Source organism: Solemya pervernicosa gill symbiont, from assembly GCF_002020875.1.
In the GTDB taxonomy this organism is placed as follows: Bacteria; Pseudomonadota; Gammaproteobacteria.
Genome location: NZ_MPRL01000025.1, coordinates 1 through 44,372, shown reverse-complemented (window position 1 = coordinate 44,372; position 44,372 = coordinate 1). Strand labels below are relative to the sequence as shown.

The 44,372-nt window shown below is 54.4% G+C and carries 45 protein-coding genes; 27 read left to right on the top strand and 18 right to left on the bottom strand.

What is annotated here, in order from left to right; genetic code table 11:
- Positions 1-766 (top strand): hypothetical protein (locus BOW52_RS16995; RefSeq protein WP_408021566.1); only part of this gene is annotated, 766 nt, incomplete at its 5' end.
- A gap of 37 nt (positions 767-803) precedes the next feature.
- Complete coding sequence (locus BOW52_RS07770) at positions 804-3,665, top strand: caspase family protein (protein WP_172840242.1); 2,862 nt, start codon at positions 804-806, stop codon at positions 3,663-3,665.
- Positions 3,666-3,671: 6 nt separating this feature from the next.
- Here the strand turns inward: BOW52_RS07770 and BOW52_RS07765 are convergent, their stop codons facing one another.
- Together BOW52_RS07765 and BOW52_RS07760 are read right to left on the bottom strand one after the other, a co-directional pair.
- Positions 3,672-4,334, bottom strand: a complete 663-nt coding sequence (locus BOW52_RS07765; protein WP_078483520.1) for a hypothetical protein — start codon at positions 4,332-4,334, stop codon at positions 3,672-3,674.
- Between the two features lie 14 nt (positions 4,335-4,348).
- Positions 4,349-6,265: an adenylate/guanylate cyclase domain-containing protein gene (locus tag BOW52_RS07760; protein ID WP_078483519.1), complete on the bottom strand. Its 1,917-nt coding sequence runs from the start codon at positions 6,263-6,265 to the stop codon at positions 4,349-4,351.
- A 155-nt stretch (positions 6,266-6,420) separates the two neighbouring features.
- Here BOW52_RS07760 and BOW52_RS07755 point away from each other — a divergent pair, with 155 nt between their 5' ends.
- The gene (locus tag BOW52_RS07755; RefSeq protein ID WP_078483518.1) at positions 6,421-7,065 is read left to right on the top strand and encodes a YecA/YgfB family protein; all 645 of its coding nucleotides are present in this window, start codon (positions 6,421-6,423) and stop codon (positions 7,063-7,065) included.
- Positions 7,066-7,156: 91 nt separating this feature from the next.
- Here BOW52_RS07755 and BOW52_RS07750 read toward each other — a convergent pair whose 3' ends face one another.
- The 5 genes from BOW52_RS07750 to BOW52_RS07730 form a co-directional block, all read right to left on the bottom strand.
- Entirely contained in the window at positions 7,157-8,488 is a 1,332-nt protein-coding gene (locus BOW52_RS07750) for an ATP-binding protein (protein ID WP_078483517.1), read from the bottom strand.
- Positions 8,485-9,159: a response regulator transcription factor gene (locus BOW52_RS07745; protein WP_078483516.1), complete on the bottom strand. Its 675-nt coding sequence runs from the start codon at positions 9,157-9,159 to the stop codon at positions 8,485-8,487. Before BOW52_RS07745 ends, BOW52_RS07750 begins: the two co-directional genes overlap by 4 nt.
- Before the next feature lie 8 nt (positions 9,160-9,167).
- Positions 9,168-9,419 carry a PepSY domain-containing protein gene (locus tag BOW52_RS07740; protein ID WP_078483515.1) on the bottom strand — a complete coding sequence of 84 codons (252 nt, stop codon included), beginning with the start codon at positions 9,417-9,419 and terminating at the stop codon, positions 9,168-9,170.
- 72 nt (positions 9,420-9,491) lie between these two features.
- Positions 9,492-10,073, bottom strand: a complete 582-nt coding sequence (locus tag BOW52_RS07735) for a glycine zipper 2TM domain-containing protein (RefSeq protein WP_078483514.1) — start codon at positions 10,071-10,073, stop codon at positions 9,492-9,494.
- Positions 10,074-10,147: 74 nt separating this feature from the next.
- The gene (locus tag BOW52_RS07730; protein WP_078483513.1) at positions 10,148-10,495 is read right to left on the bottom strand and encodes a hypothetical protein; all 348 of its coding nucleotides are present in this window, start codon (positions 10,493-10,495) and stop codon (positions 10,148-10,150) included.
- A 450-nt stretch (positions 10,496-10,945) separates the two neighbouring features.
- Here BOW52_RS07730 and BOW52_RS07725 point away from each other — a divergent pair, with 450 nt between their 5' ends.
- From BOW52_RS07725 to BOW52_RS07695, 8 genes are all read left to right on the top strand, one after another.
- Positions 10,946-12,172, top strand: coding sequence for an HD-GYP domain-containing protein (locus BOW52_RS07725; RefSeq protein ID WP_078483512.1), 1,227 nt, complete (start codon positions 10,946-10,948; stop codon positions 12,170-12,172).
- Positions 12,173-12,183: 11 nt separating this feature from the next.
- Positions 12,184-13,482 carry a putative bifunctional diguanylate cyclase/phosphodiesterase gene (locus BOW52_RS07720; protein WP_078483511.1) on the top strand — a complete coding sequence of 433 codons (1,299 nt, stop codon included), beginning with the start codon at positions 12,184-12,186 and terminating at the stop codon, positions 13,480-13,482.
- Positions 13,483-13,531: 49 nt separating this feature from the next.
- Positions 13,532-13,900, top strand: coding sequence for a dienelactone hydrolase family protein (locus BOW52_RS17720; RefSeq protein WP_135622142.1), 369 nt, complete (start codon positions 13,532-13,534; stop codon positions 13,898-13,900).
- Positions 13,901-13,908: 8 nt separating this feature from the next.
- Entirely contained in the window at positions 13,909-14,385 is a 477-nt protein-coding gene (locus BOW52_RS17715) for a dienelactone hydrolase family protein (RefSeq protein ID WP_135622140.1), read from the top strand.
- 73 nt (positions 14,386-14,458) lie between these two features.
- The gene (locus BOW52_RS17885; RefSeq protein ID WP_320416268.1) at positions 14,459-14,971 is read left to right on the top strand and encodes a hypothetical protein; all 513 of its coding nucleotides are present in this window, start codon (positions 14,459-14,461) and stop codon (positions 14,969-14,971) included.
- Positions 14,972-14,983: 12 nt separating this feature from the next.
- Positions 14,984-15,322 carry a hypothetical protein gene (locus BOW52_RS17880; protein WP_320416267.1) on the top strand — a complete coding sequence of 113 codons (339 nt, stop codon included), beginning with the start codon at positions 14,984-14,986 and terminating at the stop codon, positions 15,320-15,322.
- A gap of 69 nt (positions 15,323-15,391) precedes the next feature.
- Positions 15,392-15,754: a hypothetical protein gene (locus BOW52_RS07700; protein WP_135622139.1), complete on the top strand. Its 363-nt coding sequence runs from the start codon at positions 15,392-15,394 to the stop codon at positions 15,752-15,754.
- Between the two features lie 36 nt (positions 15,755-15,790).
- Positions 15,791-16,204 (top strand): hypothetical protein, encoded by a 414-nt coding sequence (locus BOW52_RS07695; RefSeq protein WP_078483509.1) that lies wholly within the window; start codon positions 15,791-15,793, stop codon positions 16,202-16,204.
- Here the strand turns inward: BOW52_RS07695 and BOW52_RS07690 are convergent.
- The 4 genes from BOW52_RS07690 to BOW52_RS07675 all read right to left on the bottom strand — a co-directional run bounded on the left by BOW52_RS07690 (position 16,201) and on the right by BOW52_RS07675 (position 19,217).
- Positions 16,201-17,169: a phosphatase domain-containing protein gene (locus BOW52_RS07690; RefSeq protein ID WP_078483508.1), complete on the bottom strand. Its 969-nt coding sequence runs from the start codon at positions 17,167-17,169 to the stop codon at positions 16,201-16,203. The two genes, BOW52_RS07695 and BOW52_RS07690, sit on opposite strands and share 4 nt — an antisense overlap.
- Before the next feature lie 2 nt (positions 17,170-17,171).
- Entirely contained in the window at positions 17,172-18,044 is an 873-nt protein-coding gene (locus BOW52_RS07685; protein ID WP_078483507.1) for a damage-control phosphatase ARMT1 family protein, read from the bottom strand.
- Between the two features lie 30 nt (positions 18,045-18,074).
- Entirely contained in the window at positions 18,075-18,782 is a 708-nt protein-coding gene (locus BOW52_RS07680; RefSeq protein ID WP_078483526.1) for a DUF3581 domain-containing protein, read from the bottom strand.
- Positions 18,783-18,848: 66 nt separating this feature from the next.
- On the bottom strand, positions 18,849-19,217 hold the full coding sequence (locus tag BOW52_RS07675; protein WP_320416266.1) for a hypothetical protein: 369 nt from the start codon (positions 19,215-19,217) through the stop codon (positions 18,849-18,851).
- A gap of 291 nt (positions 19,218-19,508) precedes the next feature.
- On the opposite strand from BOW52_RS07675, the gene BOW52_RS07670 reads away from it, so the two are divergent.
- Positions 19,509-19,802 (top strand): TusE/DsrC/DsvC family sulfur relay protein, encoded by a 294-nt coding sequence (locus BOW52_RS07670; RefSeq protein ID WP_078483524.1) that lies wholly within the window; start codon positions 19,509-19,511, stop codon positions 19,800-19,802.
- Positions 19,803-19,896: 94 nt separating this feature from the next.
- On the opposite strand, the gene BOW52_RS07665 is transcribed toward BOW52_RS07670, so the two are convergent.
- Positions 19,897-20,247 (bottom strand): hypothetical protein, encoded by a 351-nt coding sequence (locus tag BOW52_RS07665; protein WP_078483506.1) that lies wholly within the window; start codon positions 20,245-20,247, stop codon positions 19,897-19,899.
- A gap of 197 nt (positions 20,248-20,444) precedes the next feature.
- On the opposite strand from BOW52_RS07665, the gene BOW52_RS07660 reads away from it, so the two are divergent.
- From BOW52_RS07660 to BOW52_RS07645, 4 genes are all read left to right on the top strand, one after another.
- Positions 20,445-21,611 (top strand): hypothetical protein, encoded by a 1,167-nt coding sequence (locus BOW52_RS07660; RefSeq protein ID WP_078483505.1) that lies wholly within the window; start codon positions 20,445-20,447, stop codon positions 21,609-21,611.
- Positions 21,612-21,634: 23 nt separating this feature from the next.
- A complete protein-coding gene (locus BOW52_RS07655) occupies positions 21,635-21,853 on the top strand; it encodes a hypothetical protein (protein ID WP_078483504.1) in 219 nt (72 codons plus the stop codon).
- Positions 21,854-21,966: 113 nt separating this feature from the next.
- Entirely contained in the window at positions 21,967-23,055 is a 1,089-nt protein-coding gene (locus BOW52_RS07650) for a glycosyltransferase family 4 protein (RefSeq protein ID WP_078483503.1), read from the top strand.
- Positions 23,056-23,084: 29 nt separating this feature from the next.
- Positions 23,085-24,689 (top strand): glycosyltransferase, encoded by a 1,605-nt coding sequence (locus BOW52_RS07645; protein WP_078483502.1) that lies wholly within the window; start codon positions 23,085-23,087, stop codon positions 24,687-24,689.
- Between the two features lie 74 nt (positions 24,690-24,763).
- Here the strand turns inward: BOW52_RS07645 and BOW52_RS16985 are convergent, their stop codons facing one another.
- A complete protein-coding gene (locus BOW52_RS16985) occupies positions 24,764-24,937 on the bottom strand; it encodes a hypothetical protein (RefSeq protein WP_172840239.1) in 174 nt (57 codons plus the stop codon).
- Between the two features lie 163 nt (positions 24,938-25,100).
- Here BOW52_RS16985 and BOW52_RS07640 point away from each other — a divergent pair, with 163 nt between their 5' ends.
- The 3 genes from BOW52_RS07640 to BOW52_RS07630 all read left to right on the top strand — a co-directional run bounded on the left by BOW52_RS07640 (position 25,101) and on the right by BOW52_RS07630 (position 27,462).
- On the top strand, positions 25,101-25,880 hold the full coding sequence (locus BOW52_RS07640; RefSeq protein ID WP_078483501.1) for a hypothetical protein: 780 nt from the start codon (positions 25,101-25,103) through the stop codon (positions 25,878-25,880).
- Between the two features lie 70 nt (positions 25,881-25,950).
- Positions 25,951-26,514, top strand: a complete 564-nt coding sequence (gene efpL, locus BOW52_RS07635) for an elongation factor P-like protein EfpL (RefSeq protein WP_078483500.1) — start codon at positions 25,951-25,953, stop codon at positions 26,512-26,514.
- Positions 26,515-26,556: 42 nt separating this feature from the next.
- Entirely contained in the window at positions 26,557-27,462 is a 906-nt protein-coding gene (locus tag BOW52_RS07630; RefSeq protein ID WP_078483523.1) for a D-hexose-6-phosphate mutarotase, read from the top strand.
- Between the two features lie 5 nt (positions 27,463-27,467).
- Here the strand turns inward: BOW52_RS07630 and BOW52_RS07625 are convergent, their stop codons facing one another.
- The 5 genes from BOW52_RS07625 to BOW52_RS07605 form a co-directional block, all read right to left on the bottom strand.
- Entirely contained in the window at positions 27,468-28,004 is a 537-nt protein-coding gene (locus BOW52_RS07625; protein ID WP_078483499.1) for a YaeQ family protein, read from the bottom strand.
- A 3-nt stretch (positions 28,005-28,007) separates the two neighbouring features.
- On the bottom strand, positions 28,008-28,430 hold the full coding sequence (gene arfB / locus BOW52_RS07620) for an alternative ribosome rescue aminoacyl-tRNA hydrolase ArfB (protein WP_078483498.1): 423 nt from the start codon (positions 28,428-28,430) through the stop codon (positions 28,008-28,010).
- 4 nt (positions 28,431-28,434) lie between these two features.
- On the bottom strand, positions 28,435-29,478 hold the full coding sequence (gene rsgA, locus BOW52_RS07615) for a ribosome small subunit-dependent GTPase A (protein ID WP_078483497.1): 1,044 nt from the start codon (positions 29,476-29,478) through the stop codon (positions 28,435-28,437).
- A 258-nt stretch (positions 29,479-29,736) separates the two neighbouring features.
- Complete coding sequence (locus BOW52_RS07610) at positions 29,737-31,761, bottom strand: diguanylate cyclase domain-containing protein (protein ID WP_172840237.1); 2,025 nt, start codon at positions 31,759-31,761, stop codon at positions 29,737-29,739.
- Between the two features lie 147 nt (positions 31,762-31,908).
- On the bottom strand, positions 31,909-33,168 hold the full coding sequence (locus BOW52_RS07605; RefSeq protein WP_078483495.1) for a sensor domain-containing diguanylate cyclase: 1,260 nt from the start codon (positions 33,166-33,168) through the stop codon (positions 31,909-31,911).
- A 414-nt stretch (positions 33,169-33,582) separates the two neighbouring features.
- On the opposite strand from BOW52_RS07605, the gene BOW52_RS07600 reads away from it, so the two are divergent.
- From BOW52_RS07600 to BOW52_RS07565, 8 genes are all read left to right on the top strand, one after another.
- Entirely contained in the window at positions 33,583-35,076 is a 1,494-nt protein-coding gene (locus tag BOW52_RS07600) for an FAD-linked oxidase C-terminal domain-containing protein (RefSeq protein ID WP_078483494.1), read from the top strand.
- Positions 35,076-36,149, top strand: coding sequence for a glycolate oxidase subunit GlcE (gene glcE, locus BOW52_RS07595; RefSeq protein ID WP_078483493.1), 1,074 nt, complete (start codon positions 35,076-35,078; stop codon positions 36,147-36,149). The genes BOW52_RS07600 and glcE overlap by 1 nt, the downstream gene beginning before the upstream one ends.
- A gap of 3 nt (positions 36,150-36,152) precedes the next feature.
- Positions 36,153-37,379, top strand: coding sequence for a glycolate oxidase subunit GlcF (gene glcF, locus BOW52_RS07590; RefSeq protein ID WP_078483492.1), 1,227 nt, complete (start codon positions 36,153-36,155; stop codon positions 37,377-37,379).
- Between the two features lie 96 nt (positions 37,380-37,475).
- The gene (locus BOW52_RS07585) at positions 37,476-38,660 is read left to right on the top strand and encodes a pyridoxal-phosphate-dependent aminotransferase family protein (protein ID WP_078483522.1); all 1,185 of its coding nucleotides are present in this window, start codon (positions 37,476-37,478) and stop codon (positions 38,658-38,660) included.
- A 139-nt stretch (positions 38,661-38,799) separates the two neighbouring features.
- On the top strand, positions 38,800-39,423 hold the full coding sequence (locus BOW52_RS07580) for a flagellar basal body-associated FliL family protein (protein WP_078483491.1): 624 nt from the start codon (positions 38,800-38,802) through the stop codon (positions 39,421-39,423).
- Between the two features lie 173 nt (positions 39,424-39,596).
- Positions 39,597-42,122 (top strand): PAS domain S-box protein, encoded by a 2,526-nt coding sequence (locus tag BOW52_RS07575; protein ID WP_078483490.1) that lies wholly within the window; start codon positions 39,597-39,599, stop codon positions 42,120-42,122.
- Positions 42,123-42,289: 167 nt separating this feature from the next.
- A complete protein-coding gene (locus BOW52_RS07570; protein ID WP_078483489.1) occupies positions 42,290-43,606 on the top strand; it encodes a DEAD/DEAH box helicase in 1,317 nt (438 codons plus the stop codon).
- 118 nt (positions 43,607-43,724) lie between these two features.
- Entirely contained in the window at positions 43,725-44,081 is a 357-nt protein-coding gene (locus BOW52_RS07565; RefSeq protein WP_078483488.1) for a TusE/DsrC/DsvC family sulfur relay protein, read from the top strand.
- Positions 44,082-44,372 lie beyond the last annotated feature (291 nt).

Here is a 44,372-nt window from a genome sequence, read left to right as displayed (position 1 = left end):
CCTCGCTGCTGGCAACGATGTTTCGCTCGACCAGATCGAGACCACTGGTGCGGTCTCGATTACATCGACCGGTGGTGATATCGATATCGGTGCGACCATCGGTTACAACGTCAGTGTCGAGACACCGGAGCGCAACCTCTGGAATCCGACCAATCTCGGAGTCGCCTCGCTGCTGATACAGGCAGACAGTGGCAGTATCACAATGTATGAAGCACGCGCCGAAGGGGCTATCTCCATCGCCGCTCCCGCCGGTCAGGTCACCTTCCTCGGTGGGCTGACGGGTGTTGAGGGGGGGGGCTCCGTCTCGGTGACCGATAGCGACGGGGTGGTGACTACTCCCACTATCGCGGCGGGTCCAGATGCCCGCATGCCTTTTCCTATCCCTTCACTCCCCGCAATCCCTGTAGGCCCAACCCTCGCTGGTCCGGGTGCGCCGACTGTACCGGGGGCGTTGCCCCCAGGTGCACCGGGGGGCGTGAGTGTGGCTGGCCAGAGTGCACCAGACGCTGCAGGCCTTCTCGCCGAGATTTTCGTTGAGGAGCCCGATGTCGAGGCGGAGCTGCTGGCTGAAAACGGTCAGTCTCAGGATGGGGGTGGCAGCTCAGTTGAGGTGATTGAGGTCGCCTCGCTCAATCCGCAGCTGCTCTCCACTTCGGAAGGCGTGATCACCGTCGATCAACCGCTGCTGTTCGATCTCTTCAGTGGCACCGTGGTGGTCTTTGAGGGTGGTCGCGGTGAGGCACAGGAGGAAGATCTCGGTCGTTGAGAGTAGGCCTATGTGGCGACTGTTAATAAGTGCACTGTTGTTTGCAATCCTGTCACCTGCGCAGGCTGCTCCGCCCACTGAACCGATCCTGCGCGTCGAGACGGGTATGCACACCACCCTGATCCGACGTCTGGTGGTCGATGCACCGCGCCAGCGGTTGATCAGCTGCTCCGATGACAAGACAATCCGTATCTGGCAGATGCCGGAGCAGCGTCTGCTCTCCACCCTGCGGGTTCCGATCGATAGTGGTCATGAGGGGCAGCTCTTTGCCCTGGCCGTCTCACCCGATGGCAATAGCGTTGCAGCCGCCGGCTGGACCGGCTGGGACTGGAATGGCGCGGCGTCGATCTATCTCTTCGATGTGGTTAGCGGTGAGCTGGTACGCACTCTGGACGGGTTTAAGGACGCCATCTCCGCCCTCGCCTGGTCACCCGATGGCGCGCATCTCGCAGTGGGTCTGCAGGGGCGGGCCGGACTGGCGGTGGTACGCCTTGCCGATGGCAAGGTGGTGGCGCGTGATAGTGGCTATCTCGACAAATTGATGGATCTCGATTTCAGTCGCAGTGGCCGCCTCGCTGCGGTCTCGCTCGATGGCATGACGCGGCTCTATAGTCGTGATTTCAAATTGGTCGGCCGACGCAAGATCCCGGGGGGTAAGCAGCCGATATCGATCCGCTTCTCGCCCGATGCAGCAAAGATCGCGATCGGTTTTGTCGATGCCGCCGCCGTTGCCGTAGTCTCGGCACGCAATCTAGAGCTTGCGTTTCATCCCGATCAAACCGGCCTGGTTGATCAGCAGAGTATCTTTACCGTCACCTGGTCATCAGAGGGTGACTACCTCTACGCCAGCGGTGACTACCGGGGCGCGGGGCGAAATCCGGTCTACCGCTGGAGTGAGGGGGGGCGCGGGGCTCTTGAGCGGATTCCCGCCGCACTTAACCGTATTACTGAGATCCAGCAGATGCCCAGTGGGCGTATTGTCTTTGCGGCCGAGGATCCCGGTTTCGGAATCATCGCAGCAGATGGCTCTATCGAGAGTTTTCGCGGCCCCGATATTCTCGACTACAGTCGCGACCGCGAGCGACTGCTGCTCTCCGAGGATGGACTGACGGTCGCCTACCCGGTTGAACAGGGCACAACTAAGCTGCACCACTTCTCGGCGCTAATGGGTGGGGCGCAGAAGCCTGCTGAGTCCAGAGTGAGTGAAACTCTTCATCCACCGCAGCGAGGTGGCGCGCGATTCAAGGTTGAACAGTGGCTGGATGATTTTAGGCCGAAAATAAATGGCAAGGTGCCAGCGCTTGATGACTATGAGATGGCGCGCAGTTACGCGATAGCACCTGACGGCCAGCAGCTGTTGTTGGGCACAGAGTGGTCGCTTCGATTACTCGATGAACGGGTGCAGGAGCAGTGGAGTGTGGCACTCGCCTCGGTGGCGTGGTCGGTCAATATCAGTCGCGATGGTCGTGTAGCGGTGGCGGCCCTCTCCGATGGCACCATCCGCTGGTACGACATGCGAGATGGCTCCCCCCTGTTTGCCTACTTCCCGCATCGTGATGGAGAGGAGTGGATCGCCTGGCTGCCGAGTGGTTATTACATCTCCTCGATCCATGGCGATAACTTCGTCGGCTGGCACGTCAATCGTGGCGAACGTGTTGTGCCCGATTTTCACCGTGCGGTGCAGTTTGATCGTATCCTCTACCGCCCCGATCTCTTCAAGGCGGCAATCACGCAATCTCTCGGGATCAAAACTCGCGCGCTGCAGCGCACGGTCGGCCGTCCTGAATTTGAGATCTCACAGCTGGCTAAGATCGCCCCGCCCCGCATCCGACTGCAGCTTGGTCGCGTCAAGCTGCATGAGGGTCATGCAGTGCTGACACTGCAGATCAGCGCCGAGAAAAACTCGCTGCAAATGAGGGATGTAACGGTCTTTATTAACCACATACCAGTTACTCCGACCAGTGAGAGAGTGCTCTCTGAGAGTGAGAGTGAGCGGTTCAGTAAAGTGGTGGAGATACCGCTCAGCCAACACCATAACGAGATCAGGGTCGAGGCCTTTAACGGTATCTCGATGGGTGTGGCCGAGCACTATCTGGTGCTACCGGAGGCGCTCGACCTCAAACCGCAGCAGGGCGATCTCTATCTGCTCGCCGTGGGTGTGAATAAATTTCCCAGCCTCTCTGAGGATGCCGCACTCGCCTACGCCGCCAATGATGCTGAGGGGTTCGAGCAGGCACTGCGTGATCGGGGCGGCAAGGTGTTCAGGCGTGTACATACCCGTCTGATCAACGATGCAAGTGCCAACAAGCCGGATCGGGCAACCATTCGTGAAGCGCTCGCCTTCATTCATCAGGCGCAGCCTGAGGATACGGTGATCCTCTTTCTCGCCTCACATGGCATTAGTGATGAGGCGGGTAACTACTACTTTGTACCGCGTGACGCGGTTGAGGCCGATCTCGATCGGTTGATTGATGGCGGGGAGATCGAGTCGCTGATGCCCTGGACCACCTTCTTTGAGTCGCTTCGTCTTACAGCTGGACGGCGTCTGCTGATGGTCGATACCTGTCAGGCGCGTAATATTGAGGGACGTTTCGAGGCACACTCCTTGATGAAACGCTCCGCCTCCTCACTCTTCTCGTTAATGCTCGCCTCCAAGGGGGATGAGGAGTCGCAGGAGTATCCCAACACACGCCATGGTCTTTTCACCCATTCGGTACTCGCGGCAATGTCGGAGTCGTCCGACAGCAATGCCGATGGTCAGCTGACACTACGTGAACTGTTTGCGGGAGCGGCACCGATTGTTGAGTCGCAGCGCGACAAGCGTATCGGGCCACAGACGCCGCAGCTGATTGCACCGTCGCAGGTTGAGGACTTTCCGCTTGTGAGTGTGGGAGAGTGAGCCGAGCTACTGCAGCGCTTCCTGTTCGGCTTCGAGAATTGCCATGAACTGGTCGTGCAGACGCTGAGCCGCCTCGTTGTTGGGTTGCCGTTTTAGAATCTCCTGCAGCGGCCTCTCCATCCGTTTATAGACCTTCAACTCATCGTAGGTGGTTAGCAGGTAGATCTCCGGGGTGATGTCGTCATCGGCCGATTCAGCTCGCATGGTGGTGTAGTTGGCCTCCGCCTTTCTCACCTTGCGTGCCGTCATCAACGAGCGAACACGGATCATCCCCTGACGTGACTGGATATCGCTGATGACATCTTGAGAGCGTGTCAGTACATCGACCATATAGGGCGGTAGCATCTTGATCGTTGGCGATGCGGTTTCACCCTTGGCGCTGCTCGCATCGATCCCTATTTCCAGTGAAGCGGGCCCACTCCAGAACTCCTGACGACCGTTCTGCAGATAGACTAACTGCAGTTTGCTGTCGGCTCCGATAGAGACCTGGGTGCCGGAGAATATCTTGGCGAAGGGTGGCAGCGGTGCTGCGGCCGTCCCTTCAGTGTGAAAATTGACGCTACCGCTGCTGCGAGTCACAAAGGCACCCGGATCTGGTTCGGCCCAGGCAGTGCCGGTAATCAGCAGAGAGATGAAAAGTGCACATGCAACGCGTAAGACATTCAACATCGGTAGACCTCCAACTAATCCACTGTATCGAGCACTTCGTATAACTCCAGCTCGATGGCTTTCCCCTTGACCGAAACCCTCTGTACCTTGCCCGTGCTCACTTTCTGCTGAGCGCTTTCGATGGTAGCACTGCTGGCGAGAATGACGCAGCCGAGTTCCTTGGTTTTGCCCTCGATACGCGAGGCGGCGTTAACTGTATCGCCGATCACCGTGTACTCGAGTCGGCGCGACGAACCGATGTTGCCAATCACCGCTTCACCGCTGTGCAGCCCGATGCCGATGGCAAACTCAGGCAGGTTACGCTCAGGGAAACGCCCCGTCATCCACACCCTAAAATCGGCCGCTACCTGTTTGATTGCAACGGCCGCTCGAAGTGCCCGGTCGGCGTGATCTTCAAAATGGTAGGGGGCACCAAACTGTACCATGATCGCATCACCGATAAACTTATCGACCGTACCGCCCTCTTCAAGCACGGCGTCACAGGCACGATCGAAATAGGTGTTGAGCATCTCCACCACCTCCTGGGCATCGAGTCGTTCAGAGATGGTGGTGAAGTTTCTGATATCGCTAAACAGTACCGTGATCTGCTCCGTTGTGCCGCCCAGGATCGGCTCCCCGCCGCTCTCGATCAGCTGATCGACAACATTGTCGGAGACATAACGACCAAAGAGTTGGGTGATGCGCTCACGTTCTCGTTCCTCGGAGGCGTGTTTAAAGCTGAGTACACCGAGAAATAGCAGCAGAAGTCCCAACTGTGGTTCGGCTACTGGAATGATGATGTCAGCAACAAAGCCAGCGTAGGCGATGGCGGCGGCGAGTGTTGCACCAAGCAGCAGAATCACTGCTCCGCGTGAACTTTGCTGAAGGTAGAAGAGCCACGCAAAGAGCAGCAGCATCAGCAATTGGTAGGCGATACTGACGGGTAGTGGAAGCGGATGCAGCTCACGCCCACTGAGCATATTCTCGACAATGTTGGCGTGAATCTCTGGACCGATCATGAAGCGACCACCCATGCCCATGAAGCTGGTGGTGTAGGGCGTCTTGTGTACATCGTTCATACCGGCGTAGGCGACGCCGATAATGGCCACCTTGCCGGCAAGTGCGCGGATTTCTGCTTTGCTTGAAGCACCCTCCTGCAGTAGATCGATGAGAGGTACGCGCGGAATGGTCCCCGGAGGTCCGCTGTAACTGATTCGACGCTGCTCGCTACTGCGACTATAGAGGTGATTGTTGATTGACCACTCAGCACTGTGTGCGTCGGCACCGTTGGCGCGTACTGCTAGCAGTGTGGCGAAGGAGAGTGATGGTAGTGCGGCGCGATCACTCTCTCTGCGTAGCTTTAACTCGGGTGCAAGATTGAAGTGGCGCACGCCACCATCGAGGTCGGAGAGCAGGTCGGCGAGGCCAAGATGGGTATTGAGATCGAAATCGGGAACGGCGAGTAGATAGTCTGAGGCGGGTAGCAGTAGTTCATCGAAACCGTCGCTACTCTGCTGTCTGGAGCTGACCATCACCAGTCGACCGGTAGAGATCTCGTTTCGGATCGGAAGGTCGTAGGTGGCAATGCCGCTATCGATTGTGCCCTGATGTTTGCGTAGCCACTGCTCTGGGCTAATCGAGAACATCATATCGAGACCGACAATCGCCACCCCACTCTCACGCAGGACCTGACTCGCCTTGGCGATCTGTGGTGACCAGAACGCCAGCGGTTCATCGCGGTAGGCGTTGAGTGTGGCCTCATCAATGGTGATCAGAACGGTGTGTTCGGGGGTGTGGCGCAGACCGGCGATGCGGTGCCAGAGATCGGAGTAGCTGTTTTCAATCAACTGCAACAGACCTGAGGCGGCCGCGAGCTGGGTGAGTAGCAGGGTGGCAGCGATTAGCAGTGCAAATCGGTTGCGTGTGCGTCGGCCTGTCTGGTCAATCTCCATAACCTCTTAGTATAGGAAAAGAGTGCTGCAGTAAAATGGTCGGGGTTGATGGATGGAACAAACGGGCGCATGCTGTCCAATCTCAGACCGCTGAACGACAATCATTCACTCCACCAGGCAATGAGTGGAGAGAGAGAATAATAGAGGTGTAAGGCATGATCGAATCCAAATTTAGTCGCGATGAGCTCGATACGATCCATCACTACTTTCCTACCAGTGGTGATAGCGACAAACACCTCACCTTTAATCGTCTCACCGGTTTCCTTACCGCGATCGACTGCTCTCCGACTATCATTCCCCCCTCTGCCTGGTGGCGAGCCCTCAAGGAGTTGCCGGAGCTGGAGATCAACTCCGAGCAGGATGAGCAGAAGCTGCAGCCGCTGCTCTATAAACTCAACAGCGAGATCGCCTCATCGCTGGTCTTCAAGAGCTCTGTACTACCGAAGAGCGTCGAACTGGTTGACTACCCTTACGGAACCGCGCCGGTTGAACACTGGTGCCGAGGATTTATGGACGGCATGCTGATCAGCGAGGATGCCTGGTTCGATGTCAAAGATGAGAACGCAGTGGAGAATCTCGAGGTGGGTCTCGGTGTTATCGCACTGCTTGCATCACGCGAAGAGGTGACAAGCGAGACGGAGGAGGAGAACGTAGATGAGCGCATGGAGAAGGCACAGGAGTTTCTGCCTGAAGTAGTAGAGCACCTACACGCGATGGGTCAGTCTGATCTCTATGCACATCTGCGTAGTGAGGATTTTGAGGGTGAACCCGAACTCAATCCTGTTGAACAGCCGAATTGATATCGAGCGATTAGTTTAGATGTGTGTGTACTAAGATTTCATTGATCGAAAGATCAGATCGATATGTGCTATGAATGCAAAAATGCTCTAGTTAGTGGTCGCACCCTGGTAACTTGACCACCACCTTAGTTCCTTCCTGTTCACTACGCATAAAGTTCAATGAACCTTCGTAGGCGTCGATGATATCCATCACCATGGCCAATCCGATGCCGTGTCCTGGTGTCTGTTGATCGAGGCGAGCGCCACGTTTAAGAATCAGCACCTGCTGTTCGTCGGCGATACCCGGGCCGTCATCTTCAATATGAATCTGTAGCCGTTCACCCTGACAGTAGCTGGTAATCGTCACACGATGCTTGGCCCACTTATAGGCGTTGTCGAGCAGATTACCGAGCAGTTCCATCAGATCACCCTCGTCGCCACGGAAGCTGGCACCCTCTTCCAGTTCAGTGGTGGCCGTTACGTTGCGTGAGTGGTGAACCTTGTTGAGGGTGTTGAGTAGTCGTTCGACGACTGGAGCGATATCGATGGGGGCTGCGAGTGCTGAGCGACCTGCTGTGGAGGCGCGCTGCAGTTGATGCTGGACGATTTCGTCCATGCGTTGCACCTGCTCCTGTAGCGGTTGCTGACAGTTGGCATCGGCTTCGATCCCGCGCAGTACCGCCAACGGTGTCTTGAGGCTGTGAGCGAGGTCGGCAAGTGCGTCACGATAGCGTGTCTGTTGGGCGCGTTCATGGTGAAGCAGGGTGTTGATGTTGGCGGTAAGGCGCCGCAGTTCGCGTGGGTAGTCCTCGTGGATGCTCTGCTGTTCGCCACTCTCTACCCTCTTTACTTCGCGGCTGACAGTGCGCAGGGGTTTCAGTCCCCAGGCGAGTGCGGCGGCCTGTGTGATCAGCAGCAGCAGAGCCATCGCGCCAAGCCAGCCCCAGAGGCTGTAACGGTAGCGATTCAACTCGGTCTCAAAGGGGTGCAGATCCTCATAGAGTGTGAAGTGGAGCGGATAACCCTTGCCCTCCACCTCCCACTCGATACCCATGGTGATAGTAAAGAAATCGCCGGCTGCATTTTGGCGTCGACTGAAACTGTCGTTGAGTGTTGCCTCGATCGGTGGTGGTGTGAGGTTCAGACCGACCGCAGAGGCAGAACGCCACAAGGCTCGATTACTGTTTTCTCGAATGACGGCATAGAGCCCCGAACCTGGCAGGCCAAGACGTGGCTCGGCGCTCTGTGTCGGCATCTGTAGATTGCCGCCGCTATCGAGCTCAGCATCGGCCATCAATAGATAGAGCTGGGCAAAGAGGCGATCGCGCACCGCCGCCTCAGCGCGCTGTTGAAACGCCTGGTCGAGTGCCAGCGCGGTGAGGACGACAAACACCGCCACAACAACTGAAGCGGTGATGGTGATACGGGCATTGAGTGAAATCATTCAGCCTCAGTCCGGAAGCAGTAACCGCGTCCACGCAGGGTCTCGATCGGTTTGAGTTCAAACTGTGCCAGTTTGCGTCGCAGACGTCCGATCAGCACCTCGATCACATTGCTATCGCGATCATCATCATGAGGGTAGATGTAGTCGGCCAGTTCACTCTTGGAGACGACCTGACCGGCACGGCGCGCCAGATACTCGAGTAGTTGAAACTCAAAGGCGGTGAGTTCGAGGCTGGCACCGTCGACTGAAACCGACTGACCATCGAGATCGATGCTGAGTGTACCGAGTTCGAGCTGATTACTGGCACTGCCAGCAGCGCGGCGCAGCAGCGCACGAATACGTGCCAGTAGCTCCTCCATCTGGAACGGTTTGACCAGGTAGTCGTCGGCCCCCGCCTCAAGCCCGGTGACCTTCTCCTCCCAGCGCCCACGGGCGGTGAGGATAAGAATGGGTAGTTTGGAGCCGGACTCGCGTAGCTTGCGAATGATATCGAGTCCCGAAATGCCGGGCAGACCAAGATCGACCACGGCCAGATCGGCGGGGTACTCACTGGCTTGATAGAGACCGTCGTTTCCATCACTGGCACGATCGACGCTGTAACCCTCTGCCTCGAGCCGTTCACAGACCTGTGCCAGCAGCGCCGCCTCATCCTCTATCACTAACAGCCGCATCGGGGTTGTTATCTCCGTCTGGCCGGGATGCGAATGACCCGGACCTTACGATCGGGGGTAAGGACCTTGATGCGATGGATACGATCACCGTTGCGCTTTTTAGTGGTAGCCGAGAGAATTCGGCCACCGGTGCGCTCACGCACCTGCTCCACCGCCTCATCGAGACTGGCACCCCCACGCTCACGCCCGTCACGTTCGGCGTAGGCGCTGCCAAAGCTGGCGCAGAAGAGTAGCAGTATGGAGATGAGCAGCTTATTCACATCGATTCTCCGCTTGAGAGCTGGTATTGGCACAAGCATACCGCCTCGGGCGTTAGGGCAAAACTACGCCGGTTACTCGTAGGGGCTGACCTTGACCTTAACCCGTACCCACTTGCCCGGATCACGATTCATGCGGCGACTGAAGGTGTGTCCGTTATAGCGATATCTGACCTGATAACCGACAATCTCTTCACGCTCACGGTAGTCACGACGCTTATCACAGCGGGTCACGGTGGTGGTGTAATCGTCGCGATTATCGCTGCCGCGTGCCATCTCGTGTCCCACGGCTGCACCGACCACGGTACCGAAGACGGTTGCTGCCTTATTTCCCTTACCCTTACCGACCTGGTTACCGATTACACCGCCGATAATACTGCCAGCGATCAGACCCGCCCCAGGTGCGACATCACTGCGCCCGGAGTGGTGCACCTCCTCCTCCCAGCAGTTACGGTTGTGGCGATGGCGGGTTGGTACCCGTACGGTTTGCAGGATGGGATCGACATCGATCACCCGGGCACGGTCGGTGAACGACTTGTGTGTGCTGCGACCATAGTCGCGATCGTAACGGTCGTTATAGTTTCCGTGCCCGGCATAGATTGGTGCCGCGGTGAGGGCAAGGATGAGTGCCGAGGTAATGGTGTGTGAGCTCTTCATGATTTGTCTCCCTTGTTGTGTGGCTTCACTATCGCAGTGGGTAGCTGAGCGCTGACTGAACGGCGGCCAGGCGACTAAAAGATGTCCCGGTAGTCGATAGAGAAGACGATTCGTCCGTCGCTGTCGCCGTAGATTCGATAGTGGTCGCGACCATAATCACGATGGGTGTGACGACGGTATTTGTGCTTCAGGGCGTGTATGTTGGCATGCGCCCGTTTGCCGTGACGGTAGGCGTGTTTGCCGGGTTTGGCATGCCAGCGGTAGTAGTCGTGCAGATGACGCTTCTGGTAGCTTGAGTAGCGATCTCCCGAGCGATAGTCGCGGTGATCGCGGTCGTGCGCTGCGGCAGTGCCCGGCAGCAGTGAGAGAGAGAGCAGTCCGGCGAGGGCTATTCCAATAGTGGTTCTAGTCTTGTTGTTCATGGCGTGCCTCCTTGGTTGGGTATCTGGAGCGATTTGCTCCTTGCACGCCTTCAATCTACGCCCGCCATACTGAACCCAGGCTGAACGAATCTGTGATGTTGCTCTGCAAGCGTGGTCAGGTGATGTTTCTGTTAAATGGCATCAGAGTGAGACCGGGCTATGCTGTTATCGAGGGGATATGGATGGAGATTGGGGGAGAGAGATGCAGATCTTGTTTGCGGGGTGGCAGCGCCAGTATAGTCAGTGGTCCATGAGAGCATTTCGTTCCAGCGCTGACCGCCATGGATAGCGAAGCGAAGGCGGTTAGTCCGCGGGGCGCCGTAGGCATAAACGGTCGCGTTAAGTATTTGCCGCTTGCTTGGGCTTGGACGCCCAAAACAAGCTTCCGCAAAAATAGCGACTCCCCGAAGTGGGAAGTGATTCCCGACGTTCGACTAAGGGATAGAGAAGATGTCGCTGGATAAAGTAAAGGTGAGCGTGGGGGATCTGAAGAAGGGAATGTTTGTCGCCGATCTCGATCGCCCCTGGCTCGATACACCCTTCCCGTTTCAGGGGTTTATTGTTACCCACGAGGATATTCCGCGCCTCGCGCAGTACTGTCGCGCGGTCTATATCGATGTCGAGAAGAGTGAAGAGGCTGAGCGGCCATCGCTCGGTTCGCTGGAAAAAGTAAAACCGTCCAGTGATGTACTGTTCGACAAGAAACGCCAGATTGTCTATCAACGCACTGCTTCACGTGATGATGAATTGAAGGTGGCAAAGCACACTTACGACGGCATGCAGAACGCCTACGATAAGCTGATTGTCGATGTGGCGACCAACAAGAAGATCAACATCCCACAGCTCAAACAGGCGATCGTGCCGATGGTCGACAGCGTGATACGTAATCCCGATGCGCTGATTCTGCTAACACGCCTTAAGTCGATCGATGCCTACGCCTATCTACACGCCATGAGCTGTGCCGTACTGGCCGTCGCGATGGGTCGCCATATCGGCCTGCCAAAAACGATGTTGCAGGAGCTGGCACTGGGGGCGGCACTGTTCGATATAGGGCGTGCCCGAATAAATCACGAACTACTCACCAGGCCACGTCGACTCAGTGATGATGAGATGGTAGAGGTGCGTAAACATGTCGACTATGCGGTCGAGATGGTCAAGCGAAATGGCCATATATCAGCCAGTGCAGTGCACATGATTGAGACCCATCATGAACGTCACGACGGTTCTGGATATCCTGAAGGACTGAAGGGGGAGGAGATCCCTCTGTTTGGGCGCATCGCAGGTATCGTCGATTGTTACGATGCAATTACCACCACCCGCCCTCATGCCAAGCCGGTCTCACCCGATGAGGCGATAAGGCTTCTCTACCAGTGGCGCGATATCGATTTTCAAGGTGCGATCATCGAACAGTTTATTCAGGTGATCGGAATCTACCCTGTTGGCACCATTGTGCAGTTGAGTGATGGTCGTGTTGGTATCGTCGTGGCACAGCACCTGGAGGCGCGCCTTCGCCCGGTCGTGATGGTTCTAATGGAGTCTGACAAGCAGCTGCTCGATGATTATTACGAGTTTGATATGCGTAAACACACCTCAGGACACAATGGGCAGGCACTCAGCATCAGTCATAGCTTGTCACCCGGTAGTTACGGTATTGATCCAGCAGAGTATTTCATCTAGGTACTGTTGCGATGGATATTATTGAGCTTCGAACCCAGCGTGAAGGTGCGGCAATCGAGCGCATCGATGCAGCGATAAAAAAGGGTGAATCATCACATCAACGTATAGCGGTGCTATCGGTCAAGATCGGTGGTGCAGCCCACCTGCGTGCACTGTTTGGTAGCGGTGAAGGTGAGCAGATGCTCAAGGAGATTCACCAGCGCATGGTCGGTACGCTTCGGCTCAGTGATAGTGTGATTGTACTGAGCGAATCGGAAGTACTGCTGATCTTGTTTGGTGTTAAGAATATGGGGCATGCGCGCCTTGCTGTGCGTAAGTTGCTACACCTGTTGACACATCACGTAGAGATCGATGAAGACAAGTTCCGTATCAAACCAGTAATCGGTATTGCGACCTATCCCGATGGGGCCAATAGCGGTGCGGAGTTACTCAAATCCGCCGTACTGGCGCGAAGCTTGGCAGAGGATCGTGGTGAAGAGTACATCTTCTACTGCACAGCCTTACAGAGTGAGCAGAGTGAGCAGAGTGAGCAGAGTGTCAGTTGGAATATCGAGTATGAGGTTGAACGTGCCATTGATAACGATGAGTTCGAGCTCTACTACCAGCCACAGGTCGAGTTAAACAGCGGCAAGGTGATCGGCGCGGAGGCACTGCTGCGTTGGAACCATCCACAACGGGGCATGGTTCCACCGGGACAGTTCATACCGTTGGCCGAGAAGACCGATGCGATTCACCCACTAACGCGTTGGACCCTGCACAATGCGCTTCGCCATGTTGGTGAGTGGCCCAAGAGTGAATCTAAGTCGACTATTTCGGTCAATATCGCCAGCCGCAACTTCAACCAGCCAAGCTTTCAGGAAGTGGTGGAGAATGGACTGTCACTGTGGGGAGTAGATCCTCAGCGTCTGGTGCTCGAGATTACGGAAGGTGCGCTACTTCACGATGTTGAGTACACCACAGCAGTGCTCGAATCGCTGCGAACACTAGGGATAAAGGTATCGGTAGATGACTTCGGTACCGGTTACTCATCGCTTGCCTATATCAAACAGCTTCCGGTTGATGAGTTGAAGATCGATCAGTCCTTTATTCACGATATCTTAAAGAGCGTGCATGAGCAGAAAATCGTCGAAATTATTCTCAAGATTGCACAGGATTTCGGTTTTAGTGTATTAGCCGAGGGGATCGAAGAGCCGGGTGCACTCGAGATTCTGAAAAACTTAAAATGTGGTTTTGGTCAGGGCTATCTATTTGCGCGCCCAATGCCACATACTGAATACTGCGCATGGTTACAGTCGCATAACAAACACTGAAAACGCTACATTTCTAACTGACCTATTTCCGCCCTGGAGAGATATCCCGATGAAGCAGCTACTGATCTTATTAACCCTGTTCGCCGCTACACTGCACAACGTGGAGGCGGCCTTTGTTGGTGAGGAGATCCAGTACAGCAGTGGCGATACAGTAATGAAGGGCTATCTTGCCTACGACAATGAGGTTAAGGACAAACGCCCCGGCATCCTGGTGGTTCACGAGTGGTGGGGTCACAATGAATATGCGCGCAAACGTGCGCGTATGCTCGCTGAGATGGGTTATGTGGCGCTGTTCTACGTCGTTCGCTCACGCTCTCAACTACGAATATACAGACGGCGTCGACTATCGCGGACTAACCGCCTTCGCTTCGCTATCCATGGCGGTCAGCGGATGCGGGAAAATTTTCCGGTGAACTGAAAAAGAATATGCCACTCGCCGAGGCGCGTTTTATGGCGGCGTTGAAGACGTTGACCTCACACGCTTCGGTCGATCCGGAACAGACCGCGGCGATCGGTTACTGCTTCGGTGGTGGGCTGGTGCTGGAGATGGCGCGGCGCGGTATAGACCTCGATGCTGTTGCATCCTTCCACGGCTCACTGACTACATCAACACCGGCAGAGAGAGGCAAGGTCAAGGCACGCATTATGGTGGCCAATGGCGCTGATGACCCCTTCGTTAAGGCGGAGGATATTGTGGCGTTTAAAGATGAGATGAACAGCGCACTGGTCAGCTTCAGCTTCAAGAACTACGAGGGTGCCAAGCACAGCTTTACCTATCCCGGCGCCGATAAGTATGGCAAGCAGTTTGGAATTCCACTCGCTTACAACAAAGAGGCGGATGAGCAGTCGTGGTCAGCGATGGATCGACTTCTCCGTCTGGTATTCGAGCGCCACAATCGTTGATTCCATGATTCCATGATTCCATGATTTGATGAGAGGCCATGGGAAGGCCTCAATAACAGCCAGGGAGGGCGTTATGTCACCGGAATATCTGCGTAGCAAGATTACGCCAGCACTCTGTTTTGTTTTCTTAATCGCGCACTCTATAACCCCACTCTATGCGGCAGAGCGACCCGCACTGATGCTTGCCAATAGCTATCGTCAGGGTAACGATGTGAGTGCGTATTGGGTTAGTGAAAAGCTCGATGGAGTACGTGCCTATTGGAGCGGTAGTGAACTCATCTCGCGTGGCGGTAATCGTTTTCAGGCTCCCAGCTGGTTCACTGTAGATTTTCCAGCAACTCCCCTTGATGGTGAACTGTGGATGGGACGAGGCCGTTTCGGGACGCTAAGTGGTGCGGTTCGACGTTATGTGCCGAACGAGGAGGAGTGGCGAGAGATCCGATTCATGGTGTTTGACCTGCCCAGCGCAACGGGCAGCTTTGATGATCGGTTGAAGGCGTTAAAGGGAGTCGTTTCGACCACCGCTTCTGCCTATATAGTTCTGGTCGAGCAGTGGCGAGTCGCGAGTGAGTCGGAGTTGATGTAGCAGCTCGATGCCGTGGTCACTGCAGGGGGTGAGGGGTTGATGCTTCACCACGCCAATGCACGATATCGTGCCTTCAGATCAGACGATCTACTAAAACTGAAGCGTTATCAGGATGCTGAGGCGATCGTGATCGAACACCTGCCGGGTAAGGGGAAGTACCTCGGTCAGGTTGGTTCGCTGCTGGTTGAGGATGAGAGTGGCAGGCGCTTTAGACTGGGTAGTGGCCTGAGTGATCAAGAGCGTCGAACGCCGCCCCCCATTGGTGCCATCGTGACCTATAAATATTACGGTCTGACGCAAAGCGGTCTGCCACGCTTCGCATCATTTCTACGCCTGCGAAACACCCAATAGTTGTAGCATTTTTTCATCAGGCCACCGTAGGTAATAATGGCGCTACGCGCATTAAAGTCTGGAGCTCTCTTGGTCCATCGCCTCACCGATCCCTTCTCATCACTGCAGCGACTCAGCCAGTCGGTAGTTCAAGCGGGTGAGATGCTGGGTCTCTACCGAGCCGAGGTGGCGCGGCTGCTTGGCCTTCAGTGTGAAGATGTCGGTGCGTTGTTTGAGGGACGAAATCTGTTGGTTGAGGGGAGCGATGCCTGGGATCGGGCTGAGCAGTTTATCCGCCTCTATCAGGCACTCCACGAGCGGATGGAGGGTGATGGGGTGCGCATGTATCATTGGCTTCGTGCTGAGAGTGGAGAGTTTGGTAGTTCACCCTTTCTGCTCATGGTCGATGAAGGGCGACTGGCTGATGTACTAGCCTATCTTGAACAGGGATAGCGCCTATCTAGTGATGTAAGTAGTGAGAGCAATGAGATGAAAAATAGTGCCACAGCCACCGTCCACTTCTATTTCAAGGGTGAGAAGTTCGAACCCTCCATAGAGGTCGATTTCGATAAGATCATCGCCATGCACGGTGTCATTCCCGCGCTCTATACAACGATTGCCAAGCGTAACGGCATCGATAGTTACTCCTATGAGTACGAGATGATGGAGGCGGAGCCGGTCACCTACTCCAATGCCACAGGTGTGGTTACCGACTTTATCAGTGAGGGTCAGCTTGATACCGAGGGTTTCATAGCTGCATGGTATGAACAACGGTTGATGGAGAAGCTCGCTACCATTGCCAAACAGCACCTGGAGATCGATAACCTCGAAGAACAGGCGGCGCTCAAGGCGGCGCTGAGTGAGGCGTACCGATTGGGACGTGCCGAAACGAGCCGCGACTAAAAGAAGCCCTGCTGTTCAGCAATCGCAGAGAGTAGTGAACGGCCCGCATCGAGATTGTTATAGATGCCGTGGCGATTATCGATCCACCACTTGGCATCGGCCTGCTCCTCCAGCCATTTGATCGAGCGGTCGATGCCCTGCTTAACCGTGTACCAGTGGTCGGGATCTTCACGCTGCGCCTCTGCATCGACCTGATCGATCCAGCTCAAGACCTTATCGACAGCACCAAAACCCTTCTGTCGTATCCCCTCAGCCCACTCCGTCTGTCGCTCAGAACCCTCCAGTGGGGGCAGGCCACGCCCCTGGGCGTGCAGTCGAGCGACGGTCGCCTTCTGTTTCTGCTCTTTCTGCTGCTCTCGAACCTGACATTGTCGACAGGGACCGGCGGTGAGCTGTTGGGTGCGTTCATCCCAGCTGAAGTCCTCGTCGCCATAGAAGGGGTAGAGGGTGGTGTGATCACAGCTGTGGTTGATCACCCGCAGTTCGAATAGTTCTCGCGACTCGCCGTTGCCCTGATTGTGACCGATCAGGGTGCAAGGGATGATGCGTTCCAGCGCCAGTTGTGCCACATCGAGATGGCTGTCGGACTCGTAGATACGTCGGATCGGACGCTGTGGATAGCGTCGATCGAGTAGTGCGGCCTTGAACTTGGCTGAGCTGTTGAACTCCCTCTCTGGGCGTAACCAGAGCGCGTCATAACCGATGTCCCACTGTGCCAGCCAGTTGATAGTTTCATTGCGTACCGCCGCACTGCGTCCGCTAATGATGACTAACTCGGTACCTTCACTACGGGCGTGGTTGAGTCGATCGACCAGAGGCAGGTTGGGCATGTCATCGATACAGGCGGCGTGGAATCGATCCCAATGTTTCTCACCCTCTTCGTTATAGAGGTGATGAAGGCGATGCTCGATCAGTGCCAGTACGCCATCGAGGCCGCAGATAACGATTTCACCCGGTCTGTCCATCGTTAAACGCCGGTTTCCGCCTCTGCTGTCTCGGCCTGGTCCTGCAAAATAATGATCGACTTCTCGGCGACGCTGAGATGATCGGCTACCACGCCACATTTCGCCTGCAGCAAGAAAAAGAGTCCGCTACGACTACCGCTGAGACTCTCGAAGTTGGCCATCCCCTTGGCGATGATCAGCTCGGCGCGGTCGAAGCGATTACGGAACTCTGCGCTGCAGCGCTCTAGTAGTGTTCCCATCGAGGCGGCACCGTTATCGATAATCTCACACGCCTGGTCGAGACCGGCGGCCAGCGCATCATCACGGGTGGCATCATTGACCGTAGCACCGCCCTTCACCACGTAAGTAACGGGCAGTTCGAGCTGTTCGATCAGCAGACGATCAAGCACCGTCTCGCCGGCATTATCGGCCAGGTAGAGAACCTGCTCGGCGTGGCTGAGTGCTTCGCGTAGTTCAGGCAGATGGTTAATGGCGGGTGTGAGTTTGATCACCCGCTCGATACTCGCCTCGAGATCGTAGGCATCGGCTACACCGAGATCGATGATATTGCCGGCGATGGCGAGGCGAATCGCGGTATCAAGCGGATCATCGGCATCTGCCAGCAGCTGCTTCAGTTTGGGGTAGAGGCTGAGCGCATGTTCAGTGGCGCTCTGTTTTGCAGCCAGATAGGGGTCACTACAGCCGCTCTCGTGGCGAATCATGGCGTGCAGGTCAGAGGCGATGATCGGTGGTGTGGCGCTGGCGGATGGCTGTTGCAGCTGGGCCTGTGCCGTTGCCAGTAGTTCATCGGTTCTGGCGGCGCTCAGGTTTAGACGTTTGGCCGCATCACTGGCCTGGCGCAGAAAGCACTGATGACAGGCTGGTTTGGTCTCCATGGTGGGAGAGTTAGGGTCTGTTAACAGATCCTAACCCGCGTAGGCCTCTTTGCCGGCATTGAAGTTGCTGACCAGGGTGTCGATCTTCTGCTGGTCATATTCGCGAAGACCGCTCAACACCATGCTCTTCGAACCACGCCCTACCACCTCATCACCCGACATCAGATTGAAGTCGAGGCGGACGTTACCACGCTTACCCTCAACCTCTAGTGACGATCCACTCAGCTCCAGCTTCGGATCGGTGATATCTAACCGATCGATGTCGATCGACATGCTTTCGTAGATTACCAGTGGTCGGTCAGTGTTGATCATCACGTTGTGCTGCTTCATCAGCGGCACCAGAATGTGGGGAAAGGTCTGGCCAGAGAATTCGACATAGCTACAGGCGAGTGAGCGAACCAGATTCTGCTCCTGATCGTTATCGCCAGATCGCTCAACGGTCAGATAGGTCTTGCCGTTCTCATCACAGATCGCCAGCTTCTCATCCTCTGACTCCGGGAAGTGAAGTGGCGTGGCATCACCCACCATGCCCTCGAAGTTGAAGTGCATCTTCTGGCTCACGCCGTAACGAGTGAGGATCAGTGCAAACAGCAGGTCACCGGGTACGACGAAGCGCTTTGCATCCTCATTGTGGATCGGGTTGAAATCGCCCGCTACACGTTTGGCAAAGGTGCTCGCCTGTTGGCGTGAGATCCGGATCGATCCTTCGTCATTGCTAAAAAACTGATCTAAAAACATCTTCATATGACCACTGTAGGGAACGCTCAGGTGGCGCCCCATTCATTATTGTTGGATAAACGCGTGCTAGGGGACCTGAATACGGTTGCCACCACCAGCACCGGGAACGACGATTTGTGAGGCTGATTCGCGACGCTGCTCCTGCATCTCCTCAATAGTCTCCTGGATGCCCGTCTTGGCACCTTCAGTAAACTTGCCCAGTGCCTCTTCCAGAGTCGCGGCCTCGATCTCAAATGAGATCGGCAGTGGACCGGCCTGGGTCATTACCTGGGTCTGACCGATCCAGAGTGTTGGACGACTATTGTCGTCAGAGCCATCAGTAGTTATTGGTGAGAGGCGACGCAGGATGCCTACCTTGCGATCGGTGAAGCTCTCTTCACGGTAGAGGTTGTCGTTGTCGAGTTTGATCTCGGGAAGGTCCAGCTCGCTCATCATTTCACCCTATAGAGTAATTGCAGTTGCCGCATAGGATACCGGTTTGGGCGCAAGAAATATAAACCCATTCTAAGGAAATGGTTAAAGGTGGCTTAGAGATATTCAGTGGTGGACGTGAAGCGATCGATTAGACCTTGTTAGTTAAAGGGTCTAATAACCACAAATTTTAACAATTAGTAGTTGACAAGAATCATCGGGTAATGTTTAATCGCCTACAAGTTTACTAAGTTATTAATTTTGATGTGCCCAACCGAGCTGGCACACAGCAAGAAAACTACTGGAGGCAAGACGATGGATTTACCAGATCGCGACGGTGACGGATATCTCACCAATATGAATATTTGGACCCCTGAAATTGGCCGTGCAATGGCTGAGGCGGACGGTATTGAACTCGATGACGTCAAGTGGGGACACATTATGAAGGCGCGTGAGTACTTCGAAGAGAACAGCGTAGTACCGCCGATTCGTAAGTTTTCCAAGTACGCCGGTGCTGATCAGAAGGAGATGTTCAAGACCTGGCTGACCGGCCCGATGAAGCCGATAACCAAGTACGGTGGCCTGCCAAAGCCGACCGGCTGCGTCTGATCGCACTCTAAAGTATGTAGGCATGAGAGGGCTCACAACGACGGTTGTGGGCCCTTTTTTATGCCCGGAATTGGCTGAGAGTAAGAAGTAGCTCTTAGCTACCTGCACTAATCGCTTCAATAAATGCCAAGGAAAGCTCACCCCTGCCCGCCTTGTCGAGGATCTGCTGTGAGGTTTCGACAATCTCAGAGAGTGGACCACTAAAATAGGCCATGCCAAGTGAGAGTGTGGCGGGTCGATCGGCAATGGTATTAATGGTGTTGGGGTGCTCCGGAGGCAGGAAGGTAAACTGAATCTCACTCACCTCATCCGGAATCTTTTCGCACCCTCCCCCTGGTGCAACAAACTGAAATAGTTCTTCAGGCGTGTGGATAGTGACGCTCTCTTCATTGAAGTCACGACCGGCCGCATTGGCGCTGAATTCGACGGTTAGTATCGGCTTCATGTGTTATTCCCCCTGTTATTAGTAACCCTGTACCCTAAGCGTAGTTGATAGAGGGTCTCTGTTGGTGGCGAGAAAAAGGAGGTATATCAGGGTAGCTATTTCCTTTTGATATCTAATGGTGATAGCGTGAATAACATTAGTTATTGTTGTCATTTCAACGGCTTATATGCCCATAAAGAGTTCTGAGGTGTTGTGCTATGCAGTCCGGCCCAAGAGAGATCGTTACCCCCTTCCGCCCTATTCCGCTCGATGTACCGGAGGGGATGAAGCCGAATGAGTTCTTCAACTCGACCGAGAATCTCAACGATCTGATGCACAACAACGGGCTGCTGAAGAACCCGGAAGATCTGCTGCTCTATCGTAAGGCGCTTGGTCATACCAACGAGTTCGATACGTCGATCATCTACAACACATCACAGACGATCCTCAACCCACTGGGTCGTCCAGTGCGTCGCACCCAGGTTCCTGAGAACGTGAAACACGTCTGGAACCGGATGAACCAGATCATTATCGACTACATGCTCGAGACCTACCCCGACCCGGAACAACATCTGGTCCTCGCGGGTGAGGCAAGCCTCGATGCCACCTGGCCGCTCACCTCCCCTGGCGTACCGAGTATTCGTATGCTGCACAACCACTTCATGGTCTTCCCGATGCAGACCCTGCGTGAAGGTACCCTGGCCGATGTGAAAAACCCCAATCTCACTGACGGTGGCCAGCACTCGCTGTTTGAGAAGTATATGCACGACGTCTATCGTCAGTTTGTCTGCAACTCCCTCAAGCTGGAGGTTCTAAAACCGGTCAGTGATGATGGGGCGCGCTTCAACCTCACCGGTTTTCCGCAGGGGCTGCCAAGTTGGGAGATTCCGGGTGGTGTGGCGACTCTGGAGGATGTGCGCTTCTGGCAGGAGTATGATGAGATCCTCAAAGGTTTCATCGACTTCTACCGTACCTTCTTCTCGCAGGTTTCAAGCCGCAACGCACCGATTCTCGACGACGTCTATTTCCCAGACTCAGTTGAGAATGTGCTGCTGTTTAATAATGATTTTCTCAAGACGGCGAAGAAGGTGCGTGATAGTTGTATTACCGATCCCGCCTACGCCAATGCTATTCGCTGGCAACCCGCCTTTAAGCAGCTGATCTACCGCAACGATGAGGGTAAGCTGATTGTAACTATCAGTCAGAACTCGATTGGTAATGCGATCACCGAACTGCTCGGTGTGGTGGTGAGCCGGAAGCCCGATGCAGAGGCGTATGAGAAGGCGGAGCCCGCCTTGATTGAGCGGTTACTTGAGGTTCGTCGTCGCCTGATCGAGGCCGATCTGGGTGAGGGTATCGAGACGCAGTTTTGGCCGAAGTGCTAACTCACTCACGAGGAGAGGTAGAGATGAACGAGATTGATGAGGAAGTGGCAAAGCTGAGGGCTGAGCGTGATCGCTTGAAAGAACGGCTTGCCGCAATTGAGGCCGACTATCGTAAGGGGCTTGATCCTGACTCCGAGGAACGTGCCATCCAGCTAGAGAATGCCGAAGTTCTGGCGGGAATTGCCAAGGCGATCTCAGAAGAGCTGGTGCAGGTTGAAGAGAAGTTGGCGGATCTCGGATAGAGTTTAGCCGGGTAGTAGTCATCAAATAACTGAAATATTTATACAGCTGTAAGCAGTACCCGTGTACGGCAATTAGCACAGTTAATTACAAGAGCCAGGGAAAGCCGTATCGTATGAAGGTAGTCATAATTCCAGGAGATCATAACTATTCGAGGGCGCTTGCCAGCGGTCTTGAATCGGGCGGTGTGGATTGTGTGCTGCTCGGAAAGTGGGGAAGTTATCTGCCGGAGATAGTTGATGAGATTAAAGCTCAGCGGCCAGATATTCTGCACCTACACTGGCCAGAGTCTTTACTCACCTCAAGAAAAACAATGAAACAGAGTAGCTCTGAGATTTTAAATGATTTCAGTGATGCACTAGAGAAACTACGAGCGTGTAATATTAAGCTCTGTTTAACCCTTCATAATTTTCTTCCACACAACTGTGTTAATCCAGATTTTGAGCAGCGACTTTATCAACTTCTCTACACATTTTCTGACGGAAATATTCACCATTCCAATTGCGGGCGTCAGCGAGTTTTAGAAGCCTTTGAGTTTTCAGGCCAGCATAGTCTGATACAACACGGTTTCTTTTCACATGAGCCAGTTTCGACGCTGACTAAAGAGCAGGCACGTCACTCATTAGGGTTGCCTGACGACGCACTGATTTTAATCAGCGTTGGACTGGTCAGACCCTATAAGACACATGAACTTATAATCAAAGCAGTGCGTGACTTAGAGAGAAGGGCTGTACTTCTTATCGCTGGTGCATTTCATGACCGTGGTTACTATAGACGGCTGAAGAGTATTGCCTATCCAAACTATATTGAGAAGGTGAAGGGATTGTTAGGTAGGGGTGATATCAGGTTTCTAGATTATGTTAAAGAAAACGATCTAGCGGATTTAGCGCGTGCGGCAGACTATTTGATTAGCGCGCACGGCAAGAGGTCATTGACCACAGCTGCACCTCACTTTGCACAGCAGCATCTCTTGCCAATCATCTGCAGTAGATCACCCTACAATTGTGAAATTCTTGGTGAGGCGGGAATCTATTTTGATGTTGATGAATCCGGAGAGGATAACCTTTCGGAGGTATTGGCTGCATCATCTGAAGCGGAGCATGAAGAGAAAAAGAGAGCGCTTAAAGAGAATCGGAAAGCCTATTCATGGACGCTGGTTGGTAAGAAAACTGCTGATTTTTATCGGCAGATATGCACTATATAACCATATTAATAATATTTGTCAGTTAGAAGATGATTCCAAAAATAATCCACTTTACCTGGGTCGATCATAACCTGCCTGAAGCGTATAAGAAGGTGGTTGATTCATGGCGTCTTCATCATCCCGATTGGCAGATAAATATTTGGAGCGACGAGGATAATCGCGCACTGATTGAAGATCACTACCCATGGTTTCTAGAGATCTATGATGCCTATCCCAAGGCGATTATGCGTTGCGATGCCGTGCGCTATTTCATCTTGCATCATGAGGGTGGTGTCTATTCAGATCTCGATGTGGAATGTTTGGGGTCTATCGACGGTTTGATGGGTGCAAGCCGACTGTTTTTATCAGCAGAACCAGAAAAACATCTTGAAGAGCGACAGGCTTCTGCCAGAGGTTTTCCCTACCTACTCTGCAATGCGTTGATGGGATCAGAGCGTGGAAATGGTTTCTGGAACCATGTGCATGAGGTATTAGTAAAACAGAGAGAGAGCTACACGGTCTTAGATGCAACGGGTCCATTTATGCTCACCGGGGCAGTGATGACGGTAGCCGATGAGCTGCGACCAGACGTGCTACTTGCCGACAGCTGGTCACCGCACGATAAACATGGAAACAGTTGCCATGACTCCGCCGCCTATCGACAAACTATGTATGCTCAATTTAATTGCCTGGATACAGTTGATAAACCGCTGTTAAATCATCTTTGGCATGGCTCGTGGTCAAATAAAGATTTGAATAGACGACCCAAACGTAAAAGTTTAAAGCAAATATGGAGAGAGTTGCGCTGCCCTGAGCTTGATTATAAGGACATCGCATCTGCGATCGTTATCGACAACCAGAGGTTAGAGCAGGTCACATCACATCCGAGAATTTTGATCGCGACGCCTATGAAAAATGCGGCGTCGAATATCGAGCGCTACCGGGAGATGATAGAGGCGCTTGATTACCCGTGTGAACAGATCGATGTCGCTATTCTTTACAGTGACTGTATCGACAAGACGGAAGAGCTGCTGATGCAGTTGAAGTCGAGTTGGAGTGAACGCTTTCACTCAGTGTGGATTGAACGTCTCGATTTTGGTTTTCATTTAAAGGTAAAACGGTGGGATCGTTCAGTACAGCTGAGGCGTCGCTCAATTCTGGCGCAGTGCCGTAACCGCCTTGCGAGCAGAGCTTTAGAGGGTTATGAGTACTGTCTTTTTATCGATGTCGATCTGAGCGATTTACCCACAGATCTCATTCAACAGATGCTTTCGTCTCAACGCGATGTGGTGATGGCCAACTGTGTGAAAGAGGATGGTAAACCCTTCGATAAAAACGCATTCCTCTATGAGAAGTTGCCTGACTTTAAATATCTCTACCGTTACGCTCGAAAAGAGGGGTTGTTGCAACCGCCATCGGGAACACCACGGATCTATCTGACTGAGTTGAACTATCTCAATCTGGTTCCACTCGACTGTGTCGGTGGTACAGCACTGTTAGTGAAGAGTGAAGTGTTGAAGCAGGGGGTAACATTCCCAGAATCACCCTATAACTATCACATTGAGACAGAGGGTTTTGGTTTGATGGCGAGGGATCGGGGCTTCACCGTGGTCGGCATGCCAAATCTGCATGTGGTACACCCCAGTAACGAGTGAGCCTTGTTAAAAAGTTCAGGCGTAAAAAAACCCGCCAATTGGCGGGTTTTTCGTAGCTAATATTATATGAAATATTAGCTATTTACAGCGCAGGTCAGCTCTTCGAGGATCTTACCGCTTTCGACCTCGTCGATGATCTTCTGGTACTCAGGGCTGATTGGGCAACCGCAAGCGTGCTCCTTGGTTGCGTGCAGGCGAGCCTGCTCAATGTGCCAGGTAGCGACTTTCAGGTGCTGATCTACGTTCATTGTAAAAAACCTCTGTATGTATGTGTGTTGTGGGTAAATAAGTAGTTGAGAATTTTATTGGGTCATTATGTTGAATGCAAGCAGAGTTGTGGGGTTTTTTGTAACATTCTGTTACGCGAAGCGGGTTAAAAGGGTGCCTCATAGTGGGGCAGAGGTATAAGTGATGTTCTCAATATTTAACAAAGAGCCGATTCTCGATGAGTTACGTGTGGCGTGGCTGTTCGATACCTATGGCTGGGCGTTGCGCAACTTCGATGGTGAGCTGTTTCAAAATGAAACGATTCTTGTCACTCCGAGTAATGAGCACTTCCCAGGTCGGGTTGATAGTGTGCACGGAATGGCGGAGTTGATCTTCGAGCAGGTGAAAGCGTTCGCAGGGGTAAAACACTGGCCAACACGACTGGTCGATCAGTATCAGTGCTCGACCGTTGAGCCGCCCCAGCTGGTGATTGAAGGTGCATTGCGGGGTCCAGCAGGAGTTACCCCGACAGGCATTAGTGAAGAGCAATACCTGACGGTGCTCTACGATCCGAATCAGATTAATAACCCTGAGGGGATGATCGCCACCTACGCCCATATCATCGCCCACTATCTGGCATCGATGTCTCCCGAACCACCGCCAGGTGGAGAGGATTTCTGGGCCCAGGCAACCGAGGTGCTGGCGGTCTTTATGGGTTTTGGACTGATGTTTGCCAATAGCGCCTACAATTTCCGCGGTGGTTGCGGCAGCTGTTACAACGCCAATGCGCAGCGCTCTGCTCACCTCTCACAGGACGAGGTGACCTATGCGCTGGCGATATTTGCAGAGCTTAAGCAGCTGTCAGCCAAAACGGTGTTGAGTCATCTTAAGAAACCTCTGCGATCGGTATTCAAGCGTGCCAGTAGAGAGGTCGCTGAAAAACGCCCCTTTCTGCAGCAGGCGATTGAGCAGATCGCTGAGTAATAAGTCGGCGCTATACCCCGGAGGGCTGAGCTGCCACAATTCGCCCATCTGAAATTTGAGTGGACAGACAATGAAAGCGAATGAGATTAAAAAAGGTGCGGCGATTGAGGTCGATGGTCAGACGATTCTGGTCAAACAGCTGCAGGTACAGTCGCCCTCCTCGCGCAGCGGTAGCACCCTCTATAAGGTGCGTGGCCAGAATGTGGTCAGTCGCCAGAAGTTCGAGCGCAGTTTCAAGGGTGATGAGGCAGTCAACAGCGTTGACCTGATCCGTCGCCCGGTGCAGCTGCTCTATAAAGATGGCGATGGCGTCACCTTTATGGACAGCGAGAGCTACGAGCAGTACATCCTCAGCGAAGATTCGATCGAAGAGGAGCTGAAGTACATCGCCGAGGGGCTCGAGGGAATGTTGGCATTGATAACCGATGAAGTGATTCTGGGTATTGAGCTGCCGACCACCGTCGTTCTGGAGATCACCGAGTGTGCGCCAGGAATGAAGGGTGCCTCAGCGTCGGCGCGTACCAAGCCTGCCACCCTCTCTACCGGTCTGGTGGTTCAGGTGCCCGAGTACCTGGAGGTGGGTGAGGTGATCAAGGTCAATACCGACAGCGCTGACTATATTTCGCGCGCCTGAACGTTGAGTGGGCAGGCCATCAAGGAAGAGAAGGAGAACACCATGAGTACCAATTCAGACCATCACCCACACACCATCAATGGCAGGGTTGCGCTCCGCAACGGAAAAGGTGATCTACCGGTAGTCGATATCACGGCAGTGGGTGCAACAGCGAGCGTTGCACTGCAGGGTGCTCACCTGCTCAGCTGGATTCCTGAAGGTGGTGCAGAGGTGATCTGGGTCTCAGAGGATGCCAAGTTTGCACCCGGAAAATCGGTGCGTGGTGGTGTGCCTATCTGCTGGCCGTGGTTCGGTCCACATACCTTAGAGTTGTCATATCCGGCGCACGGTTTTGCACGCACCATTGATTGGGAGTTGAGTGGCAGTGCATTACTCGAGAGCGGTGAGGTCGAGCTAACACTGCGCCCGATGTTGAACTCGCAAGCAAAGAGTCAGTGGCCCCATGCAACTGAGCTTGAGTACCGTATTGCGGTAGGCAAGCAGTTGAGATTCGCACTGACCACACGTAATGAGGGTAGCGATGCATTCACCATAGGTCAGGCATTGCACACCTATTTTGCTGTGGGCGATGCGAGTCAGATAAGCATTGGTGGACTTGATGGCTGTCCCTACCTCGACAAGGTGGATGGTTTTGAACGCAAACAGCAGTCGGGTGATGTGAGCATCAGCGAAGAGACCGATCGGATCTATCTCGAGTCGTCGATCGATTGTACGATCGATGATCCCGCCCTGCAGCGACGTATACGTATCAACAAGAGTGGCAGCAACTCCACCATCGTCTGGAATCCCTGGATCGAGACGGCCGAGAAGATGGGTGATCTGGGTGAGAATGGCTATCTGAAAATGGTCTGCGTCGAGAGCGCCAACGCAGCCGATGATGTGGTTACGATTGATCCAGGTGGTGAACACACCTTACAGATTGTCTATAGCGTTGAGTCGCTGGTTTAACGGTTCTATTGCCAGGTTGAGATCTCGATAGCGAGGTTTTGATCATCATTACCAAACCAGATATCACCATCCTGAATGGTGGTGTGTAGTTGCATGTTGCGCTCGGCAAGTGTTCCCAGCGTCTTGCAGCTCTCTGGTGCGACCGAATAGATGCTAAGGTTTTTAATTCCTGCCGCCTTTGCCTTTAACTGTTCCCACCATAGCTCAGCACTGTGACCGCTGTAGCAGTAGATGATCACCTGTTTAGAGCGACCGCAGGCTTGGCGAATGCGTTTCTCATCGGGTTGCCCCAACTCTATCCACTCATCAATCGCGCCGGTCAGATCCATGCGCCACAGGTCAGGTTCATCGTCGGTACTGATTCCCTTGGTAAAGGTGAGCGCCTCATCGGCGTGCCGGGCGAAGGCGAGTAGTCGCAGCATCATTCGCTCATCGGTTTCTGAAGGGTGACGAGCGATGGTCAGCTCGTGCCCCTGGTAGTAGTTGCGGTCCATGTCGGTGATCTGTAGTGAAGCCTTAAAAATGGTTGCCTTGATGGCCATGAATTAATCCTCTCTGACGCGACCACGTAGTGCCTTGTGTTTGCCATGTTTGGCCTTACTGTCGAGTCGACGTTTCTGTGAGTTCTTTGATGGTTTGGTCGGACGACGTTTTTTCTGTGTGACCATCGCTGCCTTGATGATTTCCCTGAGACGTTCCAGTGCATCATCACGATTCTTTTCCTGAGTGCGAAAGCGTTGCGCCTTGATCACAATAACGCCATCGCTATTGATGCGCCGATCGCGTTGCACCAATAACCGCTCTTTATAGATTTCAGGAAGCGATGAGCCTCTGATATCGAAGCGCAGATGGATCGCCGAGGAGACCTTGTTAACGTTCTGACCACCCGCGCCCTGGGCGCGGATGGCTGTCAGTTCGATCTCCTCCTCTGGGATCGTGACGCTATTGCTGATGGTTAACGGTGCCATGAGACTATCCCTGCTCCTTGAATCTTTTCGACTCAGTCAGGACCGACCGATAGTAGCGTGTCAGGTTGCGATCGTGATCACGCCTCTCAGCCAGAGTGGCGCTATTGAAGGCCTGCTCACGAAGCAGCTTCTGATAGCTGGAGAGTCGACGTGCATCGATGCTGCCTGCGTCAATTGTTGCCTGTATGGCACAGCCGGGTTCCGAATGATGTTGGCAGTCGGAGAAGCGACACTGCTGCGCGAGTGTGTGCAGTTCGGCAAAGGTCTCTTCTACCCCCTCCTCACAGTCGACCAGTTGTAGCTCTCGCATACCCGGTGTGTCGAGCAACAGTCCACCAGAGTTTAATAGATGTAGCGAACGTCCAGTGGTTGTATGCCGACCTTTGCTGTCATCTTCGCGTATCGAGGCGGTCGCCTGAGTGGTTGTGCCAGAGAGCGTATTGATTAACGTCGACTTGCCGACACCTGATGAGCCGAGCAGTGCAACGGTCTGCCCACTACCACACCAGGACTCAAGCGTAGCCGTACTGCTGTGATCGAGACTATTTACTGTAACAACCGATAGTAGTGGATCGAGCGCTTCAACCTGATCACGGTAGTTATCGACATCGTCACAGAGATCAGATTTGCTCAACACCACGACCGCCTCGACGTCATTCTGCTTAGCCAGTGACAGGTAACGCTCAATACGACTGAGACTGAAGTCCTGGTTGAGCGAGGTGACGATAAAGAGCGTATCGATATTGGCAGCAATCAGTTGACGTTCAACCTTGCTGCCCGCCGCCTTGCGTGAAAAGAGTGAACGACGTTCGAGCAGTCGCTGAAAGCTTCCATCGCTGCCGAGCAGTAGCCAGTCGCCAACGGTGATCGGTGGCAGATTGGGTGTTACCGATAGCGTGCGCTGTCCGTCAACGGTGAACAGTGAGATCTGTGAACGCTGATAGCTAGCAACACGGGCAAAGATAGAGGGTTCCCACTCCTCGAGTGAGATCTGTTGCTGGAAAAATGGTTGCCAGCCCAGTTGGGCGAGCGAGTATTGATTTGACATAAGAACCCCTGGCGCGGTTGTGCGCCGAGTAGATTTACTCTTGAGGGGCGTTGGTCTGCCCCGGTCCAGAGACCGGGCAAGGAGCAGTAGCGATTTGTTACTTGCTGGTTGCCCGGAAGGTGTTGATTACAATCATGAGTACCCTCCGTAATTAAGTCTGTTTCGAATTGTGGGAGATGCTAGCAGAGCGGTTATCTCACCGCAATAAGTGCTGGTGAGACGAACTCCTGATGTTGGATAAAGAAAACCCTGAGCGTATCAGCGATAAAACTGATAGCTATTTTTCCCGGTATTCTTGACGCAATACATCGCCTCATCGGCAAGCTTTAGCAGTAGGTCTGAATTGTCCGTGTCGTCGGGATAGATAGCGATGCCGATGCTGGCACCAATGACGGCCTCTTCGTCTCCAAGTTGGAATGGTTGCGACAGGGCGTGGATCAGCTTGGCGGCGATATGGGTGATGCTCTCTCTGTTGTCGAGACCAAACAGGACAACAACAAACTCGTCGCCACCAATGCGTGCGACCGTATCGATCTCTCTGACACAGCGGGTGAGTCGTTTACTGACATTGACCAGGAGTGCATCATCGGCTTCGTGTCCCAACGTGTCGTTAACACCCTTAAAACCATCGAGATCAATAAACAGGACGGCCGCACGATTATTATCACGTTTGGCCGTTGCGGCAGCGGTTTTGATTCGGTCAAGACAGAGTCGGCGTGATGGCAATCCTGTGAGCGTATCGTGATTGGCAATGTGTTTAAGTTGTTCCTCGGCAATTCGACGCTCACTGATATCGTGGATGACGGCACTGAAATATTGTTTACCATCCTGTTTCCAGGTACCCAGTGATAGCTCAATCGGAAACTCTTCGCCGCCTTTTTTCAGTCCATGAACCTCAACAGTTCTATCCATGACACGCGTCAATTGACCGCTGACTGCATTGGCCAAACCTTGTTTATGCTGAGACCGGTATCTCTCGGGCATAACCTGAGTGAGAGGTTTTCCAATAACTTCAGATTCTGAATAACCAAATGTCCGCTCAGCGGCTGGGTTCCAGGTGACCACGTTGCCCAGGTGATCGACGGTGATGATCATTGCTATAGAGGAGGTGTTGGTAATGGACCTGAAGCGTTGTTCACGATGTCTCAAGGCTTCCTCGGCGTGTTGGCGAACCGTGATTTCGTTGCGTAGATCTTCTGTCCTTGAAGCAACAGTCTCTTCCAGATGTTCATTAACGTGGCGTAATTTTTCCTGTGCCTTCTCTTCACGCACCCAGGCAGTGGCCAGACGCCATGAGCCGAAAAATAGACCGCCAACAAGGGCTATCGTGACCAGGACCAGCGAATGTGCTGTAGCACGGTATTGGTCGGTGGGGAGCAGGAGCACAGCTTTCCAGTAGTAATCCCTGCTAGCGAGTTCGGAACGACTCGCAGCAAATGTCTCATTTGTGCCAGTGCTTGTTTTCTGCCCCTCGATCAGGGGATAGATCGTGTTAAAGGTCCACAGCCCATGCTGGTCCTTAAATTGACCCTCTTCGGTCGCGTTGATCTGTTGCCATGCAGCCGTATACAGAGCGGGGAGTGATAGATCGGGTTCGTTAAACATAAAGCCCCACTCGGCATTGCTGTTTGAACCTTTCAACCAATAACCATCTCGATTGATCAGCCAGGTATGAGAGTCGGTATCACTCATGGCTTGTGAAAAAGCGCGTAATAATTCATTGCCGAAATAGTTTAAAAGGATAATTCCCCGTTTCTCTCCCTCGTGGTTAAAAACGGGTGTTCCGATGCGGATCACCGGCTTTATAGGCCGTTCAATTTTTCCCTGCTCGATATTCAGATCGAGCGGAGAGATAAAGAACTCACCCCTGTTAAGAGGCAGGGTGTCGGTAAAGTAATAGCGTTTGCGCTTGTTCTGTAACTTGTGTTCAGGAACGCTGATGGGTTCTCCACCGTTGTAATTAATTCTTACCTGTTCCTGACCTTCGGTATCCAGCCAACGGATCTGGTCGTAGATGCCCTTGGTATGAGAGAAGCTCTGCCAATCTTTGATGAGCAGATCTCGATGGCCATTGCCATTGGAGACCATCTCGATGAAGGTCTCCTGTTCGGCAAGAAAGGCGAGATCACGAGTGATCGACTGAACGATTCTCTTGATGGTGTTGGAAGAGACACGAACGGTGGCATCTTCAGAGAGGCGAATGAGTGACAAGTCGGCACTGGTTTCAGACTTGTAGATGGCCGTTGCGCCAGAAATGACGATGATAGCAACTGGCAGGAACAACCAGAGAAGGTGCTTGGCGAAGTTGCTATTTCGGTGCATTACAAATGTATTAGCAGTGGTTTCTGGCAGGGTGTCAGAACCTTGGTAACCCTCAATCTATAGGCTTACCATAACTGCGAAAGGGGGAATATAACAGTAAAGAATATCTTAACTTTCAATCACGATCTGGTCGCGTCCATTCTCCTTTGCCTGATAGAGGAGCTGATCAGCGCGCTTGAGCATCATCTCTGCTGAGTGGTCGTCGGACTTAAGAGTGATCAGCCCTGCAGAGAAGGTGATCTTCAGCGTAACGCTGCCTACGTCAATTGGATTACTGAGACGACTACGCAGGCGCTCAACCATATCATTCGCGAACTCACCACTCGTCTCGGGGAAGAGTACGGCAAACTCCTCACCACCCATGCGGCCAACGATGTCGGTCTTACGTAGCACGGCCTGGCAGGCGTGCGAAAAATAGACCAGCGTCTCGTCACCGATATAGTGACCGTAGCGGTCATTGATTGTCTTGAACCAGTCAAGATCGAGCATCATCATCGACAACGGCCGATGGTAGCGGTGGGCTATTTCTATCTGATGTGCCGCCTCTTCAAGAAAGGCGCGGCGATTAAGGAGCTTGGTGAGGCCATCATACTTGGCCAGCTTGGCCAGTCGCTCCTCGAGTGCTTTACGATCGGTATCATTTCGCGAGATCCCTTCGATACAGATCACTTCACCCGACTCATCGTAGCGGATGTAGGCATTACTGGAGATCCAGACCGACGATTGGTCCTTATGGCGTAGGCACGCTTCAACAAGTTGGGCCTTTCCCTCTCCTTCGGTCAGTGCCTGGACAATCCGTTCCCGGTCGCTGGCATCGCAGTAGAAATCAACCATTGGCCTGCCGATCATCTCCTCAGGCGTGTAACCGATCACCTCATGGCAGGAGGGCGACATCAGGGTGATGACGCCGTTCATGTCGGTGCGATAGAAGACATCCGGCATGTTGTTGAGGATCGATTCTATATCGGCCTGTGAGTGTTCAAGGGCTGCACGGGTCTGAACGGCATCGGTAATATCCTGCAGTGAACCGATTAATGTAGTGGAGTGTTCATCGTCCTGTGTGAGACCGACACGCATATTTACCTCGCGCACCTCGCCGCTTTTAGTGACGATCCTGAAACTGTATTCACTCTCAACCTGCTCACCCATCAGCCGTGCCTTGTAACGCGCGGCTACCAGAGGTTGATCCTCTTCAAAAACGAAATCTAGAATCGGCTGGCCAATGATATCCAGTTCCGAATATCCAAACAGATCGGTGACCCGCTGGTTAACAAAGATGAAACACCCCTCTTCGACAGCGAAGACGGCATCCTGTAGGTGGTTGGTCAGGGCAATGAGTATCTGTGTGGAGAGTCCGTTTGAGTTCATGGTTTACCTGCCGTGGTATGACCAGAGGGGTATATCCCCCTTTATTATTCGATTCTATTAATTAACGGCAGTATATAAGAATTAATTTAAAAACACCCTTAACCTGTCGGTGTGTGTGGATATAGCTGAGAAAAATAACGAAATTACAGCATCTGTTATCGCGGTGTGCAGTTACGAGGGTGATGTTATGGCTATTTAAATAACACCATAGATCTCAGATCTTCATCGGTGACTCGTTGAATTCACTATTAGCACCGATCTCAATATTCAAATCAAGGTCGTCTCGGTGGCTGTTATTAGTGGGAAAATTGTCGGGTGAAAATCAAAGATCAAATACCCCTTAATCTTCTAGGGTGGAGGGCTGCCATACCCTACTGATAGACTCGCCTATCTGATCTATAAAAAAAGCGTGATATGAGTCACCACCACTCGGAGCGGGAGCCGCTCTCGTCCGAAACCAAACAAGCGTTGATCGATGCGTTGCGCAGGATCGTTCCTGCAGATGGATTGTTAACCGATGAAGAGTCGCTGCACCCCTATGAGTGCGATGGCCTCTCCGCCTATCGTCGTCTGCCGCTGCTGGTGGTGCTGCCGACTGAGGTGACGCAGGTCGAGGCGATTCTTAAACTCTGTAATGAACTCGATGTCCCGGTTGTGGCTCGCGGTGCCGGTACCGGTCTCTCTGGCGGTGCACTGCCGTTTGAAGAGGGCATTTTGCTCTCGTTGGCACGCTTTAATCAGATTCTCGATATCGACCCGCAGCGTCGCACGGCGCGGGTGCAGCCGGGGGTGCGTAACCTCGCCATCTCCGAAGCGGTTGCACCGCATGGTCTCTACTACGCACCCGATCCCTCTTCACAGATCGCCTGCACCATCGGCGGCAATGTGGCGGAGAACGCCGGGGGTGTGCACTGCCTTAAATATGGCCTGACGGTTCACAACATTCAGCAGATCAAGGTGATCACCATTGAGGGCGAACTGCTGGAGATCGGTGGCAACGGGCTCGATAGTGCGGGTTACGATCTACTAGCGCTGATGACCGGTTCCGAGGGGATGCTGGGTGTGATCGTCGAGGTGACGGTGAAGCTGTTGCCGCGTCCGGAGCGTGCCCAGGTGGTACTGGCCGCCTTTGACGATATTGCCAAAGCGGGCGGTGCAGTGGGTGCGATCATCGCCGCCGGAATTATTCCCGGCGGACTGGAGATGATGGACAAGCTGGCGATCCAGGCGGCGGAGGATTTCGTCCACGCCGGCTATCCGCGTGATGCAGATGCGATCCTGCTCTGCGAACTCGATGGCACCAACGAAGAGGTCTCGGCCCACATATTAAAGGTGCGTGAAATTCTCAAGCAGAGCGGCGCCACCGAGGTGCGTACCGCCGTCGATGAGGCGGAGCGCATCGCATTCTGGAAGGGACGAAAGATGGCCTTCCCCGCTGTCGGCCGTCTCGCCCCCGACTACTACTGCATGGATGGCACCATCCCACGCAAGCGGCTGCCTGAGGTGCTGGCGGCGATGGCCGATCTCTCCAAACAGTATGAGCTGCCGATCGCCAACGTCTTCCACGCCGGTGACGGTAATCTCCATCCGCTGATTCTCTACGATGCCAATACACCGGGTGAACTGCAGCGCACCGAGGAGCTGGGCGGCAAGATCCTCGAACTCTGTGTCGCGGTTGGCGGCACCATTACCGGCGAACACGGTGTCGGCATGGAGAAGATCGATCAGATGTGTGTGCAGTTCCAGCCGCTGGAGCTGAGCCAGTTTCATGCAGTTAAAGAGGCGTTCGACCCTAAACGCCTGCTCAATCCTGGCAAGGCGGTGCCGACGCTGCACCGTTGTGCCGAGTTCGGTGCCATGCATGTGCATAACGGTGAGCTCCCCTTCCCCGAGCTGGAGCGCTTCTGATGGCCAGTGGTGATATCGCAGAGGAGTTGCAGTGCCGCGTCACAGAGGCGGGTGCAGAGGGTAGAGTGCTCGAGCTACTCGGTGGTGGCAGCAAACGGTTTTATGGGTGTGAGCCGAGAGGCGAGCAGTTAGCGCTGACCGCACATAGCGGCATCGTTAGTTACGAGCCGACCGAACTGACCATCACCGCCCGCGGTGGTACACCGCTGCGGGAGATCGAAGCGGCGCTGTTGGCCGCGAATCAGATGCTCCCCTTCGAGCCGCCCCACTTCGATGAAACGGCCACCCTTGGCGGCACCATCGCCTGCAACCTCTCCGGACCACGCCGTCCCTATGCCGGCGCGGCACGTGATCTGGTGCTCGGCTGCAAACTGCTCAATGGCAAGGGCGAGATCCTTAGCTTCGGCGGTGAGGTGATGAAAAATGTCGCGGGCTACGATCTCTCGCGACTGATGGCTGGTGCGCTCGGTACCCTTGGCATCCTGCTTGAGGTCTCGCTCAAGGTTCTGCCCCGCCCCGAGGATGAGGTGACGCTTCGTTTCGATGGTTTGAGTACCAAACAGGCACTGGCCAGAATCCACCAGCTCTCGCAGCAGCCACTGCCCATCTCAGCCAGTGCCATCGACGATGACGGTCTCGTGATCCGTCTGAGTGGCACGCCCGAGGGTGTCGCCGCTGCGTGTCATGCGGTGGAAGGCGAGTGGCTCAACCCTGCGGTAGCAGACGGTTGGTGGCAGGCACTACGCGAGCAGCAGCACGATTTCTTCAACAGCGAGCAACCGTTGTGGCGTCTCTCGATCGGCTCCGATACACCACCACTCGATATCGAGGGTGAGTGGCTCTACGAGTGGGGCGGCGCACAGCGTTGGCTGCTGAGCAGTGCGCGCGCTGAGACGATCTTCGATGCCGCTGCCAAGGCGGGTGGTCATGCTACCGCCTATCGAAACCATACTGATCACTCTGCGCCGTTCCAGCCGCTGCCCACTGCAGTGATGGCTCTGCACCGTCGTCTCAAACAGAGTTTTGATCCGCACGGGATTCTCAATCCTGGCCGCCTCTACGCGGAGCTCTGATCGATGCAGACGCGGATGGCACAACAGTTTCTCGAAACAGCTCAGGGTGCGGAGGCCGATACGATTCTGCGCAGCTGTGTCCACTGCGGTTTCTGTACCGCTACCTGCCCCACCTACCAGCTGCTCGGTGATGAACTCGACGGTCCGCGTGGACGTATCTATCTGATTAAGCAGCTGCTGGAGGGGAACGAAGCGACCACAACGACTCAACTGCACCTCGATCGTTGCCTTACCTGTCGTAGCTGTGAGACCACCTGCCCCTCCGGAGTGCGTTACGGACGACTGCTCGATATTGGGCGCAGTGTTGTGGAGCAGCAGGTGAAGCGGCCTGTGCTGGAACGTTTCAAGCGCTGGTTGCTGCGCGGTGTGCTCCCCTATCCCACCCGTTTTGAAGCACTGCTGCAAGCTGTTTGGCTCTTCCGCGAGACCTTGCCGAAGCGGCTACGCAAGAAGATACCGCTGGTGAAGAGGATCAAAATACCGAAGGTGGAGAACCACCCACGCAAGATGCTGCTGCTGGCGGGTTGTGTGCAGTCGGTGGTTACGCCAGAGACCAGTGCGGCGGCACTGCGCGTTTTTGATCGGCTTGGTATCGAGTTGATCCGTGCCGAGGGGGCGGGCTGTTGCGGTGCGCTGAGTCATCACCTCTCGGCCGAGCAGGAGGCGCTCAATTTTATGCGCCGTAACATCGATGCCTGGTGGCCCCATATTGAGATGGGGGCCGAGGCGCTGCTGATCGGTGCCAGCGGCTGCGGCGTAACGGTGAAACAGTATGGCGAGCTGCTCAAGCACGACCCCGATTACGCCGAGAAGGCGGCTCAGGTGAGTGCAATGGCGGCGCTCTTCAGCGAGGCGCTGCAGCGTGAACCGGCCGAGGCGCTGGGTTCACTGCTCGAGGGTGTCGGCCGTGGGCGACGCATCGCCTTCCACAGCCCCTGCACCCTGCAGCACGGCCAGAAGCTGACCGGACTGGTGGAGTCGATTCTCACCCGCGCCGGTTTCGAGTTGACTGAAATTGCCGACTCACACCTCTGCTGCGGCTCGGCCGGTTCCTACTCGCTGCTGCAGCCGAAGCTCTCGCAGCAGCTGCTCGATAACAAGGTGGAGAACCTAGAGCGCGGCATGCCAGAGCTGATTGTTACCGCCAATATCGGTTGCCAGATGCACATCGGCAGTCAGGCTGAAGTGCCGGTGAAGCACTGGATTGAACTGTTCGACGAAATGCCCTGATATTTACCGGGTGAAAAGACAGAATGTTTGTGTCAGGATTTGCCCCCAGCTTTTGTAGAAGTTTAAGAATTCATGAACATAGAGAAGGACAACAAGATGACTGAGCGTACCTTTCACCCACCCCAGCGAACCCTGATGGGCCCCGGCCCCTCCGATGTGAGCCCGCGTGTTCTGGAGGCGATGTGCCGCCCCACCATCGGCCACCTCGATCCCGTCTTCGTCGCGATGATGGATGAGTTGAAGGGGATGCTGCAGTACGCCTTCCAGACCAATAACCAGATGACCATGCCCGTTTCGGCACCCGGCTCGGCCGGTATGGAGAGCTGCTTTGCCAACCTGGTTGAGGCGGGTGACCAGGTCGTGGTGGCGCAGAACGGCGTCTTCGGCGGTCGCATGAAGGAGAACGTTGAGCGCTGCGGTGGCACGGCGATCATGGTCGAGGATGAGTGGGGCACCGCGATCGATCTCAATAAGGTCGAGGATGCGCTCAAGGCGAATCCCGATGCCAAGGTGCTCGCCTTTGTCCATGCCGAAACCTCAACGGGTGCACAGTCCGATGCCAAGGGCCTTGCTGAGCTGGCGCGTAAATATAACTGCCTGAGCATCGCCGATACCGTTACCTCACTCGGCGGTACACCACTGCTGGTCGATGAGTGGGGGCTCGATGCGGTCTACTCCGGCACGCAGAAGTGCCTCTCCTGCACCCCTGGCCTCTCGCCAGTCACCTTCAGTGAGCGTGCGCTTGAGCACATCAAGGGGCGTGAGACCAAGGTGCAGAGCTGGTTCCTTGATCTCAATCTGGTGATGGGTTACTGGGGTGAGGGTGCCAAGCGTGCCTACCACCACACCGCACCGATCAATGCACTTTATGCGTTGCACGAGTCGTTGCTGATCCTCAAAGAGGAGGGTCTGGAGAACTCATGGGCACGTCACAAACACTACCACATGGCACTGCGTGCAGGCCTTGAGGCGTTGGGTCTGGAGTTTGTCGTGGCTGAGGCGGATCGTCTGCCACAGCTCAATGCGGTGAAGATTCCTGAAGGGATCGCTGATGCGGTGGTACGTGGCAAGCTACTTAACGACTACAGCCTCGAGATTGGTGCGGGCCTCGGTCCGATGGCGGGCAAGGTATGGCGTATCGGTCTGATGGGCCACGCCGCCAATGCGAAAAATGTGCGTCTCTGTCTCAGTGCACTCGACAACGTGTTGAGTGGTCTGGGTGCGGGTCACAGCCGTGGCGCAGCAATCGAGGCGGCGGAGAAGGTACTTTCTGCCGGCTGATTTCTGCCGACTCCGTCACAGAAAAGACCGCCCGTGTGGCGGTTTTTTTTTGGGCGCAAGGAAGTGTGACCGATGTACACACGCTTAAAGAGGTACTTCTATTAGTTTCGGTTTAGTGCAACAGCAATATGCGGAACCGATGATCGACGAGAGAGAAGAGCGAGGGAGTGCGCAGCCGCAGAGTAGTTCGGGTGTGGCGGTTAGGCTTGCTCTCAAGGGCGGGTTGCTATTGCTGGTTGTGGTAGCACTTGCACTGCTCTTCTTACTCGGTGGCTTCGAAGGCGGCAGCCTGATGGAGAAGTTCAAGTGGGGTGAAGATAAGCGAGAGGATAGTGCCACGGTTCAGTTTGCCAAGCATCTGGTCCGACCGCTTGATGGTGAAACCGATGCAGCCGCCTATCGTAATATCGCAGGACTCAATCAAGTCGATAAGCATGTGGGAACTGCTAGGGTTGCGATTGCCCCGGTTACCGTCAATGTCGATGAGCAGGGAGAGCATTATCTGACGGTGACAGTGATCGTGACCGCCAAAGACGCCTCTCAACGCAAGCTGATTAAACGACATCGACCGGCGATTCAGTCGGCAGTGATGATGCTGTTAACCGATTTTGTAAAACGCCACGCCATTGAAGATCACATCAGTGAGCAGGATCAGGAGACCTTCAGGGTCGAAGCGCTCTCCGCCGTGAAGCGACAGTTGATAAAAACGGCCGGTAGTACGCTGGTTGCCGAGATCGAGATATCACGGCTCGAACTCTACTGACACCACCCGTGTCGTCTCAAAAGGCTCGACCGAGCCGCTAGGGTTATCTACGTCGATTGCTTATACAATTGTTTACGATCCCCAGTTAAGTTCCCGACTGTTTTTGTATAGAATAAGATTTGTAGGGGATTTCAGTGCAGCTGCACGCTTTGAATACTAAGAATTAATAAACAATGTATCGATCAACAGGCTGGAAGAGAGGATTGTTCTCAATCGCCATCACTTTGATGGCGCTCTTCTCTGCGTTTCCGCTTGCTGCGGCTGAGGAGAATCCGACATCTCAGCGTTTAATAGCCGCTGTTCCCGAATCGTTCCCCCCCTACTACAAGTTGGATAGAGAGGGTCGCCCAACAGGGTTTGCCATCGATGTAATGGATGCCGTGGCCGCCGAAGCGGATCTGCAGATCGAATACCGTGTCATGCCCACATGGAAAGAGGTGTTTGCAGCCGCGAAGGTGGGCGGGGTTGATCTGATCCCCAACGTTGGTGCAACAGAGAGCCGTCGCTCATTCCTCGATTTCACCGCCTCCGTCGAGACCTTCCCGATTTCGATCTTTATCCGTAGTGAGAGCAAGGCGTCGATCCAGACGGTGGATGATCTCATTGAGCGAAGTGTGGGTGTGGTGAAATCGAATGTCGGCGCCAAGATCGTTGCTAAACGCGACGATCTTAACGCGACCCAGTACGAGAGTTTTGAGCAGGCGCTCTTTGCACTTCTTTCGGGCCAGCTCGATGCGCTGATCTATCCGGGACCCGTAGGCTGGAAACTGGCGACCGAGGCGAAGCAGGAGCGTGCACTGGCGACTACAGCTGCACCACTCACAGAGATCAAACGGGTGATAGGAGTGCGCAAGGGTGAGGCGCAGTTGCTGACCACGCTGAATGAGGTGGTTTCAGCGTTTGTGACTTCAGCGGAGTATCGAACCATCTACCATCGTTGGTTTGCAGCGCCGCCCCCCTTCTGGACCAAAGAGCTGCTGCTGTGGGTATTTGCAGCCATATTTATCACCACACTGCTGCTGTTTGGAGTCTGGCGACACCGTACCCTGGTCGCCATCAAGAATGACCTGAGCAGAGAGGTTCAGCAGCGAACCCATGCACTCGAAGAGCGAGTTGAGGCGCATCAGCGAGCAGAGGCCTCACTGGCGGAGAGTGAGGCGCGTGCCCGTTCAATTATCGAGAACAGTGCTGACGGCATCGTTACGATCGATCCACGTGGATTAATTCAGATTATCAATCCGGCTGCCTGCGCCATGTTTGGTTATCGCGAAGCGCAAGTGGTTGGGCAGAACGTCAATATGCTGCTGCCGAAGGATGAGCGTGCCGCACATGACGACTATGTGCACAACTCCGATCTGCATGAGCCGCGTATTATCAATAAGGCGCGGGATCTATTTGGTCAGCACAGCGATGGGCGTCAATTCCCCATGGAGCTCAACGTCTCCGGTATCGATATAGCGGGTGGACGGATGTATGTCGGCATCATGCGCGATATCACCGAACGAAAACATGCCGAGGATCAACTGCGCAGTGCCAAGTTTGAGGCGGAGTCCGCCAATGAGGCGAAGTCGAGTTTCCTCTCATCAATGAGTCACGAGCTACGTACCCCGCTCAATGCCATCCTGGGTTTCAGTCAGCTGCTTGAGAGTGATCCAGAGTCACCACTCAATGAGGATCAACTCGAATCGCTCACCTACATCAGTAAGGCGGGTGAACACCTGCTAGAGCTGATTAATCAGATCCTTGATCTGGCCAAGATAGAGAGTGGAACGCTCTCCCTCTCAATCGAGAATATCAGCGCCAATGATGCGATTGAGAGCTGCCGGGTGATGGCCAACACACTGGCAAAAAAGAGCGGCGTCACCTTTGAGGACAGAACGGCGGGCATCGACCTTCCCCCGCTGCATGCCGACCGTACCCGTATCACCCAGGTGCTACTCAACTTCCTCTCCAACGCGATTAAATATAACCGTGAGGGTGGCAGTGTGGTGCTCGAGAGTGAGGTTATACCAGAGCATTATCTGCGTATCCTGGTGACCGATACTGGACACGGTATTCCCAAGGATCTACTCGATAACCTGTTCCAACCCTTCCACCGACTCAATGCGGAGGGTGGTGAGATTGAGGGGACCGGAATCGGTCTCTCAATTACCAAACAGTTGGTACAGATGATGGGCGGTAATCTCGGTTTCGAAACCGCTGAGGGTAAGGGCTCTACCTTCTGGTTTGAACTTCCGTTGGCAGTCGATGAAGAGCTAGCTAGCGAGAGCACGTTAGTCGGTGCGCACAAAGAGATTAACTATCAGATAGCTGCGAATGTGGACCACGAATATACGGTGCTCTACGTTGAAGATAATCCAGCCAATCTACGTCTGATAGAACGTCTGATGAAGAAGGTGGAACACGTCGGTCTGGTTTCAGCCAGCAATGCAGAAGATGGGCTGGAGCTGGCCCGAAGTCTGTTGCCCAACTTGATCCTGATGGATGTTAACCTTCCGGGCATGAGCGGTATCGAGGCACTGCACGAGCTGCGGCGAGATGCCCTAACTGAGAAGATTCCGGTGATTGCGATCAGTGCCGCCGCCCTGCCGGGTAATATCGAAAAGGGTCTCAACGAGGGTTTCGACGAGTATCTGACCAAGCCGATCGATGTGAATGAGGTACTGAGGGTGATCAGTCAGGTCATCGACAAGGAATAAAAACCAACTGGCGTAGATAATCTGTTAAGCTGCGCCACCTCCGACGCACTCCGGTCTGCGTCGATCTACATGACCATCCGGTTATTCTAGAAGTTTTCCAAGTTATTCAGCCTGGACCGGCCCGCTTAGATTTGAGACGGGTAGGCTCATCAGGAGCAATCCAAAAAATGTCATTTGATAGTCTCGGTCTCTCGGCCGAAATCGTTCGTGCGGTCACCGAAAATGGTTACACCGAAGCAACGCCTGTGCAGAAGCAGGCCATCCCCATTATTCTCGCTGGCAAAGATATTATGGCTGGCGCACAGACCGGCACCGGCAAGACCGCCGGTTTCACCCTGCCGATGCTGCAACGCCTCACCGAAGAGGCGCAGGGCAAGGGGCAGCGCCCGGTGCGTGCGCTGGTACTCACACCCACCCGAGAGCTGGCCGCACAGGTCCACGAAAGTGTGGTGACCTACGGTAAACACCTGCCACTGAGGAGTGCCGTTATCTTTGGTGGGGTGAAGATCAACCCACAGATCGAGAAGCTGCGTCGTGGTGTCGATATCCTCGTGGCAACACCGGGGCGTCTGCTCGACCATGCCGGTCAGCGTACCGTTGACCTCTCCAAGGTCGATATCCTGATCCTGGATGAGGCGGATCGCATGCTCGACATGGGCTTCATTCACGATATCCGCAAGGTTTTCGCCCTGCTACCTAAGGACCGCCAGACCCTGCTCTTCTCGGCAACCTTCTCCTCCGAGATCAAACGCCTCGCCGACGGCATCCTGCGCAAACCCGAGCTGATCGAGGTGGCGCGTCGTAACACCGCCTCGGAACTGGTCGAGCAGGTCGTGCATCCGGTCGATCGTGAGCGTAAGCGCGAGCTGCTCTCGCAGCTGGTTGGCGAGGGTAACTGGCAGCAGGTGCTGGTCTTCACCCGCACCAAACACGGTGCCAACCGCCTCTCCCAGCAGCTCGAGCGTGATGGCATCACCTCCGCCGCGATCCACGGCAACAAGAGCCAGGGCGCGCGTACCCGTGCACTGGCCAACTTCAAGAGTGGTGAGGTTCGTGTGCTGGTAGCAACCGATATTGCCGCACGCGGGCTCGATATCGACCAGCTCCCCCACGTGGTCAACTTCGAACTGCCCAACGTGCCGGAGGACTACGTGCACCGCATCGGTCGTACCGGCCGTGCCGGTAATGAGGGCGAGGCGATGTCACTGGTCTGCGTCGATGAGCTAAAACTGCTGCGTGATATTGAGCGTCTGATCAAACGTGAGCTGCCGAAGGTGGTGATCGACGGTTATGAACCCGATCCGACCATCAAGGCAGAACCGATCATGAAGCGCCGTGGGCAGAACCAGAATCAGGGGCGTCGTGGACAGGGGCGTGGTGCGGGCGGCGGTGGCAATCGCCCTGCCAACCGTTCCGGTCAGAAACGCGGTGGCGGCGGTGGTCGTGGACGCGGTCGTGGCAATCAGGCGTCACGGTCAAGTTGATAGAGGGGGTGAATAACCCTAAAACAGTTAATTTATAAGGACTTATAAATAGCAGAGTCTAATAGTTGGTCTACACTTCTATCACCAAAGCCCTACGGCTAATAAGGAGGTGATAGAGATGTTACAGACGATGCACGATGTTTTACACCCAAGGAACATAGATCCCGATTTCCCGACCGCTCCGGTTACCTGGTCGCGTGATGAGGCGGTCGAAGTGGCAGGCAGTGAAGCGATTAGTCTCTCAGATGAGCACTGGCACGCGATTCGCGCACTACAGGACTACTTCTCCAAGCACGACGGCAAGGTGAATGTACGCGCCCTGCACGATGCACTTGATGAAGAGTTTCATGCCAGTGGAGGTCTTAACTACCTCTACACAATCTTCCCAGGTGGACCGATTGCGCAGGGTTGCAGACTGGCGGGCCTGAAGGCACCGGCAGGCGCAGCCGACAAAAGCTTCGGCAGCGTGGTTTGATCGGCTTCTGATTTGATTGGCTGAATGCAGCCAGGTGGTGATGGGTGCGCCCTTTGGGGCGTGCCCTTTTTATTGGGTGGGTGGTTATTGGTTGGTGGGTTGGGTTTACCGTTGTTGCAGAGTTTCGGCTGATGGTTTCGCCCTGCGCGGTGAGGTACTTTCTCTTAACCGCATAAGAGAAAGTACCCAAAGAGAAATCGCGCGGTACGGGTTATATACATAGGTAACAGATCAGTCCAGGTACATAGGTAACACTTTTCCTATGCTGAAGGCATCCACGAAAAGGAGATG

Coding starts and splice junctions, on each gene's coding strand:
- BOW52_RS17885 (WP_320416268.1), top strand. CDS start 14,459: ATGTCACCGGAATATCTGCGTAGCAAGATTACGCCAGCACTCTGTTTT.
- BOW52_RS07670 (WP_078483524.1), top strand. CDS start 19,509: ATGGATTTACCAGATCGCGACGGTGACGGATATCTCACCAATATGAAT.
- BOW52_RS07750 (WP_078483517.1), bottom strand. CDS start 8,488: ATGATTTCACTCAATGCCCGTATCACCATCACCGCTTCAGTTGTTGTG.
- BOW52_RS16985 (WP_172840239.1), bottom strand. CDS start 24,937: ATGAACGTAGATCAGCACCTGAAAGTCGCTACCTGGCACATTGAGCAG.
- BOW52_RS07685 (WP_078483507.1), bottom strand. CDS start 18,044: ATGGAGACCAAACCAGCCTGTCATCAGTGCTTTCTGCGCCAGGCCAGT.
- BOW52_RS07755 (WP_078483518.1), top strand. CDS start 6,421: ATGATCGAATCCAAATTTAGTCGCGATGAGCTCGATACGATCCATCAC.
- rsgA (WP_078483497.1), bottom strand. CDS start 29,478: ATGTCAAATCAATACTCGCTCGCCCAACTGGGCTGGCAACCATTTTTC.
- BOW52_RS07575 (WP_078483490.1), top strand. CDS start 39,597: ATGTATCGATCAACAGGCTGGAAGAGAGGATTGTTCTCAATCGCCATC.
- BOW52_RS07720 (WP_078483511.1), top strand. CDS start 12,184: ATGGATATTATTGAGCTTCGAACCCAGCGTGAAGGTGCGGCAATCGAG.
- glcE (WP_078483493.1), top strand. CDS start 35,076: ATGGCCAGTGGTGATATCGCAGAGGAGTTGCAGTGCCGCGTCACAGAG.
- efpL (WP_078483500.1), top strand. CDS start 25,951: ATGAAAGCGAATGAGATTAAAAAAGGTGCGGCGATTGAGGTCGATGGT.
- arfB (WP_078483498.1), bottom strand. CDS start 28,430: ATGGCACCGTTAACCATCAGCAATAGCGTCACGATCCCAGAGGAGGAG.
- BOW52_RS07765 (WP_078483520.1), bottom strand. CDS start 4,334: ATGTTGAATGTCTTACGCGTTGCATGTGCACTTTTCATCTCTCTGCTG.
- BOW52_RS07565 (WP_078483488.1), top strand. CDS start 43,725: ATGTTACAGACGATGCACGATGTTTTACACCCAAGGAACATAGATCCC.
- BOW52_RS07675 (WP_320416266.1), bottom strand. CDS start 19,217: ATGATGAGCGAGCTGGACCTTCCCGAGATCAAACTCGACAACGACAAC.
- BOW52_RS07580 (WP_078483491.1), top strand. CDS start 38,800: ATGATCGACGAGAGAGAAGAGCGAGGGAGTGCGCAGCCGCAGAGTAGT.
- BOW52_RS07745 (WP_078483516.1), bottom strand. CDS start 9,159: ATGCGGCTGTTAGTGATAGAGGATGAGGCGGCGCTGCTGGCACAGGTC.
- BOW52_RS07570 (WP_078483489.1), top strand. CDS start 42,290: ATGTCATTTGATAGTCTCGGTCTCTCGGCCGAAATCGTTCGTGCGGTC.
- BOW52_RS07730 (WP_078483513.1), bottom strand. CDS start 10,495: ATGAACAACAAGACTAGAACCACTATTGGAATAGCCCTCGCCGGACTG.
- BOW52_RS07655 (WP_078483504.1), top strand. CDS start 21,635: ATGAACGAGATTGATGAGGAAGTGGCAAAGCTGAGGGCTGAGCGTGAT.
- BOW52_RS07605 (WP_078483495.1), bottom strand. CDS start 33,168: ATGAACTCAAACGGACTCTCCACACAGATACTCATTGCCCTGACCAAC.
- BOW52_RS07625 (WP_078483499.1), bottom strand. CDS start 28,004: ATGGCCATCAAGGCAACCATTTTTAAGGCTTCACTACAGATCACCGAC.
- BOW52_RS07630 (WP_078483523.1), top strand. CDS start 26,557: ATGAGTACCAATTCAGACCATCACCCACACACCATCAATGGCAGGGTT.
- BOW52_RS07680 (WP_078483526.1), bottom strand. CDS start 18,782: ATGTTTTTAGATCAGTTTTTTAGCAATGACGAAGGATCGATCCGGATC.
- glcF (WP_078483492.1), top strand. CDS start 36,153: ATGCAGACGCGGATGGCACAACAGTTTCTCGAAACAGCTCAGGGTGCG.
- BOW52_RS07600 (WP_078483494.1), top strand. CDS start 33,583: ATGAGTCACCACCACTCGGAGCGGGAGCCGCTCTCGTCCGAAACCAAA.
- BOW52_RS07650 (WP_078483503.1), top strand. CDS start 21,967: ATGAAGGTAGTCATAATTCCAGGAGATCATAACTATTCGAGGGCGCTT.
- BOW52_RS07760 (WP_078483519.1), bottom strand. CDS start 6,265: ATGGAGATTGACCAGACAGGCCGACGCACACGCAACCGATTTGCACTG.
- BOW52_RS07660 (WP_078483505.1), top strand. CDS start 20,445: ATGCAGTCCGGCCCAAGAGAGATCGTTACCCCCTTCCGCCCTATTCCG.
- BOW52_RS07735 (WP_078483514.1), bottom strand. CDS start 10,073: ATGAAGAGCTCACACACCATTACCTCGGCACTCATCCTTGCCCTCACC.
- BOW52_RS07665 (WP_078483506.1), bottom strand. CDS start 20,247: ATGAAGCCGATACTAACCGTCGAATTCAGCGCCAATGCGGCCGGTCGT.
- BOW52_RS17720 (WP_135622142.1), top strand. CDS start 13,532: ATGAAGCAGCTACTGATCTTATTAACCCTGTTCGCCGCTACACTGCAC.
- BOW52_RS07645 (WP_078483502.1), top strand. CDS start 23,085: ATGATTCCAAAAATAATCCACTTTACCTGGGTCGATCATAACCTGCCT.
- BOW52_RS07640 (WP_078483501.1), top strand. CDS start 25,101: ATGTTCTCAATATTTAACAAAGAGCCGATTCTCGATGAGTTACGTGTG.
- BOW52_RS07695 (WP_078483509.1), top strand. CDS start 15,791: ATGAAAAATAGTGCCACAGCCACCGTCCACTTCTATTTCAAGGGTGAG.
- BOW52_RS07585 (WP_078483522.1), top strand. CDS start 37,476: ATGACTGAGCGTACCTTTCACCCACCCCAGCGAACCCTGATGGGCCCC.
- BOW52_RS07725 (WP_078483512.1), top strand. CDS start 10,946: ATGTCGCTGGATAAAGTAAAGGTGAGCGTGGGGGATCTGAAGAAGGGA.
- BOW52_RS17715 (WP_135622140.1), top strand. CDS start 13,909: ATGCCACTCGCCGAGGCGCGTTTTATGGCGGCGTTGAAGACGTTGACC.
- BOW52_RS07690 (WP_078483508.1), bottom strand. CDS start 17,169: ATGGACAGACCGGGTGAAATCGTTATCTGCGGCCTCGATGGCGTACTG.